The sequence below is a fragment of the Gryllotalpicola kribbensis genome (genome assembly GCF_039538245.1).
Lineage (GTDB): Bacteria > Actinomycetota > Actinomycetes > Actinomycetales > Microbacteriaceae > Gryllotalpicola > Gryllotalpicola kribbensis.
On record NZ_BAABBX010000006.1, the window covers coordinates 53907 to 110704 of the forward strand.

At 69.5% G+C, this 56798-nt stretch carries 50 protein-coding genes (1 of these 50 only partly in view); 29 read left to right on the top strand and 21 right to left on the bottom strand.

Annotation, left to right across the window (positions count from 1 at the left end):
* The 4 genes in view from ABD716_RS04950 to ABD716_RS04965 are tightly spaced (each overlapping or abutting the next) and all read left to right on the top strand, a layout consistent with a single transcriptional unit that may run on beyond the window.
* Nucleotides 1–426: the final stretch of an arginase family protein gene (locus tag ABD716_RS04950; RefSeq protein WP_344774428.1), read on the top strand. The gene continues 435 nt to the left of window position 1, outside the view; 426 of the gene's 861 nt are visible here — the last part of the coding sequence; its start codon lies off the left edge, out of view; the stop codon is at nt 424–426.
* Nucleotides 423–1862, top strand: coding sequence for a dihydrolipoyl dehydrogenase family protein (locus ABD716_RS04955; RefSeq protein WP_344774430.1), 1440 nt, complete (start codon nt 423–425; stop codon nt 1860–1862). The genes ABD716_RS04950 and ABD716_RS04955 overlap by 4 nt, the downstream gene beginning before the upstream one ends.
* Nucleotides 1859–2209 (top strand): Fe-S oxidoreductase, encoded by a 351-nt coding sequence (locus ABD716_RS04960; protein WP_344774432.1) that lies wholly within the window; start codon nt 1859–1861, stop codon nt 2207–2209. Before ABD716_RS04955 ends, ABD716_RS04960 begins: the two co-directional genes overlap by 4 nt.
* Nucleotides 2206–3060 carry an SDR family NAD(P)-dependent oxidoreductase gene (locus ABD716_RS04965; protein WP_344774434.1) on the top strand — a complete coding sequence of 285 codons (855 nt, stop codon included), beginning with the start codon at nt 2206–2208 and terminating at the stop codon, nt 3058–3060. Before ABD716_RS04960 ends, ABD716_RS04965 begins: the two co-directional genes overlap by 4 nt.
* 6 nt (nt 3061–3066) lie before the next feature.
* Here ABD716_RS04965 and ABD716_RS04970 read toward each other — a convergent pair whose 3' ends face one another.
* From ABD716_RS04970 to ABD716_RS04980, 3 genes are all read right to left on the bottom strand, one after another.
* The gene (locus ABD716_RS04970) at nt 3067–4557 is read right to left on the bottom strand and encodes an amidase (protein ID WP_344774436.1); all 1491 of its coding nucleotides are present in this window, start codon (nt 4555–4557) and stop codon (nt 3067–3069) included.
* Nucleotides 4558–4734: 177 nt separating this feature from the next.
* Nucleotides 4735–6471, bottom strand: a complete 1737-nt coding sequence (locus ABD716_RS04975) for a cation:proton antiporter (protein WP_344774438.1) — start codon at nt 6469–6471, stop codon at nt 4735–4737.
* 73 nt (nt 6472–6544) lie between these two features.
* The gene (locus ABD716_RS04980; protein WP_344774440.1) at nt 6545–7165 is read right to left on the bottom strand and encodes a TetR/AcrR family transcriptional regulator; all 621 of its coding nucleotides are present in this window, start codon (nt 7163–7165) and stop codon (nt 6545–6547) included.
* A gap of 116 nt (nt 7166–7281) precedes the next feature.
* Between ABD716_RS04980 and ABD716_RS04985 the strand changes: the two genes are divergently transcribed.
* From ABD716_RS04985 to ABD716_RS04995, 3 genes are read left to right on the top strand one after another with little or no spacing between them, the layout of a single operon-like run.
* Nucleotides 7282–8583: an MFS transporter gene (locus tag ABD716_RS04985; protein WP_344774442.1), complete on the top strand. Its 1302-nt coding sequence runs from the start codon at nt 7282–7284 to the stop codon at nt 8581–8583.
* Between the two features lie 26 nt (nt 8584–8609).
* On the top strand, nt 8610–10880 hold the full coding sequence (locus tag ABD716_RS04990) for a beta-glucosidase (protein WP_344774444.1): 2271 nt from the start codon (nt 8610–8612) through the stop codon (nt 10878–10880).
* A gap of 11 nt (nt 10881–10891) precedes the next feature.
* Nucleotides 10892–12712, top strand: a complete 1821-nt coding sequence (locus tag ABD716_RS04995) for a glycoside hydrolase family 3 protein (RefSeq protein WP_344774521.1) — start codon at nt 10892–10894, stop codon at nt 12710–12712.
* 30 nt (nt 12713–12742) lie between these two features.
* Here ABD716_RS04995 and ABD716_RS05000 read toward each other — a convergent pair whose 3' ends face one another.
* Nucleotides 12743–13327: a TetR/AcrR family transcriptional regulator gene (locus ABD716_RS05000; RefSeq protein ID WP_344774446.1), complete on the bottom strand. Its 585-nt coding sequence runs from the start codon at nt 13325–13327 to the stop codon at nt 12743–12745.
* 91 nt (nt 13328–13418) lie between these two features.
* On the opposite strand from ABD716_RS05000, the gene ABD716_RS05005 reads away from it, so the two are divergent.
* From ABD716_RS05005 to ABD716_RS05025, 5 genes are all read left to right on the top strand, one after another.
* The gene (locus tag ABD716_RS05005; RefSeq protein WP_344774523.1) at nt 13419–14396 is read left to right on the top strand and encodes a zinc-binding dehydrogenase; all 978 of its coding nucleotides are present in this window, start codon (nt 13419–13421) and stop codon (nt 14394–14396) included.
* 355 nt (nt 14397–14751) lie between these two features.
* A complete protein-coding gene (locus ABD716_RS05010) occupies nt 14752–15150 on the top strand; it encodes a GntR family transcriptional regulator (RefSeq protein ID WP_344774448.1) in 399 nt (132 codons plus the stop codon).
* 8 nt (nt 15151–15158) lie between these two features.
* A complete protein-coding gene (locus ABD716_RS05015) occupies nt 15159–16139 on the top strand; it encodes an ABC transporter ATP-binding protein (protein ID WP_344774450.1) in 981 nt (326 codons plus the stop codon).
* Nucleotides 16136–16912 carry a hypothetical protein gene (locus ABD716_RS05020; RefSeq protein WP_344774452.1) on the top strand — a complete coding sequence of 259 codons (777 nt, stop codon included), beginning with the start codon at nt 16136–16138 and terminating at the stop codon, nt 16910–16912. Before ABD716_RS05015 ends, ABD716_RS05020 begins: the two co-directional genes overlap by 4 nt.
* An 11-nt stretch (nt 16913–16923) precedes the next feature.
* A complete protein-coding gene (locus tag ABD716_RS05025; RefSeq protein ID WP_344774454.1) occupies nt 16924–17688 on the top strand; it encodes a hypothetical protein in 765 nt (254 codons plus the stop codon).
* 120 nt (nt 17689–17808) lie between these two features.
* On the opposite strand, the gene ABD716_RS05030 is transcribed toward ABD716_RS05025, so the two are convergent.
* Genes ABD716_RS05030 through ABD716_RS05045 form a run of 4 tightly spaced genes read right to left on the bottom strand, consistent with a single transcriptional unit; the run spans nt 17809 to nt 20984 of the window.
* On the bottom strand, nt 17809–18393 hold the full coding sequence (locus ABD716_RS05030) for a GNAT family N-acetyltransferase (protein WP_344774456.1): 585 nt from the start codon (nt 18391–18393) through the stop codon (nt 17809–17811).
* Between the two features lie 9 nt (nt 18394–18402).
* Entirely contained in the window at nt 18403–19095 is a 693-nt protein-coding gene (locus ABD716_RS05035; RefSeq protein WP_344774458.1) for a uracil-DNA glycosylase, read from the bottom strand.
* Complete coding sequence (locus tag ABD716_RS05040) at nt 19095–19649, bottom strand: phosphoribosyltransferase (protein ID WP_344774460.1); 555 nt, start codon at nt 19647–19649, stop codon at nt 19095–19097. Before ABD716_RS05040 ends, ABD716_RS05035 begins: the two co-directional genes overlap by 1 nt.
* A 30-nt stretch (nt 19650–19679) precedes the next feature.
* Nucleotides 19680–20984, bottom strand: coding sequence for a GNAT family N-acetyltransferase (locus tag ABD716_RS05045; protein ID WP_344774462.1), 1305 nt, complete (start codon nt 20982–20984; stop codon nt 19680–19682).
* A gap of 71 nt (nt 20985–21055) precedes the next feature.
* Between ABD716_RS05045 and ABD716_RS05050 the strand changes: the two genes are divergently transcribed.
* The 3 genes from ABD716_RS05050 to ABD716_RS05060 all read left to right on the top strand — a co-directional run bounded on the left by ABD716_RS05050 (nt 21056) and on the right by ABD716_RS05060 (nt 23882).
* Nucleotides 21056–22486: an MFS transporter gene (locus ABD716_RS05050; protein ID WP_344774464.1), complete on the top strand. Its 1431-nt coding sequence runs from the start codon at nt 21056–21058 to the stop codon at nt 22484–22486.
* 410 nt (nt 22487–22896) lie between these two features.
* Entirely contained in the window at nt 22897–23574 is a 678-nt protein-coding gene (locus tag ABD716_RS05055; RefSeq protein WP_344774466.1) for a hypothetical protein, read from the top strand.
* 17 nt (nt 23575–23591) lie between these two features.
* Entirely contained in the window at nt 23592–23882 is a 291-nt protein-coding gene (locus tag ABD716_RS05060; protein WP_344774468.1) for a hypothetical protein, read from the top strand.
* A gap of 513 nt (nt 23883–24395) precedes the next feature.
* Here ABD716_RS05060 and ABD716_RS05065 read toward each other — a convergent pair.
* Complete coding sequence (locus tag ABD716_RS05065; protein WP_344774470.1) at nt 24396–25175, bottom strand: SDR family oxidoreductase; 780 nt, start codon at nt 25173–25175, stop codon at nt 24396–24398.
* A 47-nt stretch (nt 25176–25222) separates the two neighbouring features.
* On the opposite strand from ABD716_RS05065, the gene ABD716_RS05070 reads away from it, so the two are divergent.
* The 6 genes from ABD716_RS05070 (at nt 25223) to ABD716_RS05095 (ending at nt 32186) form a co-directional block, all read left to right on the top strand.
* On the top strand, nt 25223–26299 hold the full coding sequence (locus tag ABD716_RS05070) for an acyltransferase family protein (protein WP_344774472.1): 1077 nt from the start codon (nt 25223–25225) through the stop codon (nt 26297–26299).
* A 140-nt stretch (nt 26300–26439) separates the two neighbouring features.
* Complete coding sequence (locus ABD716_RS05075; RefSeq protein WP_344774474.1) at nt 26440–27768, top strand: bifunctional o-acetylhomoserine/o-acetylserine sulfhydrylase; 1329 nt, start codon at nt 26440–26442, stop codon at nt 27766–27768.
* Nucleotides 27769–27946: 178 nt separating this feature from the next.
* The gene (metX, locus tag ABD716_RS05080; protein WP_344774476.1) at nt 27947–29152 is read left to right on the top strand and encodes a homoserine O-acetyltransferase MetX; all 1206 of its coding nucleotides are present in this window, start codon (nt 27947–27949) and stop codon (nt 29150–29152) included.
* A 30-nt stretch (nt 29153–29182) separates the two neighbouring features.
* Complete coding sequence (locus ABD716_RS05085) at nt 29183–30349, top strand: ATP-binding protein (protein WP_344774478.1); 1167 nt, start codon at nt 29183–29185, stop codon at nt 30347–30349.
* Nucleotides 30346–31515 carry a hypothetical protein gene (locus tag ABD716_RS05090; protein ID WP_344774479.1) on the top strand — a complete coding sequence of 390 codons (1170 nt, stop codon included), beginning with the start codon at nt 30346–30348 and terminating at the stop codon, nt 31513–31515. Before ABD716_RS05085 ends, ABD716_RS05090 begins: the two co-directional genes overlap by 4 nt.
* Nucleotides 31512–32186 carry a response regulator gene (locus tag ABD716_RS05095; RefSeq protein ID WP_425553384.1) on the top strand — a complete coding sequence of 225 codons (675 nt, stop codon included), beginning with the start codon at nt 31512–31514 and terminating at the stop codon, nt 32184–32186. Before ABD716_RS05090 ends, ABD716_RS05095 begins: the two co-directional genes overlap by 4 nt.
* Nucleotides 32187–32189: 3 nt before the next feature.
* Here the strand turns inward: ABD716_RS05095 and ABD716_RS05100 are convergent, their stop codons facing one another.
* The 3 genes from ABD716_RS05100 to ABD716_RS05110 form a co-directional block, all read right to left on the bottom strand.
* The gene (locus ABD716_RS05100; RefSeq protein ID WP_344774481.1) at nt 32190–32822 is read right to left on the bottom strand and encodes a DUF2510 domain-containing protein; all 633 of its coding nucleotides are present in this window, start codon (nt 32820–32822) and stop codon (nt 32190–32192) included.
* A gap of 290 nt (nt 32823–33112) precedes the next feature.
* A complete protein-coding gene (locus ABD716_RS05105) occupies nt 33113–34387 on the bottom strand; it encodes an MFS transporter (protein ID WP_344774483.1) in 1275 nt (424 codons plus the stop codon).
* Between the two features lie 44 nt (nt 34388–34431).
* Nucleotides 34432–36054, bottom strand: coding sequence for a hypothetical protein (locus ABD716_RS05110; RefSeq protein WP_344774485.1), 1623 nt, complete (start codon nt 36052–36054; stop codon nt 34432–34434).
* A gap of 180 nt (nt 36055–36234) precedes the next feature.
* Here ABD716_RS05110 and ABD716_RS05115 point away from each other — a divergent pair, with 180 nt between their 5' ends.
* The 6 genes from ABD716_RS05115 (at nt 36235) to glf (ending at nt 42911) form a co-directional block, all read left to right on the top strand.
* Complete coding sequence (locus ABD716_RS05115; protein WP_344774487.1) at nt 36235–37782, top strand: sugar transferase; 1548 nt, start codon at nt 36235–36237, stop codon at nt 37780–37782.
* A complete protein-coding gene (locus tag ABD716_RS05120; protein ID WP_344774489.1) occupies nt 37779–38918 on the top strand; it encodes a glycosyltransferase in 1140 nt (379 codons plus the stop codon). Before ABD716_RS05115 ends, ABD716_RS05120 begins: the two co-directional genes overlap by 4 nt.
* Nucleotides 38915–40015: a glycosyltransferase family 4 protein gene (locus ABD716_RS05125; protein ID WP_344774491.1), complete on the top strand. Its 1101-nt coding sequence runs from the start codon at nt 38915–38917 to the stop codon at nt 40013–40015. Before ABD716_RS05120 ends, ABD716_RS05125 begins: the two co-directional genes overlap by 4 nt.
* Nucleotides 40016–40096: 81 nt before the next feature.
* A complete protein-coding gene (locus tag ABD716_RS05130; RefSeq protein ID WP_344774493.1) occupies nt 40097–40963 on the top strand; it encodes an ABC transporter permease in 867 nt (288 codons plus the stop codon).
* Complete coding sequence (locus ABD716_RS05135) at nt 40963–41760, top strand: ABC transporter ATP-binding protein (protein WP_344774495.1); 798 nt, start codon at nt 40963–40965, stop codon at nt 41758–41760. Before ABD716_RS05130 ends, ABD716_RS05135 begins: the two co-directional genes overlap by 1 nt.
* Nucleotides 41757–42911: a UDP-galactopyranose mutase gene (gene glf, locus ABD716_RS05140; protein WP_344774497.1), complete on the top strand. Its 1155-nt coding sequence runs from the start codon at nt 41757–41759 to the stop codon at nt 42909–42911. The genes ABD716_RS05135 and glf overlap by 4 nt, the downstream gene beginning before the upstream one ends.
* 69 nt (nt 42912–42980) lie before the next feature.
* Here glf and ABD716_RS05145 read toward each other — a convergent pair whose 3' ends face one another.
* The 5 genes from ABD716_RS05145 to ABD716_RS05165 all read right to left on the bottom strand — a co-directional run bounded on the left by ABD716_RS05145 (nt 42981) and on the right by ABD716_RS05165 (nt 48569).
* Nucleotides 42981–43808, bottom strand: coding sequence for an LbetaH domain-containing protein (locus ABD716_RS05145; RefSeq protein WP_344774499.1), 828 nt, complete (start codon nt 43806–43808; stop codon nt 42981–42983).
* A gap of 166 nt (nt 43809–43974) precedes the next feature.
* A complete protein-coding gene (locus ABD716_RS05150) occupies nt 43975–44685 on the bottom strand; it encodes an acyltransferase (RefSeq protein ID WP_344774501.1) in 711 nt (236 codons plus the stop codon).
* Between the two features lie 111 nt (nt 44686–44796).
* Complete coding sequence (locus ABD716_RS05155) at nt 44797–45888, bottom strand: NAD-dependent epimerase/dehydratase family protein (protein ID WP_344774503.1); 1092 nt, start codon at nt 45886–45888, stop codon at nt 44797–44799.
* Nucleotides 45889–45891: 3 nt separating this feature from the next.
* Nucleotides 45892–46608: an IspD/TarI family cytidylyltransferase gene (locus ABD716_RS05160; RefSeq protein WP_344774505.1), complete on the bottom strand. Its 717-nt coding sequence runs from the start codon at nt 46606–46608 to the stop codon at nt 45892–45894.
* Entirely contained in the window at nt 46608–48569 is a 1962-nt protein-coding gene (locus ABD716_RS05165; protein WP_344774507.1) for a CDP-glycerol glycerophosphotransferase family protein, read from the bottom strand. The genes ABD716_RS05160 and ABD716_RS05165 overlap by 1 nt, the downstream gene beginning before the upstream one ends.
* 316 nt (nt 48570–48885) lie before the next feature.
* On the opposite strand from ABD716_RS05165, the gene ABD716_RS05170 reads away from it, so the two are divergent.
* Both ABD716_RS05170 and ABD716_RS05175 read left to right on the top strand, forming a co-directional pair.
* Nucleotides 48886–50730 (top strand): glycosyltransferase, encoded by a 1845-nt coding sequence (locus tag ABD716_RS05170; protein WP_344774509.1) that lies wholly within the window; start codon nt 48886–48888, stop codon nt 50728–50730.
* A gap of 141 nt (nt 50731–50871) precedes the next feature.
* On the top strand, nt 50872–51816 hold the full coding sequence (locus ABD716_RS05175; RefSeq protein ID WP_344774511.1) for a glycosyltransferase family 2 protein: 945 nt from the start codon (nt 50872–50874) through the stop codon (nt 51814–51816).
* 21 nt (nt 51817–51837) lie between these two features.
* On the opposite strand, the gene ABD716_RS05180 is transcribed toward ABD716_RS05175, so the two are convergent.
* From ABD716_RS05180 to ABD716_RS05195, 4 genes are read right to left on the bottom strand one after another with little or no spacing between them, the layout of a single operon-like run.
* Entirely contained in the window at nt 51838–52947 is a 1110-nt protein-coding gene (locus ABD716_RS05180) for a glycosyltransferase family 4 protein (RefSeq protein ID WP_344774513.1), read from the bottom strand.
* Complete coding sequence (locus ABD716_RS05185; RefSeq protein ID WP_344774515.1) at nt 52944–54860, bottom strand: DUF4012 domain-containing protein; 1917 nt, start codon at nt 54858–54860, stop codon at nt 52944–52946. Before ABD716_RS05185 ends, ABD716_RS05180 begins: the two co-directional genes overlap by 4 nt.
* Before the next feature lie 58 nt (nt 54861–54918).
* Nucleotides 54919–55227 (bottom strand): thiamine-binding protein, encoded by a 309-nt coding sequence (locus ABD716_RS05190; RefSeq protein WP_344774517.1) that lies wholly within the window; start codon nt 55225–55227, stop codon nt 54919–54921.
* A complete protein-coding gene (locus tag ABD716_RS05195; RefSeq protein ID WP_344774519.1) occupies nt 55224–56441 on the bottom strand; it encodes a glycosyltransferase 87 family protein in 1218 nt (405 codons plus the stop codon). The genes ABD716_RS05190 and ABD716_RS05195 overlap by 4 nt, the downstream gene beginning before the upstream one ends.
* Nucleotides 56442–56798: the final 357 nt, after the last annotated feature.

Genomic DNA, 56798 nt, shown 5'->3' on the forward strand with positions numbered 1-56798 from the left:
GAGCCGGCCGCGTTCGCCCCAACGCGCGTGATCCACGCCGGGGCCCGGGCGCTGGACGACCCCGAGGCCAAGTACCTCCAGTCCTCAGGCATCCGCGCCCTCGGCGTCGCCGAGCTCGCGACGCCCGACGCGATCGTCGAGGCCGCCGCCGCGACGGGCGCGACGCAGATCTACGTCCACGTCGATCTCGACGTGCTCGACCCGGCCGTGATCGAGGGCGTGGGATTCCCCGAGCCCTTCGGCCTCGAGGTCGAGCAGCTCACCGCCGCGATCCGCGCCCTGCGAGCTCGCTTCGAGCTGGTCGGCGGGGCAGTGACGGGCTTCGCCCCGGCATCCCCCGACGCCGCGGCATCCGATCTCTCGGCCATCCTGCGCGTGCTCGCCGCGCTCACCCGACCGCTGCCCACCCCAACGGAGGAATCATGACCAGCTACGACGTCATCGTCATCGGAGCGGGCGCGATCGGCGAGAACGTCGCCGACCGCGCCGTGCAGGGCGGCCTGAAGACCGTCATCGTCGAGGCCGAGCTGGTCGGCGGCGAGTGCTCGTACTGGGCGTGCATGCCGTCGAAGGCGCTGCTGCGCAGCGGCTCGGTGCTCGAGACCGCGCGAGCGGTCCCCGGTGCTGCCGAAGCCGTCACGGGGTCGCTCGACGTCGAGCGGGTGCTCGCGCGCCGCAACACGGTCACGAGCAACTGGAAGGACGACGGCCAGGTGTCGTGGCTCGACTCCGCGCACATCGACCTCGTGCGCGGCCACGCCGTCTTCACGGGGCCGAAGTCGCTCACCGTGACGGCCGCCGACGGCACCGTCACCGAGCTCACCGCGACCCACGCCGTCGCCGTCTCGACCGGCTCGCTGCCGATGCTGCCCGACACGCCGGGCCTCGCCGAGGCCCAGCCGTGGACCAGCCGCGACGCCACGAGCGCGAAGTCGGTTCCCGCATCGCTCGCCATCATCGGCGGCGGAGTGGTCGCCGCCGAGATGGCGACCGCCTACACCTCCCTCGGCGCGCAGGTGACCCTGATCGCACGCGGCACGCTGCTCGGCGGCCAGGAGCCGTTCGCCGGCGAGAAGGTCGCCGCGGCGCTCACGAAGGCCGGCGCCGACGTGCGCCTCGGCACGACCGTCGACCGCGTCGAGTCGGCCGAGTCCGGCGGCGGCCACACCCTGCTGCTCTCCGACGGCACCGCCGTGACCGCCGAGAAGATCCTCGTCGCCACGGGCCGCGTGCCCCGCACGAGCGACCTGGGGCTCGAGGCGATCGGCCTGCCCGCCGGCGACTGGCTCACGACCGACGACTCGCTGCGCGTGCTCGGGCCCGACGGCGCCCCCATCGACTGGCTGTACGCCGCCGGCGACGTCACCGGGCGCGCGCTGCTCACCCACCAGGGCAAGTACCAGGCGCGCATCGCGGGTGACGCGATCGCCGCCCGGGCGCTCGGCAAGCACGTCGACACCTCGCCGTGGGGCGTGCACGCGGCGACCGCCGACCACGCCGCCGTGCCGCAGGTCACGTTCACGACGCCCGAGGTGGCGTCGGTGGGGCTCACAGCGGCCGAGGCCGAGCGGCGCGGCATCCGCACGCGCGTCGTCGACTATGAGATCGGCTGGGTCGCGGGCGCGACGATCCACTCCGACGGCTACGAGGGCACGGCGCGGGCCGTCGTCGACGAGGACCGTCGCGTGCTCGTCGGCGTCACCTTCGTCGGGGCGGATGTCGGCGAGCTGCTGCACTCCGCCACGATCGCCGTCACCGCCGAGGTGCCGATCGAGCGGCTCTGGCATGCCGTGCCCTCGTACCCCACGCTCAGCGAGGTCTGGCTGCGGTTGCTCGAGAGCTACGGGCGCCCAACGGCATGAGCGCGCTGCTGCGCCTCCTCTCGCTGCCCGGCTACCTGTTCGCCACCTGCGTGGGGCTCGTCTGGGGCTTCCTGTGGAGCACCGGCGAGGTCCGCCGCCGCGCCGGCCTGTTCGTCTTCACCGGCATGCCGAAGTGGGCCTTCGGCCGCGGCGGCTCGTGCGTGGGCTCGTGCTATCTCACCGCCGACAACGCGAGCGACACTGTGCTCGAGCACGAGGCGGTGCACAAGCGGCAGTGGCAGCGCCTCGGCATGCTGTTCCCCCTGCTCTATGCGGCCGCGGGTCGAGACCCGCTGCGCAACCGCTTCGAGATCGAGGCGGGGCTCGAGAAGGGCGGCTACCTGTGAGCGGGGTGCCGAGCCGGGTCGTCGTCGTCACCGGGGCGAGCTCGGGCATCGGCCGCGAGACCGCGCTGGCGGCGGCCGACCGCGGCGATCACGTCGCCGTCGTCGGGCGCAACCCCGAGCGCACGCGCTCCGTCGCGAGCCAGGCGGGCGGTGAGGCATACGTCGCCGACTTCGATCGCCTCGATGACGTGCGGATGCTGGCCGAGCAGCTCCTCGCCCGCTATGAGCGTATCGACGTGCTCGTCAACAACGCGGGCGGCCTCGTCAGCGAGTGGGAGCTCACCGCCGACGGGCACGAGCGCACGCTGCAGTCGAACGTGCTCGCGCCGTTCCTGCTGACCCGGCTGCTGCGCCCGCGGCTCGAAGCGACGTCGGCACTGCCCGGCGTCGCGCCGGGAACGGTGCGCGTGCTCGCGACGGCCTCGATGGCGAACCAGTGGGGCCGCCTGCAGCTCGACGACCTCGAGTGGGCCGAGCGCCCCTACCGCCGCGGCTGGCCCGTGTACGGCACGGCGAAGCTCGCGGTCGTGATGTGGGTCCGCGAGCTGGCCGAGCGCCTGACCGGCACGGGGGTGGACGCCTATTCGGTGCACCCCGGCATGGTGGCGACGAGCTTCGGCGGCACCTCGCGCCTCGTGCGCCTCGGCAACACGGTCCTCGCGGGCCACTGGGGTCGGTCGGCGCGAAGCGGGGCCGAGCCGCTGATCGCGTTCTCGAGCACGCTGCCGATGGATGCCCCGAGCGGCACTTACTTCTCGAGGTTCCGCCCCTTCGGCCGCACCGCTCCCCAGGCATCCGACCCGGCGCTGCGGCACGCGCTGTTCGAGCTGCTCGTCGAGCTCACCGGCTGACGCGCGTCACCACACGGGCGGGCGGCGGAAGCGCCAGCGGATCTTCCGCTCGAGCTGCGCGCTCAGGGCGAGCAGGGTGCGTTCGCCCCCGGGGCGCCCGATGAGCTGCACGCCCATCGGCAGGCCGGCCGGGGCATCCGCCGTCGGCTCCGTCTGGAAGACGGGGACGGTGATCGCCGGCAGCCCGCTCACGTTCACCATCGACGTGAAGGGCGTGTAGCGGCACTGCTGCTCGAAGTTCCGCTCGGCGTCGTCGTGGTCGTACCACCCGTTCGGCCGCGGCGTCATCGCGAGCGCCGGGGTGAGCACCGCGTCGAAGCTCGCGAACCGGGCGATGAAGTCCCGCTCGAAGCGCCGCAGGGTGCGCAGGCTCTCGATCACCCGGGCGGCGGGAAGCGCGCGCCCCGCGGTGACGAGCCACTGCGTGAGCGGCTCGGTGCGGGCGAGCTGCTCGTCATCGAGCGGCAGGGTCGCGGCACCGGCCTGCCACACGTCGCGGAATGCGGGCGCGTACGTCGGGTCGGGCGGCAGCTCGGTCTGCTCGATGCCGTGACCGAGGCCGGTCAGGGCGTTCACGGCCGTCTCGAGCGCCAGGGATGCCTCGGGCGAGATCTCGATGCCGGGGTAGGCGGCGTCCCACGCGGAACTCGTCATGACGCCCAGCTGGAACCGCCTCGTGCCGTCGTCGAGCTCGCCGCGCACCGCCGCCGAGAGGAAGGGGCCGTCGCCGCCGGCCGCCCGCACGGCGTAGTGGTGGTCGATCGCCCCGTCGGGGCGCCTCGCGATCATGCCTTCGAGCAGCAGGGCCGCATCGGCCGTGGTGCGGGCGATCGGGCCGTTCACGACGAGGCCGTCGGCGCCGCCGAGCCCGCTGCCCGCGGGCACCAGGCCGCGGCCGGGCTTGAGGCCGACGAGGCCGCATGCCGCTGCGGGAATACGAATGGAGCCGCCGCCGTCCGAGCCCGGCGCGAACGGCAGCAGGCCCGCCGCGACGGCCGCCGCCGCTCCCCCGCTGGAGCCGCCGGCGTTTCGGGTGAGGTCCCAGGGGGTGCGCGCCGGCGGCGCGACGAGCGTCTCGGTATAACTCGGCATGCCGAACTCGGGCGCCGCGGTCTTGCCGAGGCTCACGGCTCCGGCCGCATCGAGCTGGGCGACCTGCTCGTCGTCGGCGTCGGGCACGTAGCCCGCCATGGCGCGCGAGCCGTAGCCGGTGGGAATGCCGGCTCGGTTCCAGAGATCCTTGTCGGCAGAGGGCAGCCCCCACAGCGGCGCCGTCGTCGGCACCGAGGTCTCGACGACGCGCGCGCGCTCGAGCGCCTCATCGCCGGTGACGGTGACGAAGGCGCCGACCACGTCGTTCACCGCCTCGATGCGCTCGAGGTAGGCCTCGGTCAGCTCGACCGGGCTGATCTGCCGGCTCTGCAGCAGCTGCCACTGCTCGAGGGCGGTGTATTCGTGCAGGTTCGTGTCGTCGCCGGCATCCTCGATCTCGCTCACTCCCCCACTCTCGCACTGCGCGCTTCGCGTGTCGGGCGGCTCGAGCCCGTTGCGCTGCTCAGATCCTCTCGACGCGGCGCGGATCCGAGCAGCGCGAAGAGGATCCGAGCAGCGCGACGCGGGGCGGGGTTCAACGCGGCGCCGCGCGCGAAAGCTGCCGGGATGACGTGCCGGCGCTCAGTGGCCCGCGCGCGGCGGCCGCAGGCGCGTGTCCTCGAGGTCGAGCATCGTCTGCACACTGGCGAGCGCCCGCGTCGAATAGCGCCCGAGCCGCTGCTCCTCGACCAGCTTCTCGCGCTCCGCATCGACGACGAGCCGGCGCAGTGCCATGAACAGCTGGTGCGGGCGCTGATCGAGCGGAACGTCGGAGGCGCGCACCCGCTCCCAGGCGACCTCGGAGCGCAGGAAGGTGCTCTGACGCACCCGCTCGAGCACGTCGGGGTCGATCTCGCCCTCGATCCCGAGCGCCTCGCGCGGGTCGTCGAGCGCCTTGAGGCCGGCATTGCTGACCTCGTCGAGCAGGCGGGCGACGTCGCGCCCGTCGGCGTCCGCGTCCACGCCGGGAATCCGCAGCAGCTTGATCAGCCACGGCAGAGTTCCGCCCTGCACGACGAGGCTCGCGACCGCCACCGTGAAGGCGATCAGGATGAGCTGCGAGCGATACGGGACGCTGCCGTCCGTCGGCAGCGACTGCGCCGCAGCCAGGGTGACGACGCCGCGCATGCCCGACCAGCCGAGCGCGATGCCCCCGCGCCAGTCGATCTGGTTCTCACGATCATGGTCGAGATCGGCACGACGCCGCGCATAGTCCTGCTCTGCGCGCCGTTTTCGCCGCGCGTCGCGCGGCTTCTCGACCGGGTGGGCGCGGAAGTACGACAGCCACAGCCACTGGCGCAGCAGCCGTTTCTCGCGACGGGCGACGGCGCGGCGCATACCGGCCAGCAACGGCACGATCCACGCGAAGCGGATGACGATGAGCGCGGCGGTGGCGAGCAGGCCGATGCCGACGGATGCCCCGATGCTCAGCACCGACTGATTGACGTGGTCCACGAGGAAGCGGATCTGCAGGCCGATCGCCAGGAACACCGCATTCTCGAGCAGGAACTGGACCGTGCCCCAGTTGATGCGCTCGTTGATGCGGGCCTGCGCAGAGAGGAGCCGCGGCCCCACGCCGCCGACATAGAGCCCGGCGATCACGACGGCCAGAACGCCCGACGCGTTGAGCGCCTCCGCGGGCATGAACGCGACGAAGGGCACGATGAGCGAGATGGCGGTGTCGAGCGTGGCATCCGTGAAGCGCGAGCGCACCCATGTCGTCACGATGCCGGCCGCGAGCCCGATGATCACCGCGACCACGACGGCGTAGCCGAAGTCCGTCGCCACGTGCCAGGGCGTGCCGATGCCGCCGGCGACGACGGCGAGCGCCGAGCGCAGCAGCACCAGGGCCGTGGCGTCGTTGAGGAGCCCCTCGCCCTCGAGCAGGGTGAGCAGGCGCGGCGGCAGCCCGAGGCGCCGCCCGATCGACGTCGCCGCGACGGCGTCGGGCGGGGAGATGATGGCGCCGAGCGCGATGCCCGCCGCGAGATTGAGGTGCGGCAGCAGCGTGTAGAGCAGGAATCCCGAGCCGAGGGCCGTGATGACGACGAGGACGATCGAGAGGCTCGCGATGGGGGCGAGGTTCCGGCGGAAGTCGGTGATCGGCACGGTGAGGGCTGCGGCATACAGCACCGGTGGCAGCACGACGTCGAGGATCAGCTCGTACGGCACCTCGACCTCGGGCACCCCGGGAAGGAACGAGATGCCGACGCCGACGAGCACGAGGATGATGGGCGCCGCGATGCCGAGGCGCCGAGAGAACGCCGCGACGGCCACGATGACGCCCACGCCGATGATCGCGTAGACGCCGAGCTCCATGCCTCTCAGCCTATGAGGCGGCTGAGCGTTTTTCTTAACGTCCGCCGCATACGTAGCTGGGAACCGCTGACCTCTAGAGCGGAACGGCGAGCTGTGCCGAGATCTGCGCGCGCACGATGCCGGTCATATCCGTGCGGCCGCCGTCGAGCAGCCACTGCAGCTGCAGGCCGTCCATCAGAGCGACGAGCTGGGGGCCGGCCGCGTCCGGGTCGACGCCCTCCTTGAGCTGTCCGCGCTCCTGCGCGAGGCGATAGGCGCGGGTCGTCGCGCAGAGCGTGTGGGCGTAGCGGGCGACGAAGTAGTCGTGCGCGGGATGCTCGCTGCTGGTCGCCTCGGCCGAGAGCACGGCATACAGCTCGACCACTCCCCGCCGTCGCGCGTTCAACTCGACGATGTCGACCAGCCGTCGCAGCACGGCCACGCCGTCGCCCTCGTCTTCGTCGAGCGTCGAGGAGTCGATCTCGTCGCGGCGTTCGAGCACCGCGAGCAGCAGCGCCTCCTTGGTCGCGAAGTAGTGCAGCAGGCCCGGGTGCGAGATGCCGACGCGGGCGGCGAGTTCGCGCAGCGACGCGCTGCGGTACCCGACCTCGCCGAACAGCGTCATCGCCTCGTCGAGGATCTGCTGGCGGCGCGCGCGGCCCTTCGCGTACCCGCCGGAACGCCGGGAGGCGGTTGCTTCGTCTTTGATCGTCATGCCCTGCCCAGGATGCCACGGCCGAGCCGATCTGAATATTTACCACTCGGTCAGTTATCGGTGTTAGCCTCGCTGCGGTGCGGCCAGAGTGGGCCGCCGGACAGAGGAGTTCAAGGATGAACGTGCAACTCGACCAGACGTCGGCGTCTGGCCCGTCTGCACACAAGGAAGCGCGCTCGGCTTCAGCCAGCACCGGCGTCCTCGTGATGTATGTCGTCGGGTTCTTCATGATGTACATCGCCGTCATGACACCGGTCGTCAGCACTCTCGCGGTCAAGGTCTCGACCCTGACCGACGATGCCCATCGAGTGGGGGCGCTGAGCGCGGTCACCGGCGTCGGCGCCTTCTTCGCCTTCGTGGCGAACCCGATCGCCGGGGCGCTCTCCGACCGCACGACCTCGAGGTTCGGCATGCGCAAGCCGTGGCTTCTCGCCGGCGTGATCGGCGGCGTCGTCGGCCTCGTGATCATCGCGGTGGCCGGCGCGATCTGGCAGGTCGTGATCGGGTGGGCGCTCGCTCAGACGGCGTTCAACGCGGCGCAGGCCGCGTTCCAGGCGGTCCTGCCCGACCAGGTGGACGAGGCGCGGCGCGCTAAGGTGTCCGGCTGGGTCGGCACCGGGCAGAACGTCTCCGCCCTCGTCGGCATCGGCATTGCGACAGTGCTCGCGGGTGCCGGCATCGCCACGGCGTGGATGATCATCATCCCCGCGGCTCTCGGCCTGATCGGCGTCGTGCTGTTCTCCCTGGTGCTGCGCGACCGCGTGCTCGACAAGGCGAGCGCAGAGCCGTTCCACCTCGGCCGCTTCTTCGCCGGCTTCTGGGTCAGCCCGCGTAAGTTCCCCGACTTCGGCTGGGCCTGGCTGGGGCGCTTCCTGATGCTGTTCGGCTTCGCCTCGTACAACAACTACCAGCTGTACTACCTGCAGGACCGGTTCGGCTTCGACACCGCGACCGCCCTCAGCTGGCAGCTGCGCCTGATGATCCTGCAGGCGATCCTGCTCACTCTCTCGGCGGCGCTCGGCGGCTGGCTCTCCGACCGGCTGCGCCGCCGCAAGGTCTTCGTCATCATCGCGACCGTGCTCGCCGGCGCCGCGCTCGCCGTCTTCGCCCTCGCCGGCCAGCCGGGCCTGCTCTACGTCGCCTCTGGGCTGTTCGGCATCGGCTTCGGCGCCTACATGGCTGTCGACCTTGCTCTGGTCACCGACGTGCTGCCGAACCGCGAGACCGAGGCCGCGAAGAACATGGGGGTCTTCAACATCGCGAATGCGCTGCCGCAGTCCCTCGCGCCCGCGGTCGCCCCGGCGCTGCTCGCCATCGGCGCGGGCGGCGGCGAGAACTACACCTCCCTCTTCCTCATCGGCGCGGTGATCATCGTGATCGGCGCGGTGAGCACCATGTTCATTCGCGGCGCACGCTGACCCGAGACGAAAGCAGAGATACAGACATGACCGACACCACCTCCCGCATCGACATCCCCCGTCTTCTCGCCGAGCTGAGTCTCGAAGAGAAGGCCGCCCTGCTCGACGGCTCGGACTTCTGGAATACGCAGGGCGACGATTCCCGCGGCATCCCCGCGATCATGCTCACCGACGGCCCGCACGGGCTGCGGAAGCAGGCGGAGGGCGCCGACCACCTGGGCCTCAACGCGTCCGTTCCCGCCACTTGCTTCCCGCCCGCCGCGGGCCTCGCCTCCAGCTGGGACCCGGCGCTCATGCAGCGCGTCGGCGCAGCGCTCGGCGACGAGTGCCGCGCCGCCGACGTCGCCGTGCTGCTCGGGCCGGGCGTCAACATGAAGCGCTCGCCGCTGTGCGGCCGCAACTTCGAGTACTTCTCGGAAGACCCGCTGCTGGCCGGCTCGCTCGCCACCGGGCTCGTCACCGGCATCCAGAGCAAGCAGGTCGGCACCTCGCTGAAGCACTTCGCGGCCAACAACCAGGAGACCGACCGTATGACGGTCGACGCTCAGGTCGATGAGCGCACGCTGCGCGAGATCTACCTTCCCGCGTTCGAGAAGGTCGTCACCGAGGCGCAGCCCTGGACCGTGATGTGCTCGTACAACAAGATCAACGGCGTCTACGCCTCCGAGAACCGCTGGCTGCTCACCGAGGTGCTGCGCGAGGACTGGGGCTACGAGGGCCTCGTCGTCTCCGACTGGGGCGCCGTCAATGAGCGCGACAAGGCGGTCGCGGCCGGCCTCGACCTCGAGATGCCGTCGTCGGCCGGCGTCGGGCAGCGCCGCATCGTGGAGGCGGTCGCGGCCGGCACGCTCAGCGAGGAATCCGTCGACGCCGCGGTCGCCAACGTGCTGGGTCTGGTCGCCAAGTCGCAGAACCGCGAGCCGCTCGATTCGTTCGACGTCGATGCGCACCACGCCCTCGCGCGTGAGGCGGCGCTCGAAAGCGCGGTACTGCTCAAGAACGAGGGCGGCATTCTGCCCCTCGCCGCGCAGGGCGGGCCCGTCGCGGTGATCGGCGAGTTCGCCCGCACGCCGCGATTCCAGGGCGCCGGCTCGTCTCAGGTCAACCCGACCCGCATCGATTCCGCGCTTGAGGCGCTCGAGCTGGCCCTGCTCGGGAAGCGCGAGCTGCTCTTTGCGCCCGGCTTCGAGATCGAGGCGGATGCCGCGGACGACGCTCTCGTCGCCGAGGCGGTCGAGGCCGCCCGCACCGCCGAGGTCGCCCTCGTCTTCCTCGGCCTGCCGCCGTCGTACGAGTCCGAGGGCTACGACCGCGAGCACATGGAGCTGCCCGCGCAGCAGCTCGCCCTGCTCGAGGCCGTCGCGGCCGTGAACGAGAACGTGGTCGTGGTGCTCTCGAACGGCTCGGCCGTCACGGTCTCGGGTTGGGAGGGCCGGGCCAAGGCGATCCTCGAGGGCTGGTTGCTCGGTCAGGCCGGCGGGTCGGCGACCGCGGCTCTGCTCCTGGGCGAGGCGAATCCCTCAGGCAAGCTCGCCGAGACCATCCCGGTGCGCTTCGAGGACAACCCGGCCATCGGCAACTTCCCCGGCGAGAACGGTGTCGTGCGCTACGGCGAGGGCCTGCTCATCGGCTACCGCTGGTACGACGCGCACGCGCTGCCCGTCTCGTACCCGTTCGGCCACGGCCTCTCGTACACGAGCTTCGCCTACTCCGAGCTCGCGGTCGACGTCCTCGACGACAGCGCCTCGCCGCGCGTCCGGGTCGGCCTCACCGTCACGAACACGGGGCGGGCCGCGGGCGCCGAGGTCGTGCAGGTCTACGTGACGGATGCCGAGGCATCGGTCTACCGCCCCGAGCAGGAGCTGCGCGGCTTCGCACGCGTGCACCTCGAGCCCGGCCAGTCGCAGACCGTCGCGATCGAGCTCGACTCGCGCGCCTTCGCGTTCTGGAGCACCGCCGCGCACGCGTGGGTCGTCGAGGGCGGCAGCTTCGACATCCGCGTCGGCGCGTCGAGCCGCGACATCCGCCTCACCGACACCGTCACGCTCACGGGAGCCGAGATCACCCCGCCCCTCGCGGTCGACTCGACCGCCGACCAGTTCCTCGCCCACCCGCGGGGCGGCGCATGGCTGCGAGAGGCGCTCGCGGGCACCGAGATGGGCGCGATGCTCTTCGACGAGACGCATGGTCGAATGATGCGGGCCATCCCCCTCGTGCGCCTCTCCCGGTTCCCCGGCGCGCCCTTCGACGAGTCCGCCCTCGCCGAGGCCGCCGCACTGGCGTCGGCTCAGGCGTGAGCGGCGACGAGATGGGCGGGGCCCGCTACCGGGATCCGGGCGCGCCGGTTGCAGAGAGGGTCGCCGACCTCCTCGCGCGGATGACGCTCGAGGAGAAGGCGGCTCAGCTCTTCCAGACCATGGTGCAGGTGGGCTCCGGCGGCACGCTCGTCGAGGACACCGGGCGCTTCGGGCTGCCCGGCACGAGCGAGCTCGTGGTCGAGCGCGGGCTGACGCACCTCAACGTGCTGGGCGCCCCCGGCACCGCCCGCGAGTTCGCGCTCTGGCACAACCGGCTGCAGGAGCTCGCGGCGGCCACCCGCCTGGGCATTCCGGTGACGGTGGCCACCGACCCACGCCACTCCTTCACCGACAACCCGGGAACGGGCCTGCTCGCCGGCCCGTTCTCGCAGTGGCCGGAGACGCTCGGGCTCGCCGCCACCCGCGACGCGCACCTCGTCGAGGAATTCGCGGACACGGTGCGCCGCGAGTACCTCGCGGTCGGCCTGCGGTCGGCGCTGCACCCGCAGGTCGACCTCGCCACCGAGCCGCGCTGGGCGCGCGCCGCCGGGACGTTCGGCGAGAGCGCCGAGCTCGCCGGGCGGCTCGGCGCCGCCTACGTGCACGGCCTGCAGGCCACGGGTGAGATCGCCCGGCGGCGCGGCGGCAGCGGCCGCTTCGGCAGCGCGAGCGTGTCGGCCATGACCAAGCACTTCCCCGGCGGCGGACCTCAGAAGGACGGCGAGGACCCGCACTTCCCCTACGGGCGCGAGCAGGTCTACCCGGGCGGTCGGTTCGACGAGCACCTTGAGCCGTTCCGCGCGCTCATCGCGGCCGGCACACGGCAGATGATGCCGTACTACGGCATGCCGGTCGGCCTCGCCGTCAACGGCGAGCCCGTCGAAGAGGTGGGCTTCGGCTTCAATCGCCAGATCCTCACGGGGCTGCTGCGCGAGAAGCTGGGCTTCGACGGCGTGATCTGCACCGACTGGGGCCTGATCACCGATGCCGAGTTCGCGGGGCTGCCGTTCCCCGCGCGGGCGTGGGGCGTCGAGCACCTCACGCCGCTCGAGCGGGTGGCGAAGGTTCTGGATGCCGGCGCCGATCAGTTCGGCGGCGAGGCGTGCCCCGAGCTGGTCGTCGAGCTCGTGCGCAGCGGCCGCGTCTCCGAAGAGCGCATCGACGCCTCGGTGCGACGGCTGCTCGGCGAGAAGTTCCTGCTCGGGCTGTTCGACGAGGGCCGCTACGTCGACATCGAGGCCGCCGATGCGCTCGTCGGTGCGCCCGACGCCCGCGCTGCGGGGCTGCGGGCCCAGTCCCGCTCGATCACCGTGCTCGAGGCCGCCACGTCGGGCCGCTCGGCGCTGCCGCTCGCCGCGGGAACGCGCGTCTTCATCGCGGGTGCGGACGCCGACGGCATCACGCACGAGCGACTCGAGCTCGTCGACTCCCCCGACGGCGCCGATGTCGCGATCGTCCGCCTCGCGGCGCCGTTCGAGCAGCGTGGGCCCGGCTTCGAGTCGTTCTTCCACGCGGGCTCCCTCGAGTTCCCCACCGCTCAGGTCGACGAGGTCCTCGCCCTGGCCGCGCGCGTGCCGACCATCGTCGACGTGTATCTCGACCGTCCCGCCGTGCTGACGCCCTTCGCCGGGCGGGTCGCGGGTCTCGTCGTGGACTACGGGGCGTCGACTCGCGCGCTGCTCGATGCCCTGAGCGGCGCGGTTCGGCCGGAGGGAAAGCTGCCCTTCGATCTGCCGCGCTCGATGGCCGCCGTCGAGGCATCCCGCCCCGATGTCCCCTTCGACACGGCCGACCCGCTGTTCCCGTTCGGGCACGGACTCGAGCTGGGCTGAACTGAGCTGCGTCACGCTCGACGCGGTGCGCTACCGAGCGGTGCGCACCGCGTCGAGCGCGGCATCCAGCATGTCGGCGGCCGCGGCCGGGTCGGCGCGCACCAGGGCCATGGCCGACAGCACGAACGACGTGCAGCTCGTGGTCAGAGCACGGGCTCGTGCGGCGCCGAGTCGCGGGTGGCGCGCCGCGACGCCCGCGGCCACGGCGGCGCGCAGCTCGGCGTAGTACTGGACCACGATGGCCTGAAGGGCGGCGTCCTGCCCGAGGGGCCCGCCCGCGGCGGCGAGCAGCAGGCATCCGTTCGCCGCCCGCGCGCTGGGGCGCTCGATCATAGCCTCGCGCAGCCCCGTGAGGTAGTCCTCGAGCGCGCCCGGCTCGACCTCGGCGGCGCGCAGCGGCGCGAGCCGCGGCCGGAACACGTCGTCGAGATAGCTGGCCACGGCCGCGTCGAACAGGCCGCGCTTGCTGCCGAACGCCTGGTAGAGGCTCGAGCGGTTCAGCCCTGTGGCGCGTTCCAGCTCGGGCACGGATGCCTCGGCGAAGCCGAGGTCCCAGAAGACGCCGCGCGCCGCCTCGACGACCGCGCCCGCATCGAACGTCCGGGTGCGTCCCATGTTGCCCATCCTCACTTTTGTGAACTGATCGTTCCAGTATATAGTGGAACGATCGTTTCAATATTAAGGATGTCCCGCCATGACTGCTTCGATGCGCGCACTCGTGCATGACACCTTCGGCGAACCGCATGAGGTGCTGAAGGTCGAATCTCTTCCCCTTCCGCAGCCGGGGCCCGGGCAGGTGCGGGTGCGTACCCTGCTCAGCCCCATCCACAACCACGACCTGTGGACCGTGCGCGGCACCTATGGCGTGAAGCCCGAGCTGCCCGCGCAGGCGGGCACCGAGGCGGTCGGCGTGGTCGACGCCCTCGGCGACGGCGTCGAGAACCTGTCGATCGGGCAGCGCGTGGCCACGGGCGGCACCTTCGGCGTGTGGGCCGAGTACTTCCTCGCTCCCGCCGCCGGCCTCCTTCCCGTGCCCGACGGCCTGAGCGATGAGACCGCCGCGCAGCTCGTCTCGATGCCGTTCAGCGCGATCGCGCTGCTCGAGACGCTGCAGCTCGAGCCCGGGCAGTGGCTCGTGCAGAACGCAGCCAACGGCGCCGTCGGGCGTCTGCTGGCACAGCTCGCCGTCGCGCGCGGCATCCACGTCGTCGGCTTGGTGCGCCGTGCCGAGGGCGTCGCCGAGCTCGAGGCGCAGGGCATCACCGGAATCGTGGCGACCGACGCCCCCGACTGGCGCGAGCAGGTCGCCGCACTCACCGGCGGCGCGCCGATCGCCGTGGGCGTCGACTCGGTCGGCGGCACCGCCAGCGGCGACGTGCTCTCGCTGCTCGCCGAGAACGGCCGCATGGTCGTCTTCGGCGCCATGGCCTCGCCGATCATGAACCTCGCCTCGGGCGACGTCATCTTCAAGAACCTCACCGTCACCGGGTTCTGGGGTCTCAAGGTCAGTGCCGCGATGCCCGCGGCCCAGCGCGGCGCGCTGCTCGGCGAGCTGGTGACGCGCATCCGCGAAGGCGCCCTGACCCTGCCCGTCGCGGCCACCTACGGCTTCGACGACATCGCCCAGGCGAGCCGGGCGAACTTCGAGCCGGGCCGCGTCGGGAAGGTGCTGCTGCGCCCGTAGGCAGGCCAACAGACAATCGACGTCGGGGCCGGTGCGCAATTGCGCATCGGCCCCACTTTGGCGTGCAGCGCGTTCACGCTTCTGCCCGGACAGCGAAGTCCGCGCGTTGGGGGTGCGATTCGCGTCGTTCGGCGACACTAGATGCCGCTTCATCGCCTTCCATCCTTCTCGCGACGACAGTGGATGTCGTTCCGGCGGCAGAGATGCGGCGTCTACTGTCGCCGCGCAGGCGGGTGCGCTGAGCCGACCCGCGAACGGCGATGCACGCCCTGACGGCCCGGCGGCCGCTTGACAACCCGCGGCCTCAGTGGTTCATTAGTCGAGTAATGAACCAACCAACGAGGAGCGCAACCGCGTGATCGACGAGGGCAAGCCGATCTTCCTGCAGATCGCAGAGCAGATCGAGAACGACATCATCGCGGGCACGCTGGCCGAAGAGAGCCAGGTCCCGTCGACGAACGAGTTCGCCGCTTTCCACCGCATCAACCCCGCAACGGCCGGCAAGGGCGTCAACCTGCTGGTCGACGAGGGCGTCCTCTACAAGAAGAGGGGCATCGGCATGTTCGTCGCCACCGGCGCACGCGACACGCTCATCAGGAAGCGCCGCACGCAGTTCGTCGACGACTACGTGCGGCCCCTGCTCGCCGAGGCCGAGAAGCTCGGCATCGACGCCACGACGTTGAGCGGACTGATCACGGATGCCTCGGCTGAGGCATCCGATCGGAAATCCGCCGCCACCGCAGTCACCAACTAGGACTGGAAATGACCGACACCACCCCTGTGATCGAGGTCCGCGACCTCACCAAGCGCTTCGGATCGATGGCGGCGCTCGAGCAGATCAGCCTCACGATCCCCACCGACTCCATCACCGGCCTGCTCGGCCGCAACGGCGCCGGCAAGACCACGCTCATGCACGTGCTCACCGGCCAGGACTTCCCGACGAGCGGCGACGCCCGCGTCTTCGGGCAGACCCCCGCCGAGAACGCCGCCGTGCTGCAGCACATCGCCTTCATCAAAGAGAGCCAGAAGTACCCCGACGACTTCAAGCCGAAGCACGTCTTCCGCACCGCGCCGTGGTTCTTCGAGAACTGGGACGCCGACTTCGCCGCCCAGCTCGTCGACGACTTCCGGCTGCCCCTGAACCGCCGCATCAAGAAGCTCAGCCGCGGCCAGCTCAGCGCCGTCGGGGTGATCGTGGGCCTGGCATCCCGCGCGCCGCTCACCTTCTTCGACGAGCCGTATCTCGGCCTCGACGCGGTCGCGCGCCAGATCTTCTACGACCGCCTGCTCGCCGACTACGCCGAGTTCCCGCGCACGATCGTGCTCTCCACCCACCTGATCGACGAGGTCGCGAACCTGCTCGAGCACGTGGTCGTGATCGACCAGGGCCGCATCATCCTCGACGCACCCGCAGACGAGCTGCGCGGGCGCGCCGCCGGCATCGTCGGCGCCCAGGCCGACGTCGACGCGTTCGCCACACGCCACCGTCTCGAGGTGCTGCAGCGCGAGGAACTCGGCGGCACCGCCTCCGTCCTCGTCGACGGCATCGACGAGGTCGTGCGGCTCGACGCGCTGAACTCCGGCCTGCAGCTCACGCCCGTCTCGCTGCAGCAGCTGATCGTGCGCCGCACGGGCGGCACGCTGGGCGGGGCGGATGCCACCGCCGCAGCGCCCCTCGAGGGCGGCGCCACGCGCGCCGGCTTCCGCGCCCGCACGCGCAGCAGGGAAGGAGCCTCGCGATGAGCGCCATCGCCGTCGCCGAGCCGGGTGCCCGCACAGGCGGGGGCCGCACGCCGAGCGGCTTCGACCGCGTGTGGCGCGTCGTGCGCCTGCACTACGCGAACCGCATGAACGCGATCATCGTGCCGATCAACATCACCGCCTTCATCGTCGCGGTCTACCTGATCGTGCAGGGCATCATCGTGTTCGCGACGCGCGACAACGCGGACTCGGGGCAGGGCCTATCGCCCGGGCTCGTGTACTTCCTGCCGTACCAGATCGTGTTCGCCGTGCAGGCGATGAACCTCACCTTCGGCTACGCGCTCGGCCTGTCGTCGACGCGGCGGGACTTCTCACTCGGCACCTGGCTCATGTTCCTGATCCAGTCCGCGGCCTTCTCGATCGCGTTCACGCTGCTCTCCTACGCCGAGGAGTGGACCGGCGGCTGGGGCCTGCACGCCGCGATCTTCCACTCGGCGATCTACGGCACGGGCGGCTTCGGCCAGCGGCTGCTGACCTTCTTCGGCGGCATCGTGCTCTTCCAGTGCATCGGCTCGGTCTTCGGCGCGGTCTTCGTGAGGTGGCGCACCACCGGCATGTATGTGCTCGGCGGGGCGCTCGTGCTGCTGCTGCTCGGCACGATCGCGCTCATCACCTTCACCGAGTCGTGGGGTGCCGTCGGCCGCTGGTTCGTCGCGGTCGGGCCGGCCGGCTTCGCCGCCTGGCTGCTGGTGCCGGCCGCCGTGTTCGCCGTCATCGGGCACCTGGCGCTGCGCCGGGCGACCCCCAAGAGCTGAGACGAGGAACCATGTCCGCTCTCGCTGCGCCGCCGCAGGCATCCGCCCGCCCGCCGGCTCCGTTCGCGCGCATCTGGCGCGTGGTGCGCCTGCACTACGCCAGCTGGCATCTGGCGGTGCTGCTGCCGTGGCTGATCCTGATCGGCATCCTGCTGGTCAACATGGCGATCTGGTACCTGGTGCGCTACTCGACCGGGCCCGGCACGACGCTGAACACGCAGTACACGGGGTCGATCTTCTACCTCTTCATCTACCAGGCGATCGCCGGCATCCAACTCATGAGCGTCAGCTTCGCGTATGCCGTCGGGCTGTCGTCGACCCGCCGCGACTTCTTCCTCGGCACCGCGCTGTGGTTCCTGCTCCACGCGGCGCAGTTCACGGTGGGCGTCGTGGTGCTGAGCTATGTCGAGCAGTGGACGAACGGCTGGGGCGTCGACGGCCACGTCTTCCAGACGATCTATTTCGGCACGGGCCCGCTCTGGCAGCGCCTCTTCACGGTCTTCTTCGGGCTGATCGGCGTGCTGTTCCTCGGCTCGATCTTCGGAGCGGTGTTCGTCAGGTGGCGGGCCTACGGGCTGTACGCCGTCGGCGCGGTGCTCGTCCTCGCACTGGTCGGAGCCGCCGCGCTGATCGGGTTCACCGACTCGTGGGCGGCCGTCGGCGAGTGGTTCGCGGCGCACAGCACGGTCGGCGTCGTCGCCTGGTCGATTCCGCTCACCGTCGTGTGCGCGGTGATCGGATTCCTCGCGCTGCGCCGCGCCGTCCCCCGCGCTTGACCGCTTGCGCTGCTCAGATCCTCTCGGCGCTGTCCGGATCCGAGCAGCGTGAAGCGGATCCGAGCAGCGCAAAGCAAGCTCGGGACGCAGGGGGCCGGGGCACCGGCGCAACCGGGCCGCCTACTTCTTCCGCAGCGAGAGCTGCATCGTGACGGTGCCGAGCCAGCGGTCAAACTTGAAGCCGACGCGGCCCATGCGCCCGACCTCCTTGAAGCCGAGCTTCCTGTGCATCGCGATGGAGGCATCGGCACCCTGGTCGGCGATCACGGCGATGATCTCGCGGATGCCCGCCTGCCGCGCCGCCTCGATGAGGGCCTTCAGCAGCGGGGTGCCGAGTCCCTTCCCCGTGGCGGCGGGCCCGAGATAGATCGAGTTCTCGACGGTGTAGCGGTACCCGGCCTTCGACGACCACGGCGACACGAGCGTGTAGCCGAGGATCTGCCCGCTGGGGCTCTCGGCGACGAGGAACGGCATGCCCGCCTTGCGGATGTGGTCGAACTTCGTGCGCCACGCCCTCAGCGTCATCGGCTTGTCGTCGAAGGTCACCGTCGAGTTGGTGACGTAGTAGTTGTAGATCTCGCGCACGCTGGGCAGATCTTCGGCGACGGCCTCGCGGATGCTGTACGAGAACGGCGCCTCTTCGGGCGCCGGCTTCCGCAGGTGGTGCGGCAGCACACGCCGCGGTTGGTACTCCTCTTCCAGCACGGGCTAAGCCTAGAGCGACCAGTCCACGGGCTGCGCCCCCTGCTGCTCGAGCAGCGCGTTCGCCCGGCTGAACGGCCGCGAGCCGAAGAATCCGCTCGAGGCCGACAACGGCGACGGGTGCGCGCTCGCGATGATCGGGGTGTCGCCGAGCAGGGGGCGCAGCGTGCCGGCATCCCGCCCCCACAGGATCGCGACGAGCGGTCCCCCGCGCGCGACCAGCGCGCGGATCGCGTGCTCGGTCACGGCCTCCCACCCCTTGCCGCGATGCGAGGCCGGGGCGCCCGGGCGCACGGTGAGCACCCTGTTGAGCAGCATGACGCCGTGCTCGCTCCACGCCGTGAGATCGCCGTGCTCCGGCGTCGGAACGCCGAGGTCCTCGCGCAGCTCCTTGTAGATGTTCTGCAGCGAGCGCGGCACGGGCCGCACGTGCCGCTCGACGGCGAACGACAGCCCGATCGGGTGCCCCGGCGTCGGGTACGGGTCCTGGCCGACGATCAGCACGCGCACGTCGGCGAGGGGGTACGAGAACGCGCGCAGCACATTGGCGCCGGCCGGCAGGTAGCCGCGCCCCGCGGCGGTCTCGGCGCGCAGCCAGTCCCCCATCGCCGCGATCTGCGGCGCGACGGGCTCGAGGGCAGCCGCCCAGCCGGGGTCCATGGCCCCGTCGGCGGCGAGCTCGGCGAGCGACTTGCCGGGGGCCATCAGCCGTTCACGGCTCCGTCGGATGCGGCATCCGCGCTCACGCCCACCGTGACGGGCGGCAGCGCCGACCAGGGGAACGCGATCCAGGCATCCGTCTCGCGCCAGACGTAGTCGGGGCGCAGGATCGTGCGCGGCTTGACGTAGAGGCAGACCGTGCGCACCTCGGCGCCCATCTCGCCGATGAGGGCGCGCACGAGGTCGAGCGTGCGGCCCGAGTCGCTCACGTCGTCGACGAGCAGCACGCGCTTGCCCGCGAGCGAGCCGCCGTCGAGCATCGGCGGCAGCACGATCGGCTCGGGCAGCGTCTTCTCCATCTCGGTGTAGAACTCGACGTTGAGCGCGCCGCACGCCTTCACGCCCATGGCGTAGGCGATGGCGCCGGCGAGCAGCAGACCCCCGCGGGCGATCGCGATGACGACCTCGGGCTCGAATCCGGAATCGAGCACCTCTTTGCCGAGCCAGCGTGAGACGTCGCCGAACTCGGGCCAGCCGAGCACCTCGCGCCCCTGCTCGTCGAAGACCACGTCGGGGGCGTGCGGCTCGGGTGTCGTCATGACGATCACGCTACCGGCGCGCCGCGCGCATCAGAACTCGAGCGTCATCCACGGCGCGCGCTCGGCGGCGAACGCGCGCTCGAGCACCAGCGCGGCACCCGGGGTGAGCTCGGCGATGCGGCCGGCGCGCGCGAGCGTGACCGGCGCGACGCCGCCCAGGTAGATCGCGGACAGCTCGGCGATGGGCAGGGCGACGGATGCCGCACCCCGCGGCGCCTCGCCCGCGAGGGGCTGCACCCGGCCGGTGCCGTCGGGGCCCACCTCGAGCAGGAACCGCCCCGCCGCGAACCCCAGCGGGTCGTCGACCTCGAGCACGACCGCGGCCGGCGCGGCGTAGCGGCGCGCCTCGAGCGCGACGGGAAGGTCGAGGATGCGCAGCCAGAGCCGATCCGCACGCGTGCGACGGGCCGCGCGCAGGTCGCCGAGCTGCCAGTTCACGACCTCGTCGACGGGGCGATCGGCCGCGCGCACGGTGGCGACCAGATCGAGCTCGAGCAGGAAGCGCCAGAGCGCGGCGGTCGCCTCGTCGGTCGCCCCGAGCAGGGCGCGCACGGTCACGGTGTGCTTCGTGAAATCGCGGGGGTCGGGCGAGAGCGAGTAGGCGGCGAAGCCCTGCGGCACCCCGGCTGCGTCGGCGTAGCGCACCGCGCGCACCCGGGCGCGGTCGCGCCCGTAGAGCCCGATCGCGAGCCCGACCTTGAAGTCGTCGTACGCGATCGCACCCGGCTGCACCGCGCGCAGCCGGTCGATGATCGCGAGCGCCTCGGGCAGCAGGGCGGCCGGGTCGGCGAAGCGGGTGCGACCGGGCGCGTCGGGGCCCGTCCAGCGCACGCGCGCGGTCTCGATCTCGGTGGTCTCGCCGAAGGTCGCGACGCCGAAGCCGTAGCGGCCGTAGAGCGTGGCCTCGCTCGCCGTGAGACCCGCGATCGGCTGCCCGTCGGCAGCGGCGGTGCGCAGCTCGCTCTCGAGCAGGGCGCGCGCGATGCCGCGGCGGCGGTGCGTCGGGGCGACCGTCACCGAGGCGATCGACCACAGCGGCACCGCTGCGCCGCCGGGCACCGTGAGCGGCGCGACCCAGCTCTGGGTCGTGCCGACCGGCTCGTCGATCAGCCCCTGCGGGTCGTAGACGCCCGTCGTGCGCCGGCTCGGCTGATGCGCGCGCACCTCGGCGAGCCCGGCCGGGTCGTCGGCGGGGTCGTGGAATCCGCGGTTGTCGGCCTGCAGCCAGGCGTCGAACGCCGCCTGATCGGTGCGGTCGACGAGCCGCAGCTCAAGGCCGGAGCGCGCCAGCCGCTCGGCCGAGGCAGCGTCGATCGGTGCGTCTTCGAAGCTCACGGCACCACGCTAGCGGGCGCTCCGGCCCGGCGCCCCGGCCCGGCGCCCCGGCGAGGCACTAGCATCCGTCCATGACCACGACCGCGCCGGCCGCCCGCACCTCGCTCGGCGTCTCGGCCTCGCTGATCGGCTGGCTGTTCTGCGTCGAGCTGACGAGCGGCATCCTGCAGGGCTACTACGTGCCGCTCATCAGCGACATCGTGAAGCACCTCGGCATCCACGACGCCGACTACAACTGGTTCGACGCGGCCCAGCTGCTCGCCTCGGCGATCGTCGTGCCGATCCTCGCGAAGCTCGGCGACATGTACGGGCACAAGCGCGTGCTGCTCGTCGCGACCGCGCTCACCGCCGGCGCGACGTGGTGGCTCGCCTTCGCCGGCAGCTTCACGACGTACCTCATCGCGTTCGCGCTGCAGTGCTTCTACGTCGTCTGGCTGCCGCTCGAGGTCGCGCTGATCTTCGAGCGCGGTCGGCGATCGGATGCCGGGGTGTCGCAGACCCGCCGGGCGGCCGGATTCCTCGTCGTCGCACTCGAGACGGGGGCGATCGCGGGGGCGCTCCTGTCGGGCATCCTGTTCACCGCCACGGGGTCGCTGCCCGCCACGCTCGCGCTGCCCGCCGTCTGCGTCACGCTCGTCTTCTTCGCGATCCTGTTCGGGGTGCCCGAGTCCGAGCCGCTGCCCGGCCGCCGCCTCGACTCCACCGGGTTCGCCGTGCTCGCCGTCGCTCTGCTGCTCGTGACGGGCGGTCTCACGCTGATGCGGTCGCAGGGCCCCGGCAGTCTCTGGGTCTGGCTGCTCATCGCGCTCGGCGTGCTCGCCTTCGTGCCGTTCGGGCTCATCGAGCTGCGCACGGCCGACCCCGCCGTCGACCTGCGCGTCATGCGGAAGCCCGCGATGTGGCCCGTCATCACGACGGCCGGGCTCATCGGCATCAGCCTGCTCGGCGCGCAGGCGCCCCTGTCGACCTTCGCGGGCACGGACCCCGCGAACGGCTACGGGCTCGGGCTCGCGGCATCCGGCCGCTCGCTGCTCATCGGCGTGTACCTCATCTCGATGATCGTCGGCGCGCTGCTGTTCCCGCTCGTCTCGAACTGGACGACCCCGCGCTGGGCCCTCATCATCGGCGCGGCGCTCGTCGGCGTCGGCTATCTGCTGTTCCTGCCGTTCCACGCCCAGACGCTGCAGGTGCTGGTCAACATGCTGATCGCGGGGCTCGGGTCGGGGGCGCTCGTCGGCGCGCTGCCCGCCGCCGCAGCGGCAGCCGCGCCGCGCGGTCAGACCGGCGTCGCCACCGGCATGACCAACACGACGAAGACCATCGGCGGCTCGATCGCCTCGGCGGTCTTCGGCGTCGTGCTGCTCACTGCGGCCTCCGAGACGGTCACCTCGACGGCGGCGAGCCTCACGGGCTACATGGCGGTGTGGCTCATCTGCGCGCTCGGCGCCTTCGCGGCGACCGCCCTGCTGTTCTTCGTGCCGAAGGCGGCCTTCGCCGACTGAGCGGCGAGCCGTGCCGAGTTGTCCACCGCGTGGCGGCGCGCGGCGGTCGGACGACCTTCGCCTGCCCGCGGAGCGGCCGCCTTGGGCGGTCTGCGGGGCGGCCGCCTTGGGCGGTCTGCGGGGCGGCTTCAGGCGGTCTGCGGGGCCGCTTCAGGCGCAAGGCGATGCCGTGCGCCGCAGTCGTCGCCCCGGTTCGGCCCGTGGCGACACGATGTGCGGGATTCAGGACAGTTCTCACCCTTCGGCGACAGTAGAGGCAAGAATCCGCCAACCGATCCTTCATGCGACGACAAAGGATGCGCGAACGGCCCTGTGCACCGCGCACGGAATGTCGCCGCACGGGTCGATGCGGGTGTCTCCCTGCGGAACTCGCCCTTCACACACGCGTGTCATGTGCTGTTGTCCACCGATTGGGGTCGGGCGACGATCATCGCGGCGCCCGGGTCGCCAAGATCGCTGTCATGCGCCACGCCGCTGCCCTGCCTGCTGAACTCGCCAGCGCCCCGTTCGCGGTGGCGGATGCCGAACGGAACGGCGTCTCCCGCGGGCGGCTTCGCGCCAGGGATCTCAACCGTCCGTTCCGCGGGGTGCGCGTTCCCCTCGCACTACTTGCGGAATCGACGGACGAGCAGAAGTTCACCCGGCTGTGCGATGCGTTCCAGACGAAGCTTCCCGAACGATGGTTCTTCAGCAGCGTGACAGCCGCACGGATCATGGGCATTCCGGTGCCGCGCCGGTTCGAGTCGATGGAAGTGCATGTCAGCTCGCTCACACCGCACGAACGACCGAGGGGCAAGAGAGTTCGCGGGCACTCGGCCCCGGGCGCAACCATCGTGCAGTTCAACGGCCGCCCCGTGCGGGAACCGGCGCAGCTCTGGTGCGAGCTCGCGGCCGTCCTCGAGGTCGACGAATTGATTCAGGCCGGCGATCGCCTGCTGTCCGACAAGCCGTTCCGCTTGACCACGCTCACGCAGCTGGAAGCTGCGGTACGCCGCCATGGTCGCCGGCCCGGCGCCCGGAAGCTGCGCGAGGCGTGCCACAGCTGCGTGAGAACGTGTGGTCGCCGAAGGAGACGACTGTCCGCCTGACGATGCTGCGTGCTGGCATGCCAGAGCCCGAGAACAACAAGCCCATCTACGACGAGCGCGGAAGGCTGGTCGCGATCGGCGATCTGGTGCTTGAAGAGTTCATGACGGTCGTGGAGTACGAAGGCGAGCGCTGGCACGCCGACGAGCGCGCGACCATCGACATCGACCGGTTCAACGCGCTCTCTGCACTGAAGTGGACCATCGTTCGAGTCCGCAAGCATCACTCGCGTGCCGAGGTTGAGCGACTGGTCGGCAGAGCGCTGCGCGCCAACGGGTGGAACCCGGACGGCCGGGGCGAAGGCCGATAGCACGTGCGGAATCCCGACTGGCGGGCCGCCGCCGCGTGACGCACTAGTGGCCCGCCGCTGCCTGAAACCGGGTGCGGTTTCCCCTGCGCTTTTCTCGCCGGGCGACAATAGGTGCGGGATGCCTCGAGCTCCCCGCCCGCCCCGGCGACACTAGATGCGGAATCCCGACTGCGCCTAGCCGTCCGGCGACACTAGGTGCGGAATCCCAACTGCGCCTAGCTGTCCGACGACACTAGATGCGGAATCGCGACGGCGCGTCCCTCGCCCGGCGACAATGGGTGTTGGAATCCCGCACCATTCCCGCACCTAATGTCGCCGCGGGCTTCTCGAGAGAGGCTTACCCGCACCTAATGTCGCCGCGGGTTTCTCGAAAGAGGCTTACCCGCACCTAATGTCGCCGCGGGTTTCTCGAGAGAGGCTTTCCCGCACCTAATGTCGCCGCGGGAAAGCGACCGCGGGAAAGCGACCGCGGGAAAGCGCCCATGGCCGCGCCGCACCTCGCACCGCCGCGGGCTAGATCCTCGGCTCGAGCTTTCCGCGGTGCACCGCGAACTGCGCCGCCTGCGCGATGGGACGCACCACGACGAGGTCCTGGTTCACGTACCACGGCTGCTCGAGCGCCCCCACGATGACGGATGCCACGTCGTCGGCCGTGAGCGGGTGGTCGACCCCCTCGTAGACCGCGGCGGCCCGCTCGGCGTCACCGAGGCGGTTCAGCGAGAACTCCTCGGTGTGCACCATGCCGGGGGCGACCTCGATGACCCGGATCGGCTCGCCCTTGAGGTCGAGCCTGAGCGCCCCGATGAGTCCGTGCACGGCGAACTTCGCCGCGTTGTAGCCGCCGCCGCCCGCGTAGGCCTGCAGACCGGCCGTCGACGACACGGTGACGATGTCGGCCGACCCGTCGGCCCCGGCCGCCGCGCGCAGCAGCGGCAGCAGCGCCTGGGTGACGCGCGCGACGCCGACGACGTTCACCTCGAGCATCCAGCGCAGGTCGTCGATCGAGAGCGCGTCGACCGCGTCCGAGCCACGCGCGCCGCCCGCGTTGTTCACGAGCGCGTGCACGGGGCCGGTCTCGCCGAGATACGCGGCGAGGGCCGCGACATCCGCCTCGCTCGTCACATCGGCGACGAAAGTGTCGATGCCGGTTCCCGACGCGGCGAGCGCCTCGAGCCGGTCGGCCCGCCGGGCGACGCCGACGACCTTCCAGCCCCGCGCGGCGAAGGCCCGCGCCGTCGCCTCCCCGATTCCCGAACTGGCCCCTGTGACGACGACGCGCTTTACCTCGCTCATGGCTCAATTGTGGAGGCTCTGAAGCGGGCACCGTACCGTTGATGGCGATGACGGCGACGGAGACGGCAAGGCAACCGGCACCCAAGACGAAGCGCGTCCCCTTCTGGGACAACGCGCGCTGGGTGGCGGTGACCCTCGTGATCATGGGCCACGCGACGTTGAAGCTGATCTCGGCCAGCGACGTCGCCTACGCCTTCTACCTCTTCGTCTACACGTTCCAGGTGCCCGTTCTTGTCCTGGTCAGCGGCTATTTCGCGAAGGCCGACCCGCCGAACGGCCGCCAGCTGAAGCGGCTCTTGACCGATGTGGTCATTCCCTATCTGATCTTCCAGACGATCTGGATCGTCATCCAGTGGGCCGTCGAGCCGGGGCATCCGTTCAAGCTCGACTACACGAGCGCGAGGTGGACCCTGTGGTTCCTCATCGCCCTCGCGATCTGGCGCCTGGTGCTGCCCTACCTCGCGATGCTCAAGTTCCCGTTCCTCATCAGCGTGCTGGTCTCGTTCGTCTCGGGCTATGCCAGCAGCGCGGATGACACGCTGTCGCTCGCCCGCGTCGCGGCGCTGCTGCCGTTCTTCGTGCTCGGGTGGGAGCTGCGCCGCCGCAGCCACTACGCCCGCTGGTGGATCGCCGCCCGCGGCGCGGTCGTCTGGCCCGTGCGCGCGGTCGCGGCCGCGCTGCTCGTCACCGCCGGCGTCACGATGTACTTCGGCATCGACGCGTGGCGCGACCTGCTGGTGCGGCGCTTCCTGCTCTTCGACGAGGAGTACTCGAGCTTCGGCTACGACCAGTGGTGGGCCGGCTTCGTGCGCCTGCTCGTGATCGCGCTCGCCCTCGTCATGACCTGTGCCGTGCTCGTTCTCGTGCCGCGGCGGCACACCTTCTTCACCGAGTGGGGCTCGGCGACGATGTACATCTACCTGCTGCACACCTTCTTCCTCTATCCGATCCGCGAGTCGGGGTGGCTCGAGGACCACTCCAACGTGCCCGTGCTCGCCGGCATGGTCGCGCTGTCGATCGCGGTGTCTGTGCTGCTCTCGCAGCCGTTCATCCGGAAGGTGTTCCACCCGCTGGTCGAGCCGCGGGTGAAGTGGCTGTTCCACCAGCGCCGGGCTCCGGCGTAGGCATCCGCCCGCCCCGCGCGCCGCGGCTTCGTGACCCGGCATGACGGGTTGCGTGACGGCGTATGTCGTATCGATTGCGGTGCCGGATGCCTGCTCCTAGCCTCGCTTCGACACCGCGACCCATCCCCTCAGGAGCATCGATGACCGCCGACCCCACCACGTGGAAGTTCGAGACCAAGCAGATCCACTCCGGCGCTGCGCCCGACCCCACGACGAACGCGCGCGCGACGCCGATCTACCAGACCACGTCGTACGTGTTCAACGACTCGGATCACGCGAAGAACCTGTTCGCCCTCGCCGAGTTCGGCAACATCTACACGCGCATCCAGAACCCGACGCAGGCGGTCGTCGAAGAGCGCATCGCCGCGCTCGAGGGCGGCTCGGGTGCGCTGCTCGTCGCGAGCGGCCAGGCGGCCGAGACCTTCGCGGTGCTGAACATCGCCCAGGCGGGCGACCACATCGTCTCGTCGAGCTCGATCTACGGCGGCACCTACAACCTGTTCAAGTACACGCTCGCCAAGCTCGGCATCGAGACGACCTTCGTCGTCGACCAGGATGACCCAGACGAGTGGCGCCGCGCGGTGCGGCCGAACACGAAGCTGTTCTTCGCCGAGACGATCGGCAACCCGAAGATCAACGTGCTCGACATCGAGACCGTCGCGGGCATCGCGCACGCGAACGGCGTGCCGCTCATCGTCGACAACACGATCGCGACGCCCTTCCTGCTGCGCCCGATCGAGCACGGCGCCGACCTCGTGATCCACTCGGCGACGAAGTTCCTCGGTGGCCACGGCACGACGATCGGCGGGGTCATCGTCGACGGCGGCCGCTTCCCGTGGTCGCAGCACGCCGACAAGTTCCCCGGTCTCAGCGAGCCCGACGAGTCCTACCACGGCGTGCAGTACACGCAGGCGGTCGGCGACGCGCTCGCCTACATCATCAAGGCACGCGTGCAGCTGCTGCGAGATCTCGGCTCGGCGATCGCGCCGATCTCGGCGTGGCTCCTCATCCAGGGGCTCGAGACGCTCTCGCTGCGCGTCGAGCGGCACGTGCAGAACGCACAGGAGATCGCGGAGTTCCTCGAGCGCCACCCCGACGTGGCATCCGTCAACTACGCCGGCCTGCCGACCAGCCCGTGGTACGCCGCCGCGAACAAGTACACGCCGCGCGGCGCGGGAGCCGTGCTGTCGTTCGAGCTCAAGGGCGGCGTCGACGCGGGCAAGGCCTTCGTCGACAGCCTCAACCTGTTCAGCCACCTGGCGAACATCGGCGACGTGCGCTCGCTCGTCATCCACCCGGCGTCGACGACCCACTCGCAGCTCTCGCCGGAGGCGCAGCTCAACAGCGGCGTCACGCCGGGCCTCGTGCGCCTCTCGGTGGGCCTCGAGAACATCGACGACCTCAAGGCAGACCTCGAGCTCGGCCTTGCGGCGGCGCGCGAGGTCACGCTCGCCGCGCGCCGCGCGTAGGTCCCCGGCCCAGTGCGCGCCCTCGGGTCGTCACAAACGCAGCGCTTCCCCGCTCGGAAGCCGCGTTTGCGACGACCCGGCGGGCACGCCCGCCCGCGGTCGTCACAAACGCGCAGTATGACGCCGGTCGGCCCCGCGTTTGTGACGACCGGGTTCAGCGCTTTGGCAGAATCGGCTCATGGAGTGGCAGACCGCTGAAGACACGGTGCCGTCGAGTTTCATCACCGACGCGCAGATCCGTTCGCTCCTCGGCAAGCCGCCCGCCACGGGCGCCTGGCGCGAGAGCGACCCCATCGGGAACCGCCGCTTCATGGGCATCGGCCCCTTCGCCTTCGAGAGCGGGCAGTCGCTGCCGTTCGTGCGCATCGCGTACGAGACGTGGGGCGAGTTGAACGCGGATGCCTCGAATGCGGTGCTCGTCGAGCACGCGCTCACCGGCGACAGCCACGCGGTGGGCGAGGCCGGCAGCGGCCACCCCACCTCGGGGTGGTGGCAGGGCATCATCGGCCCGGGCAAGGCGATCGACACCGACCGGTGGTTCGTGGTCGTGCCGAACATGCTCGGCGGCTGCCAGGGCACCACGGGCCCGGCATCCGCCGCCCCCGACGGCGAGTCGTGGGGCGCCCGCTTCCCGTTCACGACGATCCGCGACCAGGTCGCCGCCCAGGCGGTCTTCGCCGACAGGCTCGGCATCGCGAAATGGGCGGCGGTCATCGGCGGCTCGATGGGCGGCATGAACGCCCTCGAGTGGGCGGCGAGCTACCCCGAGCGCGTCGAGCGGCTGGCCGTGATCGCCGCTCCCCCGCTGACGACGGCCGACCAGGTCGCGCTCAACTCGGTGCAGCTCGAGGCGATCCGCAGCGACCCGCTGTTCCGCGGCGGCGACTACTACGACGCGGGCGACGGCGAGGGCCCGCACCGCGGGCTCGCGCTCGCCCGCCGCATGGCGCTGCTCAACTACCGCAGCCCCGACGAGCTGAACGCCCGCTTCGCGCGCAGCTGGCAGAGCGACATCAGCCCCCTCGGCGCCGGCGGCCGCTTCGCCGTCGAGTCGTACCTCGACTTCCACGGCAACCGCTTCACGCGGCGCTTCGACGCGAACAGCTACATCACCGTCGTCGGCGCCATGAACTCGCACGACGTGGGCCGGGGCCGCGGCGGGGTGGCGGCGGCCCTCGAGCGCATCACCGCCCGAACGGTCGTCGTCGGCATCGACAGCGACCGGCTGTTCCCGGTCGAGGGCCAGCGGGTGCTCGCGGCCGGCATCCCCGGCGACATCGACGGCGGCCGCGCGGTCGTCATCCGCTCGGAGTACGGTCATGACGGGTTCCTCATCGAAGACGAGCTCATCGGCGAGCAGCTGGCCCGGCTGCTGGCGGAGTAGGAACGCGTGAACGCTCGGGTCGCACCCCCTATGAATCGCATCTCCAAAGAACGCGACCGCCTGCTCGCCGCCGCCGCCCGCGTCTACGGCGCGCTGATGACCATCACGGCGATCGTCTGCTTCGTCCTGCCGTATGCCCTGCAGCCCACCGGGCTCGAGATCACCGCCGTCGGCCTGCTGCTCGTCGCGCTCATCGGGTTCCTGTACCTGCGGGTCACGAGCGGCATCTGGTGGATCATCGGCACCGACGCCTTCGCCATTGCCGCGCTCTTCGTCGTCGGCAGCGCCGATTCGGGCACGTCGAACTCTGCGGTCGCCTACGGCCTCGGCGTGATCGCGGGCGGCTCGGTCGCGGGGGTCGGCATCATGCTCGGCACGACCGGCCCGCGCATCGTGCTCTACGGCGTGAGCCTCATCACCTCGCTGACGGCGCTCGTCGTCTTCGCCGGCCAGACGGCGTACAGGTACCACGCGATCGCGATCGGCATCGCCGGCTGGGTGTTCTGCACCGTGCTGGCGCTCTGGCTCGGCCGCATCGTGCCGCAGGCGGTGCGGCGCATCGCCAACATGAGCGACGCCTACCGCGCCGAGCGCGCGGCCAGCGAGACCGAGGCGCGCCGCCGCCAGGGCGCCCGGCTGCTGCACGACACGGTGCTCGCGACCCTCACGCTGCTCGCGCACTCGGGCGTCGGCGTCGGCGAGGCGTCGCTGCGCGAGCAGGCCGGCGAGGATGCCGCGCTGCTGCGCCAGCTGCGCATGGGGTTCACGCCGAACCCGGCCGCGAGCGGCGAGTACAAGCTGCGGCCGGTCGAGGAATCCACGCTCGGCAACACCCTCGAATCGGTGAAGCAGCGCTTCCGGCGCATGGGCCTCGAGGTGACCTGGCACGGCAAGGGCCAGGTGCTGCTGCCGAGCGACACGCTCGACGCGTTCCTGCTCGCCCTCTCCGAGAGCCTCGAGAACGTGCGCCGTCACTCGGGTGTCGGCGAGGCGCACGTGACGATCACCGACGACGATCAGAGCGTGCGCGCGATGGTCACCGATGACGGCGTCGGATTCTCCATCGACCAGATCGCGCCGGGGCGGCTCGGGTTCAGCGAGTCGATCGTGGCGCGGCTGCGCGATGTCGGCGGCGACGCCCGCCTGTTCTCCGCGCCCGGCAGCGGCACGACCGTCGTTCTGGAGGTTCCGAAGTGAGTCACCTCGCCCCGCGGCCGGCGCCGGTGGCCGAACCCGAGCCGAGCGTCGACCGGCTGGCATCCGGTCTCAACATCGCCGCCGACGTCGTGATCGGGCTGTGCTTCCTCTTCTTCCTGATCGACGTGCGCGAGGTCGCGATGCTGCCGCTCAATGTGGCGGCCTGGGTCATCCTCATCGCGGTGGTCACCCTCACCCAGCTCGGCATCAGCCGCCGGGTGCGCCTGCCCGACGGCTGGTTCACCTACGCGCGCATCGCGTTCGGGGTGGTTCTCGTGCTGGACGTCTTCGGCGTCCTGGGCGAAGTCGCGCACCGTGTCACGGGGCCGTTCCCGACCGCGGCGATGGCGACGGGCGCGGGGCTCGTGATGTTCGCGACGACCCAGCGGGGCCGCGCCATCAACATGGCGGCTGCGGCGCTCGGCATCCTGCTGCTCACCGACATCCTCTTCACCGTCAGCCCCGCGTATGCCTTCGACTACGCGCCCGGCGTCGTGTCGATCGCCATCGCGATCATTCCGCCGATCATCGCCACGGCGATCGTGCAGTCGTTCCGCCAGATGGTCGAGTTCCAGTCCGACCTATCACAGGCCAAGGGCACGACCGGCGGTACGGGCGTGAGCCTCGGCCTGAACGCCTCAGAGCAGCTGGTGCGCCTCGACGCCCAGGCCGAGAAGCTGCTCGACGACGTCGCGAGCGGCCGCACCCCGCTGCCGCTGCCCGACGCCATCGCGGAAGAGGCCTCGACGATCGCCACCCAGCTGCGCATGAACCTCGTCGCGGGCAAGAGCGAGACCTGGCTCTACCACGCGCTCACCGAGTCGAGCGTGCTCGGCTCGGTGTCGACGATCGACGACCCGGAAGGGCTCGCCGCGGGGCTCGCGCCCGACCAGCGCGACGGGTTCCTGACCGCGCTGTGGATGCTGGCGGGCGACGGCGACCGAGTCGCCCAGTCTCTGACCGTGACCGTGCGCAGGTCGAGCGGGGCAGCCGGCCAGAACCAGCGGCTCGCCATCACACTCGAGCTGATCGGTGTGCCGAAGCGGCGCATCGACCCGGCGGCATGGCAAGCTATCAGCCGGGTGGGCCGTTATACGGACTCGTTCCAGGCGCCTACTCTGAGAATCGACGTCGATTGCGCACTTGACGTGGTCGCCGATCGATGACCCCCTCGAGAGGAAGAAGAGCTGTGACAGGCCAACCCATCCGGATCGCGATCGTCGACGATCACCGCATGATCCTCGGCGCCCTGACCGAGTGGATCCGCAACGCCGCCGATGACATCGAGGTGGTCGCGGCCGTCGCCACCTGGCCCGAGCTGCTGACGAGCCCGGCGTTCCCCGTCGACGTCGTCCTGCTCGACCTCGACCTCAAAGACAACATCCCGGTCTCGGTGAAGCTCTCAGCTCTGAAGACGGCGGGGGCGCGCACCGTGCTCATGAGCGCGTACTCCGACCCCAACATCGTGCGCGAGGCCCTCGCGTCGGGTGCCAGCGGCTACGTCGTGAAGAGCGAAGACGCCGCGATGATCGCCGAGGCCATCCGCGCGGCGGTGGCCGGCGAGTCGTTCGTGTCGGCAGAGCTCGAGGTCCTGCTCAACGAGACCGAGGGCTCGAGCCCGAAGCTGTCCGCCCAGGAGCGCCGCGTCATGGCGCTGTACGGCGCGGGCGAGCCGGTCAAGTCGGTCGCCTACAAGCTCGGCATCAGCGACGAGACCGCGAAGAGCTACCTCAAGCGCATCCGCGAGAAGTACCGCCTCGCGGGCTTCGACGTCGGCACCAAGGTCGCGCTGCGCAAGCGGGCCATCGCCGACGGCATCCTGCTGCACAACGACTGAGCCTCACGCACTGGGGTACGAGTTGCCCGCCTGCTCGATGAGCGGGCCGACCCACGACGCGAGCCAGATGGCAGACGACACGATCGCCACCACATAGGCGGCGATCAGCACCCAGATCGGCGCGAGACCCCGTGGCGATGCGACCCTGCGCACGACGACGCTGCGGCCGATGACATAGACGATGTTCATCAGGAACGCCCACCCCCAGCTGAACGGGCGCTCGACCCCGATGCGCCGCAGGCGACGGGCGTCGAAGACGGCGAGCACGATCGCTGCGGCGTAGCCGCCCCACCCGACCGCAGCCGACACCCAGTAGCCGCCGCCGTAGATCGACGCCGGGTCCACCGTGACGGCCGGGCCGCCCGACTGCTGCTCTTCGCTGACGCGGCGCATGAGGTCGACGAGGCCGCTGACGTCGATGTGGACGAACCACACTGCGATTCCGCCGAGCAGCGGCAGCAGCGCGAGGATCCAGATCCACGGGCCGTAGACCGGCGCCCCCTCCGGCAGCCGCGGCCGGGTGCCGGGCGCTGCGGCGAGCGCGACGTGATCGGTCCACTGCCCGCCGTCCCAGAAGCGCTGGGCGGAGCGGTTCCACGGGTCGGGGTACCAGCCGGGAGGTGTCGCATTGGTCACCCTGGCAGGCTAGCTGGACGCCTTGCCGCGCGGCGACAGTAGACGCGGGTATGCGCGAGCGCGACCCCGGCGCGGCGACACCAGATGCAGTTACGCGCAAGCACGACCCCGGCGCGGCGACAGTAGACGGTGCAATCCCACGGGCGGAAGGGCATCTACTGTCGCCGCGCAAAGGGCTCGCGCCGCCAACCGACATCTACTGTCGCCGCGCAAACAGCTCGCGCCACGAACCGACATCTACTGTCGCCGCGCGACGAAGCGACCGTGCGCCTCGGCCGTGGGGCTGCAGATCAGCGCGGCGCGGCCATCGTGAGGTCGATCGGCCGGGTGTGCGCGCGCAGGCGCCCCGTGCGCCGCTCGATGAGGAACGACGTCGCGGCGATCACGAGGCCGAGGAAGGTGAGGCCGATGCCGATCCACACCGGCGCGCGGTAGCCGAAGCCGAGCCCGATGACGAGGCCGCCGAGGTAGGCTCCGAGCGAGTTGCCGAGGTTGAAGGCCGAGTGGTTCAGGGCGGCGGCGATCGAGTGCGCGTCGTGGGCGACATCCATCAGGCGCGATTGCACGGTCGGCCCCACGGCCGACGACGCGACGCCGACGAGGAAGACCCCGACGAACAGCAGCACGGGCGTCGCGGCGAACAGGCCGGTGAAGGCGAGCGCGATCATGACCGCGACGAATGCCGCGAGGATCGTGAGCTTGACCGAGTAGTCGCCCGCGCGCCCGCCCGCGAGGTTGCCGAAGAACATGCCGATGCCGCAGACCACGAGCACGAGCGGCACCCACGGCTGCTGCGGCAGGTGCGCCACGTCGGTCACGAGCGGGGCGACGTAGGTGTAGAGCGCGAAGAAGCCGCCGAAGCCGATCGAGCCCATGCCGAGCGCGAACCAGAGCTGGGGATGCCGGAACGCGGACAGCTCGCGCCGGAAGGTCTGCTCGGGGTTGCCCGGCTGCCACGGCACCGCGAGCGCGATCGCGAGGAAGGTGAGGGCGAACAGGGCGGCGACGAAGAGGTAGGCGATGCGCCAGCCGTAGGTCTCGCCGACCCAGGTGATGGCGGGCACGCCGATGATGTTCGCGACCGTGAGACCCGTCATGACGAAGGCGACCGCGCGCACGCGCTTCCCCGGCCCCATCAGGTCGCCGGCGACGAGCGAGGCGATGCCGAAGTATGCGCCGTGCGGCAGCCCGCACAGGAAGCGGAAGACGAGCAGCGAGCCGAAGTTCGGCGAGAGCGCCGCGGCCACGGTCGCGACGGTGAACGCGACGAGCAGCCACAGCAGGAGCTTCTTGCGCGGCAGCTTGGCCGCACTCGCGGCGATGGTCGGGGCGCCGACGACGACGCCGAGCGCGTAGGCGCTCACGATCCAGCCGGCTCGGGCGTTGGCATCCTCGTGGTTCTGCGCCCACAGGCCCGGCAGCATCGCGTGCGCGATGTCGGGAAGCAGCCCCATCGCGACGAACTCGGTCGAGCCGATCGCGAAACCGCCGAGGGCGAGCGCGACGAGGGCGAAGCGGATGCGGGCGGGCGACAGCGTCCCCGACCCGGCGGCGGCGTCTGGCATGCGGTCGATTCTACGCGAGAGTCGAAACGATTCGACCGGCGGCGTCAGCCGACGGCGACCGACGACACTGCGCCGCTGACGTACACGGGGGACGCGGTGGCGGTGAGCTTCACGACGCCGTTCTGGGGTGCCATCACCGTGCGGCCGCCGAGGTCGCCGGTGACGGTCACCGGCTTGTCGGTCGTGAGCGTGATCGGGGTCGAGGTGGTCGCCCAGATCACGCGGGTGGGCGCCGCGTCCGTGCCGAACTCGTACGAGTAGACCGGCTTCGCCGTGTCGTCCTTCTTGACGAGCGGCTTGCCGCCGAGCTGCCGCCCGAACTCGAGCAGCGCGTATGCCGACGGCTTCGGCACGATCTGGTTGGCGCTGGTGACCGAGAACAGGCCCATCTGGCCCTCCCCTGGCCAGACCCCGGGGCCGATCTTGTCGTCGATGAGGTCGTACCAGACGTAGCGCTGCACGCCGGCGGCATACGCCATCGTGATGCCCCGCACGAGCAGGTCGCCCTGGTCGCGCTTCCCGGGGCTCGGCCACCCGCCCTCGGTGACCCAGAGGGGAATGTCCTTGCCGGCCTTCTGCCGGATCATCGCCTCGGTCGCGGGGAACGCGGTGTCGTAGTAGGTCTCGGGCGGAAGCAGGGCGTTGTACGGGTGCGTGCTGATGACGTCGAGGTACTGGCCGCCGCCGAGCTCGAGCAGGTGCCCGATCCAGGCGTCGTCCTCTTTCGCGGTGACCGCGCCGACGACCAGCACCTTCGGGTCGGCCGCCTTCACCGCCTGATAGGTCGCCTTGAGCATGGGCAGGTAGCACTCGGGCGTGAGGCCGCAGGCGCTGTCGTTGAGCGGCGCGTTGTTGAACTCGTTCATGACCTCGATGGCCGCCGGGTGGAACTTCTTCACGACGGCGGCCGCGTAGGCGGCGAAGGCGGCGATGCCTTCGCTCGAGCTCGGGACCTTCCCGCCGTCGTACAGCTTGTTGCCGTAGTCGATGATCGGCAGCAGCTGACCGCCGGACTTGTGCACGTCGTCGGCGAGCTTCGTGTATGCGGCAGGGAAGACATAGTGGCCCTTGGTCTTCTCGACCTGTGACCACAGCATGTCGTAGCGCACCATCGAGGCGCCGACGTCCTTCTGATATCTCACGATGTCGCCGTTGCGCGCCGAGCCGGGGTGCGCGGCCACCCCGAGGTTCGACACGAGCGCCGGCTGCCCGGAGGCGACGCGGTCGACCACCATGATGGTCGTGGCGAGCTTGGTGGGGCCCGCGGTCGCCGACACCGTGTAGTAGCCGGGCGCGGGGAACGAGAGGTACGCCGCACCCGCCTTGACCGGCGCGCTGCCCTGGCCGACCACGGTGCCGTCGACGTTCTTGATCGAGTAGGCGACGGAGGCGGCGGAGGTCGCGACGCAGAGCTTCGGCGACGGCAGCTGGATGACCGGCGAGCCGACGAAACGAGCCGCGTCGGTCGTGGCGGGCTCGCCGCAGGGCTGGGGCGTGGGCGTGGGCGTCGAGGTCGCGGTGTGCGAGCTCGACGCAGCATCCGTCTTGTCCCCGTGGGTGGCGACCGCCCCCACGACAACGACCGCGACGACGACGAGCAGCGCCGTGCCCCCGATGATCCGGTTGCGCCGCCCGCTGAACAGTCTCTTGACGAATGCGAGATTCACCGGAACACCGTAACCGCTCCGCACCGCGGGTTCCGCCCACGGCGGCCGGATAGGGGGCTCTCGCGGGTCTTCGCCGGCGCGATTCCGGGCCCGGGCGGCGCCCCCGTTCGGGTCGCATCTTCACTTCCCGTTCACCTCTGCGTTGAGTGAAGTATTTGCGAATGACATCATCAAAGTTGTATGACGACAAGAAACGCCACAGACGCGCCCCCGTCTGCCCCGCTCGGGCGGCCGCTGCGTCTCGCGCGCCCGGCGCCCATGGCGGCCACGGTGCAGCGCGCGCGGGCCGCTCGCAGCACCGCGTGGCAGGCCGCGCTCGCGCGCCGCTTCGTCGTCACCGACCTGCTCGCGATCATCGTGGCCTGCACCTTCGCCCAGACCGTGTGGATCCGTGACGCGAACCGCTCCGTCGCCGACGTCTCCGGCTCTCTGAAATGGCTGCCGTACAGCGCCGTCACGGTCACCTTCATCGTCGCCTGGTTCCTTCTGCTGACCTTCGGCTCGACGCGCGACCGCACCATCATCGGCTCAGGCAACGTGGAGTACCGGCGCATCGTGCACGCCACGATCGCCCTGTTCGGCACGGGCGCGGCGGTCGCCTATCTGGTGCAGGCCCAGCTCGGCCGCGGCTACTTCCTCACGATCGTGCCCGTCGGCCTGGTGCTCCTCGTCGGCTCGCGCTACGGCTGGCGCCTCTGGGTGCGCAGCCGGCGCCGCGTCGGCGAATTCGTGTCGCGCACCGTCGTGCTCGGCCACAGCGACACCGCTGAGCACTTTGCGAAGGCGATGGTGCGCAACAACGAGTCGGGGCTGCAGCTGGTCGGTGCGGTTCTCGTCGGAAGCCGGCGCAGGAACAACGAGATGCTGCTGCCCGACGTGCCCGTGCTCGACGACGCCGACGGCGTTCTGACGGCCATCGCCGACGCCCAGGCCGAGGTTCTCGTCGTCGCCGACTCGCACAGCCTGTCGCCCAAGGAGTTCCGCAGGCTCGGGTGGGAACTCGAGGACCTGGGTGTGAACCTCGTCGTGGCGTCATCGATCACCGACATCGCGGGCCCCCGCCTGCACGCGCGCCCCGTCGCGGGCCTTCCGCTGATCTACATCGACTTCCCGAGCCTCGCACCGTGGAACACCGCCCTGAAGCGCGCGTTCGACATCGTGGCATCCCTCGCCGCCCTCATCATCGGCTCTCCGGTGTTCCTCGCGGTGGCCGTCGCGATCGCGCTGACCAGCCGGGGCCCGGTGTTCTACACGCAGGAACGCATCGGCCGCGGCGGCAAGCCGTTCCGCATGCTCAAGTTCCGCTCGATGATCCCGGGCGCCGACGAGCAGCTGCAGTCGCTGCTCGACCTGCAGGGCACGACGGACCAGCCGCTGTTCAAGGTCAACGACGACCCGCGCATCACCCCCGTCGGCCGGTTCATCCGCAAGCACTCCCTCGACGAGCTGCCGCAGCTGCTCAACGTCCTCATCGGCGACATGAGCCTGGTCGGGCCGCGCCCGCAGGTCGCCAAAGAGGTCGAGCTGTACGACGACGACGCGCACCGCCGCCACCGCATGAAGCCGGGAATGAGCGGGCTGTGGCAGATCAACGGCCGCTCGCGCCTGACCTGGGACGACGCGCTGCGCTTCGATCTCTACTACGTCGAGAACTGGTCGTTCATGGGCGACATCGCCATCCTCTGGCGCACCGTGAAAGTCGTCGCGTTCGGCGACGGCGCGGCATGACCGGGCTCATCGCCCACGAGTGGATCGAGCGCACCGGCGGTTCTGAGAACGTGTTCGAGGCGATCGCCGCGCTCTACCCCGACGCCGATCTCATCACGTCGTGGAACAACGCGCCCGAGCGCTTCCCCGACCGGCGCGTGCGCGAGCTCTGGCTTGCCCGCTCGCCGCTGCGCGACCGGAAGGCGGCCTCGGTGCCGGCGCTGGCGGCCGCGTGGCGCACGGCGGTCCCCCGCGACGAGCCGTACGACTGGGTGATCGCGAGCTCCCACATGTTCGCGCACCAGATCCGCCCGCGCGGCCGCAGCGCGGGGGTTCCGAAACTCGCCTACGTGCACACCCCGGCGCGCTACGTCTGGGCGCACGAGCTCGATCGGCGCGGTTCGGGCGCACTGGCGCGCGCGGCGGCAGGCATCCTGCGCCCGATCGATCGCCGGCGGGCCGGCGAGCTCACGGCCGTCGCCGCGAACAGCGCATACGTTCGCGACCGGATTCGGCGCAGCTGGGGCCTCGACGCGGCGGTGCTCCACCCGCCGGTCGATGTCGAGACGATTCAGGGGGTGGCCGACTGGCGCGAGCGTCTCAGCCCCGCCGAGACCGCGATCGTCGAGGCGCTGCCCGAGCGCTTCGTGCTCGGCGCCTCGCGCCTCATCCCCTACAAGCGGCTCGACCTCGTGGTCGCCGCTGCGGCCCGCGCCGGGCTCCCCGCGGTGATCGCCGGCAGCGGCCCCGAGCGCGAGGCCCTCGCCGCGCAGGCCGCGGCGCAGCGCGAGCCCGTCGTGTTCGTCGACGCCCCGTCGACGGCATTGCTCTACGCCCTCTATCAACTCGCGGCCGTCTATGTGTTCCCCGCCGTCGAGGACTTCGGCATCATGCCGATCGAGGCGATCGCCGCGGGCACGCCGGTCGTCGCGATCGCCGAGGGCGGCTCGCTCGAGACCGTGCGCAGCGGCGTCACGGGCGCCCACTTCCGCGACCCGGCACCCGAGGCCGTCGCCGACGCGATCGCCGCAGCGCTCGCACTTCCGCCCTTCGACGCGACCGCCGAGGCGGCCCGGTTCTCGCGCGCGCGCTTCGCCGAGGCGTTCACCGCCTGGGCCGCCCCGCACCTGCCAGAGACGCAGCGGGCGGCGCGGTGACCCGCGTCGTCTTCGTCGACCACTCGGGCGCACTCGGCGGTGGCCAGCTCGGGCTCGCGCGCTATCTCGAGCACCCGAGCGAGCTGGAGCGCTCGTCGGTTCTGCTCGAGAACGGGCCCCTGGTGGCGCGACTCGAGCAGGCAGGCATCCGCACCACTGTGATCGCCGGCCGCGCAGGCAAATGGGGCGCGCTCGGGAAGGTGCGCGCCCTGCGGCGCGCGCTGCGCGAGCTTGCTCCCGACATCGTCGTGGCGAACAGCACGCGCTGCATCTACCTGCTCGCCGCCGCGCGGTTCCGCGGGCCGGCCTGGGTCGCGTACGTGCGCGAGGACGTGTCGGCGCACTCGCTGGGCGCGCTCAAGCGCGCCCTGCTCCACCGGGTCGCGCTGCCACGATTCGACGGAGTGATCGCGAACAGCGCGTTCACGCTGAGCGGGCTCAGCGAGCCGATCAGGCGACGGATGCCGCACGCCGTCGCCTACCCCGTGAGCGGTATCTCGGCGCCGATCTCGGCACCGCACCGCGCCGCGGCCGACGGCCCCCTGCGCGTGCTCTCGCTCAGCAGGCTCTACCCGTGGAAGGGCGTGCACGTGCTCATCGCGGCGGCGCGGCTGCTCGCGCAGGGCGGGCATGCGGATGCCTTCGAGTTCACGATCGCGGGCGACGCGGTCTTCGGCGACGACGGCTACGCCGAGGGGCTGCGCCGACGCGCAGCGGAGTCAGGGGCGGCCATCTCGTTCGTGGGGCACGTCGCCGATGTCGAGGCGCTGCTGGCCGAAAGCGATGTGCTCGCGCTGTGCTCGATCACGCCCGAGGCCTTCGGCCAGGTCGTGCCCCAGGCAATGGCGCACGGCCTCGTCGTGGTCGCCCCCGATCAGGGCGGACCGGCAGAGATCATCGCCGGCGGCGAGACAGGGGTGCTCGTGCCGCCGGGAGACGCCGAGGCTCTCGCGGCGAAGCTGCTGCGTCTCGCAAACGATGCGGGACGGCGCGCGGCATTGGGCGAACGTGCTCGGGCGCGGGCCGCCGAATTCGCCGACGAGCGGACCGTGACTGGATTGGAGGATGCGCTTGCCACCACCGCCCGGCTCAGGTGACCCCACGATTCCTGAAGGTATGCTCAAGAAGTTTTCCGTGCCTCGCACGAATTCACTACTCGGAAGAAAGCCCTACACCTCGTGATCGATTCCTCGATCGACCTCTCTGATTTTCAGACCCCCGGTCGCGGCGGCGGTCTGGCAGACGTCATCCGCCGGCGCTATCTGCTCGGCCTGCTCGTGCGCAAAGGAACCTCAACGCGCTACCGCAATGCCGCGCTCGGGTGGATGTGGTCGTATTCGCGACCGCTCTCGCAATACGTCATCTATTACTTCGTCATGGGTGTGCTGCTCGGCAACAACCGCGGCATCGACGACTTCGCCGTCTACCTGCTGTCCGGCATCATCGCCATCAACTTCTTCAACGAGTCGTTCGGAGCCGCAACGAAGTCGATCACCGACAACAAGGCGTTGGTCAAGAAGATCTATCTGCCGCGCGAGTTGTTCCCCGTCGCGGCGGTGCTCAATGCGCTCGTCCACTTCCTCCCGCAGATGGGCGTGTTGATCATCGCCGGACTGCTGTCAGGTTGGCGCCCGTCGATGATGACAATCGGCACAGGCCTGCTCGGGATCGGCATCCTCACCCTGCTCTCGACTGGGTTGGGACTCATCTTCGGCGCGATCAACGTCGCTTACCGTGATGCGCAGAACTTGGTCGACGTCATCCGACTGTTCGTCACGTGGACTGCACCGGTTATGTACAGCTGGAAGCACGTTGGCGACGCGCTTCCTCACTGGGCGGAGCAGCTTTACCTGCTGAACCCTCTGACCACCGCCGTGGGGCTGCTGCACCGCGGTTTCTGGTACATGGGGCCGGCTGACTCCGTCAATCTGATCCCGCATCTCTGGCGCGGCTCGATCATCGCGATCGTCATTACCGCCGTCGTCATCGTTATCGGCCAGCTCGTGTTCCGCCGCCGCGAGCGCACTTTCGCCCAGGACCTGTGATGAGTATCGACGAGATCAACACGGCTGTGATGAGGAAGAACAGCAAGGATGTCCGGCCCTCGATCATCATTGACGAGGTGCACAAGGCCTTCCGACTTCGCAAGGCGCGCTCGATGAAGGACGCGCTTCTGAGCACCGTCAAGGGCGAGCCGCTGTCCACGACTTTTGAGGCGCTCAAAGGCATAGATCTGACCGTTGGCGAAGGCGAGTCCGTTGCGGTGCTTGGGCTCAACGGCTCGGGCAAGTCGACCCTGCTCAAGCTGATGTCGGGCGTGCTCGAGCCCGATCGAGGTCGTGTCTTGACGCGCGGCCGTGTAGCCGGGTTGATCGAAGTGGGTGCTGGCTTTCACCCGGATCTCACCGGTCGGGAGAACGTCTACCTCAACGCAGCAATCCTCGGCATGAGCAAGAAAGAGACCGACGAGCGTTTCGACTCGATCGTCGAGTTCAGCGAGATCGGGGACTTCCTCGAATCCGAAGTGAAGCACTATTCCTCTGGCATGTTCATGCGGCTCGCATTCTCGGTCGCGATCCACACTGAGATGGATATCTTGCTGGTCGACGAGATCCTCTCGGTCGGCGATGCTCCGTTCCGAGCAAAGTGTCGCGCAAAGATCCGCGAGCTGGTGGATCACGGCAAGACCATGGTCGTTGTCAGCCACGACATGTCGACGGTGCGCGAGTTGTGCGACCGGGGCGTCGTGATCGAGAAGGGCGTCAAGAAGTACGACGGCGACGTGGAAACCGCGATCGCGATGCTCAGCGCCGCCAAGAAGCCGGCGACCGGCAAGAAGTGAACAGTCCCGACCTGCTCGTCGTAGGCAGCGGCTTCTTCGGGCTGACGATCGCCGAACAGGCGGCCGCTGCGGGGCTGCGCGTCACAGTGATCGAACGCCGATCACACGTGGGAGGAAACGCATATAGCGAGCCGGAGCCGAGCACCGGGATCGAAGTGCACCGCTACGGCGCGCACCTGTTCCACACGTCGAACGAGAAGGTCTGGGCTTACGCCAATCGCTTCACGGCATTCACGCCGTATGTGCACCGCGTGTACACCACCCACAACGGTGAGGTCTTCCCGCTCCCCATCAACCTCGGCACGATCAACCAGTTCTTCCGTGCCGCGCACTCGCCGGCATCCGCCCGCGACCTGATCGCCGAGCTTGCGAGCGAGTTCGATGCCGCGACCGCGCAAAGCCTCGAAGAGAAGGGTGTGGCGCTGATCGGGCGCCCGCTCTATGAGGCGTTCATCGCCGGCTACACCGCAAAGCAGTGGCAGACGCCCGCCTCAGAGCTGCCCGCGAGCGTCATCTCACGGCTGCCGGTTCGGTACACCTACGACAACCGCTATTTCAACGACACCCACGAGGGCCTGCCCGTCGATGGGTACACGGCATGGCTCGAGCGAATGGCAGACCACCCCAACATCGAGGTCCGGCTCGACACCGACTTCTTCGACGAGTCCCAGCCGCTCAACAAGCGCGCCGTCGTCGGGCAGCTGCCGATCGTCTACACGGGCCCGCTCGACCGTTATTTCGAGTTCGAGGCCGGCCCGCTGTCATGGCGCACGCTGGACTTCGAGCAGGAAGTCCTTCCGGTCGGCGACTTCCAGGGCACGCCTGTCATGAACTTCGCCGACCTCGATGTGCCGTACACGCGGATCCACGAGTTCCGGCACTTCCACCCCGAGCGCGAGTGGTACCCGGACGACCGCACCGTGATCGTGCGCGAGTACTCGCGCTTCGCCGACCAGGGCGACGAGCCGTACTACCCGGTCAACACGCCAACGGACCGGCAGCGCCTGCTCGCCTATCGCGAGCTGACCGAGGCCGAGAAGGGCGTGGTCTTCGGCGGCCGCCTCGGCACTTACCAGTACCTCGACATGCACATGGCGATTGGGGCCGCGCTTTCGACGTGGGAGAACAAGCTGCGCCTATCGACGAACTGAAGAACTACGCGCGTCGATTGCCGACGATGTGCACGGCGCAGGGCCAGGAGACGCCCGTTGGGCTCACGCCTAGCGGGCGAGGCCGCGCAGCTTGTGACGGATCCAGGTGAACGCGCGAGGCCTCTCGCGGGCAGCAGACCCTTGCCCGCTCACTTGGTCGGCCCTGGTGCCCGGTTCTGGTTGACCAGCTGATGGGTCCGTGGAAGTGAGCTTCCAGTATCGTGCTGTTCGCACCTCTCCAGGGGCCAGCCCGCTCACATTCGGTGCACGGTAGGCGAGCACCGGACGTTCCCACGCCACATTGCGACGCACTACGCGAGTCGGCGCTCCAACCGCGACGCAGTTGTTGGGAATGTCACGCGTCACGATGCTTCGAAAACCAACAACCGATCCAGATCCGATGGTCACGCCGCCCATAACCACAACACTTTTCCCCAGCCAGACGTGTTCACCGATAGTGATGGAACGAGCCGGATTGACGCGCTTCCTTGAACGAACGTCATATATAGCGTGGCTATCGTCCGTGCGAAGTTCGACCCCCGTCGCAATCATGCAATCTTCGCCCACCACAACGGAGGCTCCTTCAGAAGCACTAACGAACATGCGTGTCTCGCAGCCCACATTGGCTCCAATAGCCACAGAGGACTCGTGACCGACGCGAATGTTGAGTCGCAACCCGGTCCTCGGCTTTGAAGTCTCAGAGATATCGATCCTGCCGTTGTCACCGGCAAATTCCGCAGCAAGGTCCACGACCTTCGCGGTATCGGCGATCTTGAGGACGTTGCCTGATCCACGAAAACTAACGCGCACCTTGGCACCGGGCTCGAGTTGGCCACCGTAAACGACGACATTGCCCCGGTCGTCCGCGTAGGGCTTGAGTTCGAAAAGCTGTTGCACGCCTGGATCTCCCGAGATTGTCGGCATCTATCTATGGCCACGTGAGCAGAAACTACCGCCGAGCAAAGGGCCTCCTGCTTCTAAAACGACCGTCGTGAGCACGCGCCTGCATTGACGTCACGAGAGCCCAACATCAGCCGAAACGGCATCGCGACGAGGCTGCCGGTCACTCTGTGTCGTCGACAGTGAGGTTCCAGTACTCCACGCTCTTCTTCTGGCCCGGAGCAAGACCTTCGATTCCTGGCAAGCGATAGTGGAGTTCGGGCCGCTCCCACGCAATGTCGCGCCGCACCACACGCGCCGGTACTCCTGCTGCAACGCAGTTATTCGGGACATCACGCGTCACCACGCTCCCGAAGCCAACAACGGAACCTGACCCGATGGACGCTCCACCCATCACTGTCACGTCCTTACCGAGCCATACATGCGCGCCAATATCTATCGCGCGAGCCGGATTCACCCGCTTCTCTGTACGCACGTCATAGATCGCGTGAGTATCGTCAGCGCGGATCTCAATGCCTGCGGCAAACATGCAGTCATCACCGATGGTTACCGCCGCCCCCTCAGAGGCTCGGACGAACGTGCGCGACTCACACCCAACGTCGTCACCCACCGTAAGACTCGAGGAATGACCGATGCGAACGTTGAATCGCAGGCCTGTGCGCTGACCGTGCGTTCCTCCGATTTGAACTCGGCCGCCACTGCCGGCGAATTCGATGGCTAGGTCGACTATCTTTGCGTTTTCTGCAACCTGAACTACGTTGCCGCTGCCTCGAAACTTAATGGCTACTTTTGCCTGAGGTGGCAACACACCCTCGTAGATGACGACGTTGCCCTCATTATCCGAGTAGGGCTTCAATTCGCGAAGTTCTTGCATTGATCGGCTCTCAATGGGCTTGGGTGGGGCGGTATGTGAGGCGTAGCCCCCACAACTGTACTTAGAAGTCTGGGGCAGCGAGCGCGCCACGTGCACCCCTGACGGTCAGGTTCAGGGCTGAAGCGGCTCAGTCGCACCGACGATCAAATGGTGAGAGAGTGCATCCACCATCCGCGAGAGCCCGCTGGGAAGATCTACAAGCGGCGTCCATCCGAGCGCGCCCACCCGTGCGCTGTCGAGCCCTTGAGCCCTAGCCGCGCTGTACGCTCGAGCATCCGCCTCGTTCGTGAAGACAAGCTTTGAACCGTTCTCCGGGCGCACTTGCGTGAAGAGCTCAGCAAGGCGCCGGATCGACACGAAACCGCGGGGGTCAGCCACGTTGTAGGCCATCTCGTTTCCGCGAAGCAATGCGTAGAACATGCCTGCAATCGCATCCGCAACATAGGTGTAGGTACGCACGGCGGACCCATCACTGTTGAGAACGATGTCCTGGCCACGCACGACGTTGGCCGCGAAATCTGCCTGCACGCGGCCGTCATCGAGCGCCATCCCGGGCCCATAGATGTGCCCGAAACGAACGATCCGGCAGGTCAGGTCATATTGCGCGGTGTAGGCGGCGCAGATCGTCTCTGCAGCACGCTTGCCCTCCGAGTAGGACGCACGGGGGTTCAAGATGTCGAAGCCACCGAAGCTCGTCTCGGGGATGAGCTCGGTGCCGGGGGGTTGAGCGCCATACACTTCGGCGGATGACATGAAGACGAATCCGCGGCTCTGCTTGGCAACACACATATCGAGAAGGTTGAACGTGCCGACCAGGTTCGCTCGGATGGTGCCGACGGGGTCGGCCGCATGCAACGATGGCCGCGCCGCGCTCGCGCCATGGAAGACATAGTCGACCGGGCCCTCGATTTCGACGGGTAGTGCGATGTCCTGTGCGATCAGCTGGAAATCGGGGCGGTCGACGATTCCAGAAAGGATTGCCCGTGCCTTCTCCTCATTCCGCACGAGGCCGCACACCGTGATGCCTGCGTTGAAACGGTCATTGAGAGCGAGCAGGGTGTAGACGGTGTACGAGGGGAGCATGCCCGACGCGCCCGTAACCAGCACTCGGCTGCCATATAGCTGCTCCCACGGGAGCTCTCGCGCGAGGATCTCATCGAGATCTCCGGCGATCACCTGGTTCACCCAGCTCAGTTCAGACACGCGTCACGCTCCGATGATCTGCTGGTTCTCAACCAGTTCGAAGAAGGTCCTCGAGATGTAGAAGTCCTCCGCGGTCGTGATTTTGATGTTGGAGCGCGGCCCGTCGATTACGTGCACGGAATGGCCGTAGCGGACCATCAGGGTGCACGAATCTATTGAGTCGTTCTCGCCCTCCGCCACAGCACGGTCGTACATGCCGAGAACGTGCCCGAGACGGAAGCTCTGGGGAGCCTGCGCCGTGTAGAGGTTCTCGCGCGGAATGACTGCGTCCACGCGCTCGTCGGTCGAGATGACAATCGTCTCGTTGGCCTTGGTGCACGTGATCGCCGATCCATACTCTTCGACAGCGCGGATGTTCGTGGTGATCAACTCGGCACTGATGAGCGGGCGCACACCATCGTGAATCAGAACGACCGTATCGGGCGGATACGAGGCCGCGACGGCCTGCAGCGCACGGTGGCGCGACTCTTGGCCCGTCTTGCCGCCGTCGACGATCTCGCGCACCTTTTGCAGGTCGTAGCGGTGGATCAGACGAAGGAGATGCTCCCGGTACTCCGGCAGGATCGCCACAACAATTCCATCGATCTCGGGGTGCTCTTCGAAATGCTCGAGGGTCCGGATGATGATCGGCTTCCCATGGACCTCGAGGAACTGCTTAGGCGCAGACCGGGTGTTCATCCGCGAGCCGACACCGCCGGCAAAGATCACTGCGACGTTCATCAGCGGCCACCTTCCGCACCTGTCATGAGGCTGAGTTGCTCAGTTGCTCGTTCTGCCACCGGACTTCCCGGGAACTCTTCGACCATCTGTTCAGCGGCAAATCGGAGTGCTTCGGCGCAGCGCTTCGCATCCAATTCGCGTGCCGCCTGAGCCTCCGGTGTGTCTCGCGGGTCGCTGAGGATCAACTGATCGATCACCCGATCGGCGGACGACATATCGATGTGATCGAAGTTCTCCGCACGGAAGCGCTCGATCTTCCACTCTTCGAAATCCCCGGTCTTCAGCGCGTCGACGAGCTCGTCCATCGTCGTGCAGATGCGCCCAGGCGCCGTCTCCTCATAACTGCGGTGGAATCCGCGCGTCGCCGAATAGAGGTCCTTGTCATAGGCGAAGAAAAGCATCGGCCGATCGAGCAGCGAGAATTCGTACACGATCGACGAATAGTCCGTGATGAGGACGTCCACCGAGTGAAGCAGGTCGTTCGTGTCAGGGAAGTGCGAGAAATCCACGAGGCGGTCGGAAAACTCCTCCGGAATGGGCGGCGCCCCGGGGACGAAGTGGTGCATGCGGAAGAGAACCACGTACTCGTCGCCGCATGCCTCATGAAGCCTGGCGAAGTCGAGCCGTGAGTAGTCGTAGAAGGCGGAACTCGCCCCTCGCCCCCGGAACGTCGGCGCGAACAGGATGACCTTCTTTCCCGCGAACTGCGGGTAGTCGCTCTTGAACTCCTGCTTCAGCCGGTCGGCGCGCTCTGGGTCGAGGAACGTGTCGATTCGCGGCAGGCCCGTAGGAATCACTGCCTCCGGCGGGATCCCGAACACTTCCGAGTAAACCGAAACGAGGTGGGTGGAGCCGGCGATCGCGAATGTGTATTTGCGATGCGCCCCTCCCAGTTTCGGGCTGCCATATCTCCCGAATCGGCTGTAGCCGACGGACTTGAAGCCGCTGCCGGCATGCCAAACCTGGATGACGCGCGTATTCGGACGGGGGTCGATCGTGTTGAGGAGGGGGAAGTAGTCGTCGATCAGGACGATGTCAGCCGATGTGAACTCTGCGACCAGCTTTCGGGTGTCCTCAGGGGTCTCCATGCTGATAGTCCGGAAGTGGTAGCGAAGCTCGAACTGAGAGTCGAGCCCCCGCTCTACCATCCGGTCGCGAATGCGAAGCAGGTTTCCCGAGATGTCGGGCCGCATCTCCGAAGCGAAGAGGATGCGTGGGCGACTACCAGCAGTGCGCGCGCCTGCGCCGCGAGCGTCGCCCGTCCTCTTGCGGCCTGCCTTCGGGAGTACCCCTCCGCGGTTGCGCACCCTGTGAAGCGCGCTATGTGTGGCCGATGTCACCCGGCCCCCGGTGCGAACGTCGAGATTCCGGAGCAGCCGACCCGAGTATCCCGCCGTGTAGCGATCAAGACCGTTGAGCGCGCGCCGGATGCGCGTGACCGGGCGGGGAACCGATACGCTGACGCCCGTGCTGAGCCCCGCGGAACGTCTGCGGTTCATCTGATACGTCCGCATGATCACGTCCGCGTGATCGTCTTCGCTCAACCCGAACGAGACGACATAGCACGAGGCGTTGCCGTTGTAGACGAAGCTGCGCGAGCCGACCGTCAACTCGTCCGCCCTCGTCAGCGAATACGTTGCGATCGGGCCGCGACGGCCGTCAACCACGGCCATCACCCGCCACGAGCCGTTCGGGATTTCCTTCCGGTCCCTGAAGTTCGTGACGTTGAGGGCGATGCGATACCGCCCGTCGCCGAGCGGCTCAGCAGCGACCGGGAACGCGCGAAGCAAGTCGTAGATGATGAAGTCAACCTGCCCGGTAGGCGGTTCCGGGAAGGAGAGCGTCAGTGTGAGCTCGACACGTTCCCACGCGATAGACGTGATGAGGAGTCGCCCCACCCGGTTAAGCGGCCGGGTCTCCGACAGCGAAGCGAAGCCGCTCTCCGAGACAGTGTCTGCCACGGCTACTCCCCGGTGCGCGCGTGGCACGGGCGCGTGGCTTCGAACTTCAACAGGGTGTGCACCTCTCACGTATGCGAAGCGCCGCTGTCGCGCTCCGGCCCGTACTGCTTTCCGCCGAACCGCGTTGAACAAGAACGTGAACAGTCGCTGAACAGACGCCGCCTTCGAAAAACTATCAGAGCTTCAGATTCCTATACCTTCGTCCAGCGACGCCAATTCGGGGTGGATTGCCAGACGCTCCTTCGGACCTGGGGGCAGCGATCCGGCATACGAGCATCGTCTGCGGGTGCATGCTCGATCCCGCTAGCCTCATGGGATGTCCGTGCTGCAATCGCTCGTCTTTCCCCCGGGCGAACGGGCAGCCGATCGTGCCCTCTATCTCGCGCGCGAGCTCTCGGAGAGCAAGGCCCGCGTGACGCCCAGCTCATTGACGATCGCACCCGGCGCGCACGTGTCGCTGCTGAGCTACTTCAACGCGTTTCCCGCGTCGTACTGGCAGCACGCCACCAACGTTGAGCGCGTGCAGTTGATCGCATCGACCGCGGGCGAGGGCACGATCGCATTGTGGGCCTCGGATGCCGCGGGCCGCGCGCGCGTCGTCGAGGAGCGTGCCGTGACGGGCACGACCACGACGACGCTCGCGGCAGAGCTCGGCGAGTTCGACGAGGGCGGCTGGCTCTGGCTCGAGCTGGCGGCGGGCGGCGGCGAGCTCACACTGAGCGAGGCGCAGTGGACGACGGATGCTTCGCCGACGCAGCCCGGCCTCCTCCTGCTCGGCATGACGACGATGAACAAGCCCGACTTCGCGGTGGCGACGTTGCGGGCGATCGCCGCGCACCCCGCGCTCGCGGCCGAGCTCGACCAGGTGCTCGTCGTCGATCAGGGCACGCGGCTCGTGAGCGACGAGCCGGGCTACGCAGAGGTGCGCGACGAGCTCGGCGAGCTCCTGCGCATCATCCGCCAACCGAATCTCGGCGGCTCCGGCGGTTTCGCCCGCGTCATGGCCGAGGCCGTGGAGCGCCCGGCCGCGTCCGCAGTCATGCTGCTCGACGACGACGTCGAGGTCGAGCCCGAGGGCATCCTGCGCGCCCTGCGCTTCCATCGCCATGCCCGCACGCCGACACTCGTCGGCGGCCACATGTTCGACCTGACCCGCCGCACCGTGCTGCACGCATGGAGCGAGGTCGTCGACGACGACGTCTTCAACTGGGGCCCGCCCGACCCCGAGCATCGCCGCTGGGATCTGGCGGCGCGCCCGATCGCCGAGTCGCCGTGGCTGCACCGGCGCGAGCAGGGCGACTTCAACGGCTGGTTCATGTGCCTCATCCCGACCGCGGTCGTGCGGGCGATCGGGCTCGCGCTTCCTGTCTTCATCAAGTGGGACGACGCCGAATACGGCCTGCGCGCGAAGGCCGCGGGCTTCCCCACGGTCACCTTGCCCGGTGCCGCGCTCTGGCACCTGTCGTGGCTCGACAAGGACGACTCGATCGACTGGCAGGCGTACTTTCACGCCCGCAACCGCACGATCGCGGCACTGCTCCATTCCGACCGCCCCGCAGGCGGCGCTCTGCTCGCCGACAGCCGGCGACAGGATCTCAAGCACCTGCTCTCCATGCAGTACTACGCCGTCACCCTGCGGCACCGCGCTCTCGCCGACGTGCTCGCCGGGCCGGGGGTGCTGCACGCCGCGCTCGCGACGTCCCTGCAGTGGCCGCGAGCCGCGGCGGCCGAGTTCAGCGAGACCGAGAAGCTCCCTCTTCCGGCGCGCGCTGCCGCGACATCCGCGCCCCCAGCGCCGGCGCCCCACGGCGCCGCGCTCGCCCTCGCGACGCTGCGCTGGGTGGCGCGCCAGCTCATCATCCCGGTTCGCGCGAGCGCGCGACGCCAGCCGCAGCCCGTGCTCAGCAAGCAGCAGGCGACGTGGTGGCGACTCCCCCGGCTCGACTCCGCGATCGTGATCACCGCCGACGGCAGCGGGGCCAACCGCTACACGCGAGATCGTGCCCGCTTCCGGCGGCAGCTGCGCGACAGCATCCGTCTGCACCGCCGCCTCGCGCGCGAGTGGGAGAGCCTGCGAGCGCGCTACCGGGCCGCCCTGCCCGAGCTCGTGTCAGCAGAGTCGTGGCGGCAGCATTTCGAGGACCCCGAGCACGCGGGCTGAGCCGCCGGATGCCGTCGGCACACAGCCTCTCCGCGCTTCTCGGCGACCTTCGGAGGTCACACGGGGATTGAGTGCGACCGCCAGAACCGACGAGCCCCGTCCTCTAGTCTGAGCACGACCCCACTCTCGAAGGACCGTTCCTTGCCCGCATCGCCCCCGCATGTCACCGCGGTCGTCGTCACCTACAACCGCCGTGCGCTCGTGACGCGCGTGCTCGACGCGCTGCGCGCGCAGACGCGGCCGGTCGACCGCATCGTCGTGATCGACAACGGCTCTACCGACGGCACGCGCCCAGAGCTCGAAGCCCGGGCCGCACGGGGCGAGCTGATGCTCATCGAGGCATCCGACAATCTGGGCGGCGCCGGCGGCTTCGAGCGCGGCTGCGCGTGGTCGCTCGAGCTCGGCACCGACTGGGTGTGGCTGATGGACGACGACGCCATTCCCGACCTCGACTGCCTCGAACTGCTGCTCGGGGCCACCGCGCAGCTCGACCGGCCGTCGTTCGTCGCCCCGCACGTGGTCGACGAAACGGGCGACACCGGGCCGCGCAACTACCCCGAGCTGAACACCGACTTCGCCGTGCAGTACCGCATGGCGCCGCTCGGGCTCATCGCCGTCGCCGCCACGACCTTCGTCGGGCCGCTGCTGTCGGCCGAGGCGATGCGGCGCACCCACCTGCCCCTCGGCGACTTCTTCATCTGGCACGACGACGTCGAGTACACCGCGCGCCTGCACGCGTTCGGGCCCGCCGCGATGGTTCCGACCGCGAAGATCGCGCACCTCGCGGGGAATCCGGGCCCCGCTCACTACAACGGTGCTCGCAACCTCTACAACGTGCGCAACTACCTCTGGTGGTACCGCGAGGTCGGGCGCAACCGCTCGTTCAACCGCAACCGCATCGTGCTCGCCCTCACCCGCAGCCTGCGGGCGCAGTTCCGCAACGCCCCGAACAAGCTCGGCTATCTCGCGGTCGTGGCGCGCGCCGCCGCTCGCGGCCTGTTCACGCGGCCCGCGCACCGCACGGTCGCCGACGTGCTGCGCCGCAGTCGCGCCGTCGACCGCGTCGTGGGGGCGCCGGAAGGCTGAGCCCGCCGAGCGGCCCCGGCGTCAGCGCGCGAGGACCGACTCGTAGACCCCGAGGGTCTGCTCGGCCATGCGGCGCCACGAGAACTGCGAGGCCCGCCAATCGCCGGCATCCTTCAGCTGCGCGCGCAGGGGTGCGCTCTCGACCACTGTGGCGATCACCCGCGCCATGTCGTCGACGTCCATCGGGTCGAAGTAGCGTGCCGCGTCGCCGTAGATCTCGGGCAGACAGCTCGCCCGGCTGCTCACGACGGGCACTCCGCGCAGCATCGCCTCGAGGCCCGGAAGCCCGAAGCCCTCGGAGAGCGAGGGGAACACGTAGGCGAGGGCGCCGCGGTAGGCGGCATCCAGCTCAGCTTCGCTGAGATAGCCGGTGAAGTGGATGTTGCGGTAGCCGAGCTCGCTGAAGAGCCGCTCGTTCGCCTGCACGGAGGGGAACTTGGTGCCCACGAGCACCAGCCCGAGATCGGGGTGCCGGTCGAGCAGCCGCTGGTGCGCCTGAGCGAGGCGGCGGATGTTCTTGTAGTCGGGCTGCAGCCCGACATAGAGCAGGTAGCGGGCGAACGGGATGCCGGTCGCGGCGGGCTCCCCGGCGGCGCGCGCCCCCTCGGGCAGCTCGGCCGCCTCGTAGGTGACCGTCACCTTCGCGCGGTCGATGTGCCCGAACTCGACCAGGGCGTCCCTGGTGAACGCGCTCGGCACCATGATGTGCGCGCTCGAGCGCAGCGCGTGCCGGAACGCGTACCGGCCGACGAGCTGCTTGACGCGGTACTCCAGCCAGCGCTTGTCGCTGTTGTAGGTGTTGATCAGCGTCAGGTCGTGGAAGGTGGTCACGTGCGGGCCGCGATAGCGCAGCGGCTGCTGCGGCATCGGGAAGTGCACGAGGTCGGCGCGGATGCCGTCGAGCTGGCGCTTGAACCCGGTCTGCTCTGCCAGCGAATAGATCGCGAAGTCTGAGGGCACGGTGGTGAAGCGCGGGTTCTGCGGCGTCCAGTAGTCGAGGTCTGCGTGCGGGACCAGCACGGTGTAGCGATTGCGCTCGTCGAGCCGCTCGAGGTGGTGCAGCAGCCGCTCGATGTAGCGGCCCGTGCTGGTGTTGATCCGCCGGGCGTCGATCGCGATATGCGCGCTCACTTGCCCTGGCTCGGGCTCGTCGTGCAGGCCTCCTGCGAGACCTTGGTCGCGGTCGAGTGGTACATCGGCGGAACCTGCAGGGTCGGCTGCCCGAGCGTGCCGGACGCGCCCGTGAAGGAGACCTTGGCCTTGGCGGTGTGGCCGGGCTCGATCCTGGTCGGGAACGCGACCACCGTGCGGCCGAGATCCTGCGTGATCTGGATCTCATCCTGCGAGATCCGCTTGCCCGCGACGGTCACCGAGACCGATTCGGCCGTCGCACCGACCGGCGCGTAGATGTAGACCATCGTCGTCGTGAACGACTCGCCGCCCTTCGGCGCGATATAGGCCGGAAGCTTGCGGAACTGCGCCATGCTGAGCGTACTGCGCAGGCGCACATCGACCACGTAGTTCGAGGCGCCGGCCGTGCAGGTGTTGGCCGTGAGCGTCGCAGCGGTCTTGAGATAGGCATCCATCTTGCCGCCTGACTGGTCGCGGAAGAAGACGCCCGTCACGGTCTTCTTCGCGTTGTCGGTGGGCAGCACGCCCTGAATCTGGGTGCCGTCGAGCTGCTTCTGCTCGTCGGGATTCGAGAACCAGAGCTTGATGTCGTCGGTCTTGACCCCGCTCACGACCGCCTTGGCCATCGCGGCCGGGTTCGACGAGTTGTGCAGGAAGGCGCTGAAGATCGACGCGGTCGCCGCAGAGAAGAACTTGCCCGTCATCACGTCGGTGTAGTGCGAGTTCTTGCTCGCGCTCTTGTACTTCCCGCGATAGGTGAAATACGCCTTGTTGAGCAGTTCGGCGACGACGTTCTCTTTCGTCAGGGTCTGCCCGGTGGAAAGCTTCACGGGGCCGGTCGCACCCAGCATGTCGGCGAGCGCCTTGGGGTCGAACACGATCACCCCGTCGAGCGAGCCGCCCTTGTACTGCTGCCAGAACGCCTGGGCGATCTTCGCCCCCGTGGGCACGTCGGGCCGGCTGAAGGCGAGGTTGAGGCGCTCGTAGGTGATGTCGCCGTAGAGGTTCGTGACCGACGGGTCCGTCGGCATGATCGGCCCGAGCCCCTTCTGGTCGCGCCACGGGAAGTCAGAGCTCGAGCCCTGTGCGACGATCGTCATCCGCCCGTTATCGAACTCGAGCTCGGCCATCGCCGCTGCCGTTCCGCCGACCGCCGTCGTCTCGGCCATGTTGGGGAAGACCAGCAGGTAGTGCCGCGGCCCGTTGGCTCCCAGCGAGTTGGTGACGAGCGGCAGCATCCGATTCGCGAGGTGAAGATTGCCCTGCTGGCCCGTGAGCAGCCCATTGAAGGTGCGCCACACCGACACCATCGGGGGCAGCGCCGCCGACGTGTCGAGCGCTGAGACCTGCGTCGTGACGGAGTCGTACGAGCTGACGAGCTGCGGCGTCGCCTCGACAAGGGGCTTCAGCTGATCGAGGTCGACGCCCCCGTCGGCCGTGCGCAGCGTCTGCGGATCGATCGCGCTGAGCTGCTGCGCCGCCGGGGCGACGACCGTCGTCGCGAGGCTCTGGGTCGCCTCGGTGAGCTGCCGCAAAAGCGTCTCGCTGCCGCCGAGGACCGGCACGCGCTCGAGCGCGCGCACGATCGGGTCGTTCGCCGCCGCGACCGCGACGTCGGTGTCGCGCGTGATGCGTGCGGCCGTGCCCGGCAGCTGGTCCGTGTCGAGAGAGGTCACCTGGTCTTCGAGAACGCCCACCTGGCTCTTCACATCGAGCATCGCGAACCCCAGAACCGAGAACCTGAACAGCACCCACGCCGCCACGAGGATCACGGGCGAAAGATAGAGCAGCCAGCGCACGGCCCCCGACGGGGTGTCGCGCGCGTGACCACGACGAGCCGCCTCTGCCGCACGTGCCGCACGGCGCGTGTTGTACCCGCCGAGGGAGTCCTCGACGCGCGAATAGGCGACCATAATCAGGCCACAATATCCGAGCGTTCTTCGAAGGCGGCCGAAGACGCGGGCCGCGGTCTCAGTCGCCGAGCGCCGCCTCGAGCCGTTCGATCTTCCCGTCGAGCTCGCCGGTGCGGCCGGGGCGGATGTCGGCCTTGAGAACAAGCGAGACCCGGGTGCCGAACGGCAGCACCGCCTCGGTGGCGCGCTTCACGACACCCATCACCTCGTCCCACTCCCCCTCGATCTCGGTGAACATCGACGAGGTGCGGTTGGGCAGCCCCGACTCGCGCACGACGCGCACCGCGGCGGCGACGGCGTCGTGCACCGAGCCGTCTTCGGCGGCGGATGCCCCGCCCGACGGAGCGACAGAGAAGGCGACGATCATCGTTGGTTTCCTTTCGTAGCAGTGGAACCGAGGCGCCAGAGCGCGACGAGCGCCCAGGCGAAGACGGCGAGCTCGAGGGCATTGCGCGCGGTGAGCACGGCGAGCATGGCCGGGTTCAGCGCGAGCATCGCGTCGTAGAACCACGGGTAGATGAGCTGGGTGAGCACGGTGGATGCCAGCACCAGCCACGCCGGAAGAGCGAACCGCCGCCCCGAGACCATCAGGCCGAGCATCACCGGCACGGCGAACCACGCGTGGTACTGCGGCGACCCGACCTTGTCGAACGCGCAGAACCCGACCGTGATGGCGAGCGCGAGCCACGCCGTCGTGGCCCGCGGCTCGGCCCGCGCGAGCACGGCTCGCAGCCCGAGCAGCACGGCGAGGGCGACCGCGATCGGCATCGACCAGTCCGCGATGCGGGCGAGCGCGGCGGCCCCCGGCCCCGAGACCTGGAAGGTGTAGATCACCGTGTCGTAGTAGACGCTCAGGTGGGGAATCCGTGCCCATGCGGCCCACAGCAGCGGCGTCGCGAACGGCGACTCGACCTGCAGCCCGCGCCCCGACTGCTGCCCCACGAAGCTGAACACGGCGCGCGCGTCGAGCGCGAACCAGGCGATGGCCACGATCGCCGCGGTCGTCGCGACGGCGGCGATGAGCACCCGCCAGCGCTCTTTGGCGGCGACGACGATCGCGAGCACGATCGCGGCGGGCCAGAACTTCACCCACGTGCCGAGCGCCAATAGCACGCCGGCGAGCCAGGGGCGGGCCGCGAGCGCCACGACCGCGAGCACCGCGAGGGCGACGGAGATGATGTCGAGCCGCCCGAGCGCCACCGGGCCGAGCGCCAGCAGCGCGGCGAGCCAGTACCAGGCGGCGCGCACTCGCGGCACGGTCGGGCGCGAGATCAGCACGCCGAAGGCCGTCGCGTTCAGCAGGCTCACCTGCAGCAGCCAGATCGCGCCGTAGCCCGCGTCGCCGCCGATGAGCGGGATGACCATCGGCACGAGCGCCACGATCGGATAGACCCACGGCTGGTCGATCGCGGGCCAGCCGCCGCCCGCGACCGCCGTGTCGACCCACACGCGATAGAAGCCGGTGACGTCGTTGAAGGAGTTCCCGGTCACCCCGGGCGTGAGGTTCGCCGCCGCGAGTGCGAGGTGCACGGCGATGAATGCGGGCCAGAGCACAGAACGACGTCTGAGCAGGGCGCGCATGCGCCTAACCCTAGCCGGGCGCACTCGGGGCGTGCGCGGCTCTTCGCGTTCGCGGGCGGATGCCCCGTGTCGCTGTCCCCATGACGGGCAACGACACCGCAGTCGCCGCCGCCGTGGGACGCGCTGCAGTAGGAGCCGCGCGTAGAACGCACGATTCGGCGCACGCGCGGGGGCGGTTCGTATTGCCGATCGTGCGAACTGCGCGCCGCACCTAAATCCCCCTCTCGCGGACCTCAGCCCGTGGCGTCCCCGTCCCGCATCTGCAGCGCCGCGACCTCGTCCGAGCGGGTGGGGCCGCGTCCCGTGGGGTGGTGTGAATCTCGGGGAGCGCGTGCCGCGTGATCAACGTGGTGAGCC

Excerpts from the sequence above, each read along its gene's own strand:
- ABD716_RS05105 (WP_344774483.1), bottom strand. The coding sequence starts at position 34,387 with ATGCCAGACGCCGCCGCCGGGTCGGGGACGCTGTCGCCCGCCCGCATC.
- ABD716_RS05095 (WP_425553384.1), top strand. The coding sequence starts at position 31,512 with ATGACCCCCTCGAGAGGAAGAAGAGCTGTGACAGGCCAACCCATCCGG.
- ABD716_RS05185 (WP_344774515.1), bottom strand. The coding sequence starts at position 54,860 with ATGGTCGCCTATTCGCGCGTCGAGGACTCCCTCGGCGGGTACAACACG.
- ABD716_RS05135 (WP_344774495.1), top strand. The coding sequence starts at position 40,963 with ATGAGTATCGACGAGATCAACACGGCTGTGATGAGGAAGAACAGCAAG.
- ABD716_RS05060 (WP_344774468.1), top strand. The coding sequence starts at position 23,592 with ATGCCAGAGCCCGAGAACAACAAGCCCATCTACGACGAGCGCGGAAGG.
- ABD716_RS05170 (WP_344774509.1), top strand. The coding sequence starts at position 48,886 with ATGTCCGTGCTGCAATCGCTCGTCTTTCCCCCGGGCGAACGGGCAGCC.
- ABD716_RS05035 (WP_344774458.1), bottom strand. The coding sequence starts at position 19,095 with ATGGCCCCCGGCAAGTCGCTCGCCGAGCTCGCCGCCGACGGGGCCATG.
- ABD716_RS05015 (WP_344774450.1), top strand. The coding sequence starts at position 15,159 with ATGACCGACACCACCCCTGTGATCGAGGTCCGCGACCTCACCAAGCGC.
- ABD716_RS05085 (WP_344774478.1), top strand. The coding sequence starts at position 29,183 with ATGAATCGCATCTCCAAAGAACGCGACCGCCTGCTCGCCGCCGCCGCC.
- ABD716_RS05115 (WP_344774487.1), top strand. The coding sequence starts at position 36,235 with ATGACGACAAGAAACGCCACAGACGCGCCCCCGTCTGCCCCGCTCGGG.
- ABD716_RS05040 (WP_344774460.1), bottom strand. The coding sequence starts at position 19,649 with ATGACGACACCCGAGCCGCACGCCCCCGACGTGGTCTTCGACGAGCAG.
- ABD716_RS05025 (WP_344774454.1), top strand. The coding sequence starts at position 16,924 with ATGTCCGCTCTCGCTGCGCCGCCGCAGGCATCCGCCCGCCCGCCGGCT.
- ABD716_RS04985 (WP_344774442.1), top strand. The coding sequence starts at position 7,282 with ATGAACGTGCAACTCGACCAGACGTCGGCGTCTGGCCCGTCTGCACAC.
- ABD716_RS05150 (WP_344774501.1), bottom strand. The coding sequence starts at position 44,685 with ATGCAAGAACTTCGCGAATTGAAGCCCTACTCGGATAATGAGGGCAAC.
- ABD716_RS05120 (WP_344774489.1), top strand. The coding sequence starts at position 37,779 with ATGACCGGGCTCATCGCCCACGAGTGGATCGAGCGCACCGGCGGTTCT.
- ABD716_RS04960 (WP_344774432.1), top strand. The coding sequence starts at position 1,859 with ATGAGCGCGCTGCTGCGCCTCCTCTCGCTGCCCGGCTACCTGTTCGCC.
- ABD716_RS04980 (WP_344774440.1), bottom strand. The coding sequence starts at position 7,165 with ATGACGATCAAAGACGAAGCAACCGCCTCCCGGCGTTCCGGCGGGTAC.
- ABD716_RS05020 (WP_344774452.1), top strand. The coding sequence starts at position 16,136 with ATGAGCGCCATCGCCGTCGCCGAGCCGGGTGCCCGCACAGGCGGGGGC.
- ABD716_RS05070 (WP_344774472.1), top strand. The coding sequence starts at position 25,223 with ATGACGGCGACGGAGACGGCAAGGCAACCGGCACCCAAGACGAAGCGC.
- ABD716_RS05160 (WP_344774505.1), bottom strand. The coding sequence starts at position 46,608 with ATGAACGTCGCAGTGATCTTTGCCGGCGGTGTCGGCTCGCGGATGAAC.
- ABD716_RS05000 (WP_344774446.1), bottom strand. The coding sequence starts at position 13,327 with ATGGGACGCACCCGGACGTTCGATGCGGGCGCGGTCGTCGAGGCGGCG.
- ABD716_RS04995 (WP_344774521.1), top strand. The coding sequence starts at position 10,892 with ATGGGCGGGGCCCGCTACCGGGATCCGGGCGCGCCGGTTGCAGAGAGG.
- ABD716_RS04955 (WP_344774430.1), top strand. The coding sequence starts at position 423 with ATGACCAGCTACGACGTCATCGTCATCGGAGCGGGCGCGATCGGCGAG.
- ABD716_RS04975 (WP_344774438.1), bottom strand. The coding sequence starts at position 6,471 with ATGGAGCTCGGCGTCTACGCGATCATCGGCGTGGGCGTCATCGTGGCC.
- ABD716_RS05190 (WP_344774517.1), bottom strand. The coding sequence starts at position 55,227 with ATGATCGTCGCCTTCTCTGTCGCTCCGTCGGGCGGGGCATCCGCCGCC.
- metX (WP_344774476.1), top strand. The coding sequence starts at position 27,947 with ATGGAGTGGCAGACCGCTGAAGACACGGTGCCGTCGAGTTTCATCACC.
- ABD716_RS05050 (WP_344774464.1), top strand. The coding sequence starts at position 21,056 with ATGACCACGACCGCGCCGGCCGCCCGCACCTCGCTCGGCGTCTCGGCC.
- ABD716_RS05065 (WP_344774470.1), bottom strand. The coding sequence starts at position 25,175 with ATGAGCGAGGTAAAGCGCGTCGTCGTCACAGGGGCCAGTTCGGGAATC.
- ABD716_RS05195 (WP_344774519.1), bottom strand. The coding sequence starts at position 56,441 with ATGCGCGCCCTGCTCAGACGTCGTTCTGTGCTCTGGCCCGCATTCATC.
- ABD716_RS04990 (WP_344774444.1), top strand. The coding sequence starts at position 8,610 with ATGACCGACACCACCTCCCGCATCGACATCCCCCGTCTTCTCGCCGAG.
- ABD716_RS05005 (WP_344774523.1), top strand. The coding sequence starts at position 13,419 with ATGCGCGCACTCGTGCATGACACCTTCGGCGAACCGCATGAGGTGCTG.
- ABD716_RS05075 (WP_344774474.1), top strand. The coding sequence starts at position 26,440 with ATGACCGCCGACCCCACCACGTGGAAGTTCGAGACCAAGCAGATCCAC.